A 56951-nucleotide genomic window follows, 5' to 3' on the forward strand; every position below is an offset into this window, starting at 1 on the left:
CTGAATTGCCTGACTTTTTTCTGTATGGCAGCACCCATAATCGATCCGACGACGATGATTTAGTAAGGATCAATTTTAGTCGATAAATTGTGCGGGTGAGTTTTTATTGCCTCCTCTGTATGCTATGTGGCGGTGGAGCTCCAGGATTCAACGGGAATTGCTGGCAATGTGCTTCATCGCTGCGCCGCAATGCCTGCATTTGAATTGCGGACGAATCACGGGTTCTACTGCTTTGACCATGACGTGTAAAACCAGTTGTACCAGTGATAATTGTTTTTTTGCGTTGCTGTGTAAAAATCCATAATCCCGCGATCGTCGAAATCGCCTGGGTAATACATGTTTCAGTACCAGCCACAGGAAGTCTTCTCCTGGCAGGGTTCGCGTCTCTTTTTTGCCGGTTTCACTGTTGAGGTAAGAGAAGGTCACCTTTCCCCGTTTGCTGGCCAGGATGTTGTTGTCGCTGATCACGCCCCGGTACAGATACCGGGATAGATATTCAAGTGCCGGTAATCCTTTGCCCACCCGTTTGCAATTGACGGCCGACTCTTTGGGCAGCCTTGTTTTCAGGCTCGGTGATAGTAGTCCCTGTTCGTCCAGGGCGCGAAGGAGTCCGGTTCGAAAGACCATGGCCAGGTTCTTGCCATTGAAAAGATAGTGACCTGTGAGTTTGCGCCACTCTTTTCGTCGAGTATTGATTCCGCCACCGGGCACGACAAAGTGTATATGGGGATGGTAATCCAGCCGTCGGTTGTGGGTGTGCAGGACGCCGGTCATTCCCAGGTCAGCATCCAGTTTTTTGCTATTGGCTCCAAACTGTTTCAGGGTATCAGCCGCTGTTCTGAACAGTAAATCGTACACCTGTCGTTGATGTTGCCAAGCCAGAGCCCGCAGTTGCGCTGGTAAGGTGAAGGTCACCATAAAGTATTCAACGGGCAACAGTTTCTGTCTTTGCCGTTGCAACCATTCGCTGGTATCGGTGTTCTGACAGCGATTGCAGTGACGATGTCCACAGGACAATGGTTTTTGCTCCCGGAATTGGCAGCCGTTGCATTCCAGCAGCGTCATGCCTGAAGCCGGGGTTCGACAACCCCGTATGGCGTTGAGCGCTTTGAGTTGGCTGGGTAGAAGACGTTGACTGTATTTCTCCAGGAAACGGTCGGCATATTGATCGGCTATATCGGAGAGGTTCATTGGTCGTCTCCTTTCAAATCCAGCTCATATAAGCCGCGCCCAAGTGGTACAGATATCAGGAAGTATTGGAAATGGTGGGGTGGCTGGAATGAACGGTATTTTTTGCCGCGTTAGCGGCTTGGTTCAACAAGTGCGTGGTGTCGCCAGCAAGCTGGCTGGGACGCCGCTTGCGGAAGCGCCCCACACGCATGCGTTATACACATGAGCAAAATATGAACATAGAAAATATTTCAAAGCAGTTATCAAAAATACAAAATCCAAATAACTGGTCAAAAGAAATTGCTCACCTTTCATCAGAAGAAAAATCCCAATGTGTTGCGCTAGCTGAGCCTTTATGGGTTGAGAGAATGATCAGTAATGGGTATCTGCTTGTTCATCCAGATATTGCAAAAGAGCTTAAGCAGAATGAATGGAAGCCAAATCAACTTCACAGGAAAATGATATGGGCAAGTGTTCTCGTATCGATTGATGGTGAAACAAGCAAAGAACAATTCCAAGATATAAAAAAGAGATTGAAGAAAAAGTATGGTTTCGCTTGATGGGAAGATGTTTATAAAAGGTTAAAATCAACTTATGCAGCTAAAGATAGAATACGTAAAAACCAAAGTGAGATCGGGCCTGGATTAGCAATGATGGCTTCGAAGAGCACAGTTGTGTCATATGCACTTTATGAAGAAAAAAATGAAGCATTGAAAATGATTCCAAAAATATGAGCCTGAAGCACTGAGTCAACATGCGTATAAATCGGGTGGCCGGAGGATTCTAACCTCCAGCCCCCCACCCCACGTAGCGTGCGGGTTCGCACTACGCGATTCACCGAGGATGGTGAAACCTGATCTATAAGTCTTTCAGTGAAACAAGTCCAAGGTTTGCAAGAAAGCTGTCGTTCAATGACTGCTGCACTGCAAAGGTTTTGGCTAACCGGTAATACCCTTTGCTACTGGCTGCGATCGAGGCGGCTTTGATATGGTCAACGCCTAACTTGATCAGATTTATATAACGGGTTTTCGGCTTACGTCACTGCTTGATAAAACAGCAACGGATGCGCCGACGTATCCATTGGTCCAGTCGCGGTATGGGGCGGTAATATTCGGTTATCCTAAAATAACCCATCCAGCCCCTGATATATTTGGCAAGCTTTCGTAGTCGGTAATCCATTGACACTCCCCAGCTGCGGCTGGGGAGTTTGAGGATTTTTGCTTAAAGCGATGCAGGCCCTTTTGTGACCAGCGGATTCTCTTCCCTGTGAAGGTAAAACTCAGTAGCCCGGCTTCAGTGGCCTTTCACAACCTTGCTTTTAGTGGGGTTTGCTGTCAGCGATAGTCGGCGTTCAGCCAAACTGACAGCGACCGTCAAACAACTGCGCCGTCGAACGAGAGGCCATCCGATCTTACAGGTCATTACAGAGCTAAGAAAATCCCTGCTTGGCTGGGTGCTGCTATATCTATCATCAAAATGGTATATAATTGATACCTATATATAAGTTCAGGTGTCAAAAACACGTGTTTGAATATGATCAAAATAAAAGTATGGCTAATTTTGACAAGCATGGAATTGACTTCGATGAAGCTCAAAACTTATGGGAGGATGAGTCAAAAATTGTCTTTCCTGCAAGTCTTGCAGGAGAAGAACGATTCCTCATGATTGCACGGTATAAAGGTAAACACTGGACAGCAGTTTACACGCTACGAGGAGATAACATCAGGGTTATTTCAGTTCGTCGTTCCAGAACAAAGGAGATTACTTGCTATGAAAACTGAAGATTTCGACAAAGCCTTTGATGAAGGCAGCGATAAAATTGATGATGTAGTTCAGTGGGATAAAGGCCATCGGCCTGACCTTGATACAAAGCGTGTTAACATTGACTTCCCAATATGGATGATCAATGCCCTTGATAGAGAAGCAGCCAGGCTAGGGGTTGCTAGGCAAGCAATAGTAAAAACATGGATGGCTGAAAAATTAGATCAAACCCGGCGGTAAGAAGCAGCATAACGAATACTGACACAGGGGCAGTTCTGCGTGCCCGCAATGCAGAAGACCGAAAATTGCTCCTGCATTTTCGGCATACGGGCTATCCATAGCCCTATCAGCAGACGGCATACGACTGCATGGATGCAGGAGCTAGAGTAACGCAGGAGCAGTTACCGCGTAGGTGGTCTCTGGCCACTGAAGGCCAGAACAAATCGTGGAAAGTAATCATCGGGGAAGTGATTTCGGATGGCATCTGTTAGACAACTGTCGTTGTCTCTGGATACACCAGAGGGTGAACCGGAGGGAGACCCGATTGAACCACTCTTCACTGTAAAAAAGCATCTTTTGTTCATCTTTGATGTTGCGGGTACTGGACAGGAATAATCTGGTACGTGCACTGAAACAGGTTCAACATAATAAAGGAGCCGCAGGTATCGATGGCATGACCGTTGATGAACTTCCAGACTTCCTGAAACAACACTGGCCAAAGATTCGGCAGCAACTGGCAGAAGGAGCCTACCAACCCAGGCCCGTGCTGCGGGTGGAAATCCCAAAACCGGATGGCCGCAAACGCAAGCTGGGTATTCCTACCGTACTTGACCGACTGATACAGCAGACTATTGCCCAGATTATGCAGGAAGAGTGAGACAGCAAATTCCATAGGTTGAGTGGTAGTCCGACACTAACTCAAGCATTGCCGAATAGATATTTCAAGAACCTCGGGCTGCCAGAATTGGCGGCAAGATGAATACAGAGTAGATTTGAAACACCGTGCTACGTGATCCGTATGGCCGGTGTTGTGGGAGGAGCAGAGTTGTGAGACTCTGCCCTATCCCGATTATGTTCACCGACGCAGGCCGCATTGCGCAACTTGTTCTTTGATACTGTTCTTTAATCTTGTTTGTGTCGAGACCTCGATTATTTTGCCGCTTCATATCGAACAGCCCTATCGTGTATACGCCCCCCTTTTTAGCCTATTTTTTAACAGAGTCTATGTTTCTGACATGCAAGAAAAAACCCGGCTCAGACGGAGGTGGCACTCCTAACCGGGTTTCTCTCGAATCAACGAGCCGTCACTCAGCGAGTAATGGCTCAGGGGATAGTATAGCCATGATTTCGTTCGCGTACACAATCGGAGTGATGAGATTGTTGAGGGTGAAAATACTTACCGATGAGATGGCAAGCCTACTGCCAACTCAACGGCTGCTGCTGATTGTTTTGGCCACATTTGCCAACAGTGAAGGTGAGTGCTGGCCCAGTCAGAAAATCCTTGGTGATATGGTTGGCATAACCCGGCACTGAGTCAGTGAATGCTTGAAAAAACTTGAACAGGAACAGTTTATCGAAAGCATGTTCCGGCAAAATGCGACCGGCACTAAAACAAAAGCCTACCGAATGCTGTTCGAGCCCTTTGTCTTCAAACAAGTCACGGAAGATCACTACAACTGCTTCGGCCAGCGGATCGACGATCCTCGCATGATCGATACTTCCTGGGCAGAATAGCAAACATAAAAAAACGAATAAGGATAGATTGCGCCCAGCCGCAATCTTATCCTGTTGTTGCACAAGCCTGGGTTGAATTCTGGCGAGGAAGGTCTATTGAAGTTTACTTTTCTGGCGGATCTTGAAACAGAGCGTTTTTGCTTAACGCTATTTATTCAGGATGAGTGTCTCCCGACCACTGCATTACGGTAGTCTGGGGTATGTCATATCTGTCTGGCTGAGCTTACTTTTTCTCCCTGTTTGTGAATGGCGGTATTTGTTGCTGTGGCAACTCAGGTCGGTTTCAGGAAGCTGAACGCAATGTGCTTCATCGCTGCGCCGCAATGCCTGCATGTGAATTGCGGACGAATCACGGGTTCTACTGCTTTGACCATGACGTGTAAAACCAGTTGCACCAGTGATAATTGTTTTTTGGCGTTGCTGTGTAAAAATCCATAATCCCGCGATCGTCGAAATCGCCTGGGTAATACATGTTTCAGTACCAGCCACAGGAAGTCTTCTCCTGGCAGGGTTCGCGTCTCCTTTTTGCCGGTTTCACTGTTGAGGTAAGAGAAGGTCACCTTTCCCCGTTTGCTGGCCAGGATATTGTTATCGCTGATCACGCCCCGGTACAGATACCGGGATAGATATTCAAGTGCTGGTAATCCTTTGCCCACCCGTTTGCAATTGACGACCCACTCTTTGGGCAGCCTTGTTTTCAGGCTTAGTGATAGTAGTCCCTGTTCGTCCAGGGCGCGAAGGAGTCTGGCTCGAAAGACCATGGACAGACTCTTGCCATTGAAAAGATAGTGACCGGTGAGTTTGCGCCACTCTTTTCGTCGGGTATTGATGCCACCACCGAGCACTACAAAATGTATATGGGGATGGTAATCCAGCCGTCGGCTGTGGGTGTGCAGGACGCCGGTCATTCCCAGGTCAGCATCCAGTTTTTTGTCATTGGCTCCAAACTGTTTCAGGTTATCAGCCGCTGTTCTGAACAGTAAATCGTACACCTGTCGTTGATGTTGCCAAGCCAGAGCCCGCAGTTGCGCTGGTAAGGTGAAGGTCACCATAAAGTATTCAACGGGCAACAGTTTCTGTCTTTGCCGTTGCAACCATTCGCTGGTATCGGTGTTCTGACAGCGATTGCAGTGTCGATGTCCACAGGACAATGGTTTTTGTTCCTGGAATTGGCAGCCGTTGCATTCCAGCAGCGTCATGCCTGAAGCCGGGGTTCGACAACCCCGTATGGCGTTGAGCGCCTTGAGTTGGCTGGGTAGAAAACGTTGACTGTATTTCTCCAGGAAATGGTCTGCATATTGATCGGCTATATCGGAGAGGTTCATTGGTCGTCTCCTTTCAAATCCAGCTCATCAATCAGATGATTAATAATCCTGCGGGTATTCAGTTGGGTGGTTTCGGTTAACCGGGAGATGGCTGTGGTTTTTGGGCACATGTGCCCGAGCCAGCAATTCCCGACAACCATACGCCTTAAGTCGTATAACATTGTATTATCCAAGCATAATATATACGCGAAGGCCGACTTTTGACATCACATAAGGCATGACTACACCTTAACCAACCTGCCCTCTAAAACAGATTGCTTAATAGCCGGTGACAGTCATGCCTGAAGAAGAGTTTATCATTAATGTCTTTTGTCTGATTGATGATTTATTCCAAAAGCTTTTTCCCACACCTATACGTACTCGTGGCTATGAGCCCAAGCTCAGTGATAGCGAGGTTATTACCATTGAAATAGTGCAGCAATTCCCGGCAACTATACGTCTTGGGTAGTATAATATTGTATTATCCAAGCAGAATATTTATGGATGAAATACCCCACTCCGTATGAAGACAGAGTTCCTGATTACTTTGTAGACACACCGAACACTGAAAACACAAGAATACTGAGAGGCTAAGTTGTATCCACCATAAGCGTTTTCAGGCTGATACTCTTACCCACAGTTATTGCTGTTAACAGTTCGGTCCATGAGCCGATAATAAACCAGTCAAACAGCCCCCTTATCCCATGCCAGAGCGATTTTTTTGATTTCGATACCGACAACGCTTTTTGGAAAAGAGGGCAGGCAAGCTGCTCTATCTGATCAATGAGAAAAGCGGTAAATGTCAAGCTGGCAAAGTTTGTCGCCAGATGCATCTCTCCGTGCCCGTAATTGTGTTCCAGGTTGTACCCTTGTGTTTTCAGTGTGTTAAACGTTTCGTTCTCAATTTTCCACTTGGCGCGTGCTCCTCGCATGACTTTGGTCACGTTTTCAAGGGTAATGTAAATATCAGTAACCCAAGTGTTGGTGTATTTCTTTCCTTTGGGACTGATTTCTACGTACTCAAGGTAGTTGACCAATATCTCTTTATGAGACTTATTGATGGGAACTCCATTGACGAACCGGAACCAGTGTCGATAGCCATCTTCGTCGGTATACCCATGGCGAACAACATTGTTCGCTATGTCCAGCTCATCCACTTCTTCATAAAGTGATAGGTGACTGGTGTCCTTCGCAACCATGATGAAGCTGTAGTTATAGGATTTAACCAGCTTTATCGTGGGTCCATCGGAGTATAAATCGTCAAAGTTGAGCACCAGTTTCAGGTGCGGGTGCTCTCTGGCAATGTTCGCCAGAAGTCTTTTGAGAGCTGTTTGCTCACAGTCGTTTTTTGAGGCATCTACCTGCTGAATGATGGGTTCCGGCATCAAAGGTAGTACTTCCTTCTTACCCGGTTTAACCAGACAGCAAGCCAGCAACTGATGGTAGTACTGGGGATTTTTGCTATCCGGTTTTTTCACACAGCACTCAGGGCAATGGATGGTTCCAGAAGCAAAATGCCCTGTTCCATCAATAGGAGCGAGATAACCTTCCTCAAAATACTCAAATTGTTTGAGTCAGCCGGAGCGCTGAACATAGGCAAACAAAATGGTAAAAAACTTCCGAAAATAGCGGGCCTCAATGGGGTCAAGCAGTTCACGAAGGCGCGAATCACTGGGAACTTGCTCAACACCATAAAGGGATTTCAGGTTATGGAGCTTATCAGCATCATTCAGGCAGTCTTGGTCAAACTTAAGCAACGATGGATATTTCAGATGCATGACAGCAAGACCGCACATGACGGCATCATGCAGAGAGATTTTCGCATGGTTGTTTTTTGGTCAAAAATCCGGAATCTTTGCAGCTTCTTTCGAGACCAGCGAGATCAATTTTTCAGCAAGCGCTTTATTCTTTGATAGAGGCACAATAACACGACAGTAATAGTATATATGCCAAATAATATACTAAAAGTCTGCGATTGCAGGAATAGCTACTTTCCCTCTAACCCTTGATATCATTGATGGTAATCAATTTATCGGGAATTGCTGACAATCGGTTCTTCCAAGTCCAAGTTAGCCGCATTCTTTTTTACGAAGCTGATCGGTTCAATTCTCATCACTCTGCCTCCTGTTTATGGCCTAAATATAGTCCATATATAGATCTTTTACTATCGGGTGTGGCTGGTCACTCTTGTCGGCTTTTACGGTTTTGATCATCGGCATTGTACTGGCCGTGCTGTGCATTATGAGGGTGCGATGGCGCTCTGTGCTTTGAAGAACCGGTAACCTTTAATCCGTCAGTCCGTGATTTATACGAAGCAGGGCTGTCAGATTCTCCAGTGAAGGGCCATGACCTTCAGCCAGCTCAGGAATGTTCAAGCCGGAAAGGCGCTTATCGAATGACTGCTGCTTGTCATAATCGTGGAAACTGGCGTCGATCACCTGAGACTTCCAGTAGAGTGGTTGTGGATCGTAGTCGCCATAGCCGTAGTCAAAAAAATCGACAGTACGCTGGCGCAGATTGATTTTGACCCGTTCACGAAGCATGGGGATGGGCTGGGTTGCAAAACCCTCGTAGGTCATCAGGGGCAGTTTGCCGGAACGGATATGAATTTTACCAGGTCTACGCCATCGGTTTCTGAAAAGAGCTGTGTGGCACAACCGGCATAGATTCTTAACGGGGGCGGCAGGTCATTAATAAAACGACTATGGATAATCAGTGAGTGACTGTCGTTAAGAATACTGGCTGGTAACTGCTGATGGGCCAGTTCGCACATCTGGTCAATAAGGTTGGGCTCTGAGGGAGAACAGCAGCCCACGAGCCTCTGCAACGGCTGTTTTGTAATCACCAAAGAAGGCTTTGATGTCTCTTTTCAGAGGGTCTGGCATGTGTTTGTAAATAACGTGAATTCGACGTAAAAAAGACAAGGAGCCTCCGGACTGCTTAGCTATCTTTCAGATACCAAACCATAGACAGCTAACTGGAGGCCCCATGTCTATGACCAGTGTATTCTGTGATATCGATGATTTCTGCCTGATTTTTGAACCAGAATGGCATAAACGACTTATCTGTAATGCTAATAAGCCTCCAGTTATATCGAAATTGTCGCTCAGTGAAATAATGACCATCATCATTCATTTCCACCAGAGTGCATTTCGGGATTTCAAGCATTATTACCTGAATCTCATCTTAAATATAAGTCTGACTGCTTCCCGAACCTGGTTTCTTACAATCGTTTTGTAGAACTGATGAAACAGGCCTTGATTCCATTGACTGTATATCTCAAGACCCAATGTATGGGGCAGCCCACTGGCTTATCATTCATTGACTCTACGCCAATTGTCGTTTGTGATAATCACCGGATAAACAGCCATAAGGTGTTCTCTGAAGAAGCTAAGCGAGGAAAGACGTCCACTGGCTGGAAATTTGGTTTCAAGCTTCATCTTGTTATTAACCATCTTGGGGAAATTCTGTCGTTTTGTGTGACAACCGCTAATACAGATGACCGTAAGCCTGTGCCTGATCTCGTTGAAGAGTTAACGGGCTGGCTTTATGGTGACAAGGGATACATATCAGAGAAATTAGTTGCTTGGTTAAAAGAAAAAGGTCTGAATCTGATAACGAAGGTTCGGAAAAATATGAAGCCAAAAGAGCTGAGAGCCTTTGATAAAGCGATGTTGCGAAAACGGGCTGTGATTGAGAGTGTTAACGACCAGTTGAAGAATATTTCACAGATAGAGCATACTCGGCACCGCTCACCCTTCAATTTTGCGGTGAATCTGATAGCTGGACTAATCGCTTTTACCCGACAGCCCAGAAAGCCTCATATTGATGTAACAGCACTGACCGAAGGTTTGCCTATGGCTTTCTGAGCATCGAACTCACGTTATGAAAAGGAATTCATATGAACCCAATAATCCGCGAGTATGTTTATGCCTATGCTGTGGAGGTGGACTGGGGTGATTTATTTCCAGTTCGATCAAAAGTGGCGGCAGCACTGAACAGTGTATTCCCGGCCGTTGTTGGTAACCAGGTTTCTTGCCATGGTTATATTCGCAAAGATCATGACTGTATCCTGAGCTATCAGGAAGCACTTAAACGGATGAAAAAGGTGAGGGTATCTGCGCCGCTGAGAACGAAACTTATCCAGGTGGCCCAGAGTAGGGATTACTATTTTGCCGACGAAGCGCCGGTACTGGATATTTATGTGACGCTTGATGGCAGCCCGGTAACAGTCATCAATGATGATGGCGAGTGCTGTTTTCCGACCCCATTTCCCCTGGCTACCTGGAAGCGAATTACTGAGACGATGCAGCCAGAGGCGTATGCCCGGGCGAGCTGGCCCAAACGGCGCAGGATGATTTTGAATACCATCAGGCACAATCTTGGATTTTACGATTGTTATTCAGAGATGATGGGCAATGAGAGTGCCATGCGCCTTTTTGTGGATTATATAAAACGGTTTTTTCCAGAACTGGTGACAGGGCTCTCTGATTTTCTGGATAAAAAAGCGCATCATGGCCTTGTGCCTGCCAAATCCGTGAAAAATACTGAGGTTGATGATGAAACCTGTGAAAACGTTGTGCGACGGCACATCCATCAGGTTGATTTGTACGATATGACTTATGATGCGTTTTCTGATGTGTTTGAATAATGCGACTCGTCTATAATCCTGGTTCTCGAGGATCCAGGAGTTACTCCGGTGTTTAGCAATATCGTTTTGGTTGTTTTTATACTAATCGACCTTTGGCTATGGCTGGGCATTATTTCATCGGCACGGGAATCTGGCATGGTTATTCCACCGATGGTCGCAGTAGCGCTGTGTATGCTGATGCTTCTTGTTGGAGTGCTCCTGTCAGGGATTGCTTATTACCATCTGCTTTGGCTGTCGCTACTGATTATTCCCGGTAGTTTTCTATTGCTGACAACACGGAATGGGCTTTCTTTATTGATGGCCTTGTCGGTCATTTTTATGAAGAAACAATGATGAATTTTGGGGAGTTTTGCCATATCAAAATCAATAGACTCGGTGATCTGCCTAACTCGCATCCGTAAGTGCTAACCTCAATAACCCGCTAATCCCGAAATTGCCAGATGCTGTCGCTCCGGGCTGGTGTGCAGGTACTTGGCGGTGATATCCAGTGACTCATGCCCCATCAGCTCCTGAATTGTTACCAGATCCACCCGAAGTTCTGCCAGCCGGGTGCCGAAGGTGTGGCGCAAGCCATGGAAATCGATTTTTCCGGTGAGTCCTGCTGCTTCTCGGGCTTTATACCAGCGACGGTCAATAAATTTATCACAGGCCCGCTGGCCGGAATTATTGGGAAACACCAGGTTGGTGTAACCGGTCTGATCAAGCCAGTCGTTCAGTATGGTAGTCGATACGTCGTTCAGTGGAATGTAACGAGTCTGCAGTGATTTGGTGCGGGTCTTCTTTTTCTGGTGATTTTGCCCATCGGAATGGTCGCCCATACCCACTACGGTTATTATGCCGGATGCAAAATCAATGTCGTTTACCTTCAGGTTGAGCAGTTCGCCTTTGCGCATTCCGGTATGAATGGCAACGATCACCAGTGGCCTGAGCAGGTCAGCAAACGAGCCATTATGCTGGCCATCCAGTTCTCGTCGGTATACATCATATTCATCCAGACCGGCCATTAGCTGTTGTTCATATTTCCGGGTCAGATATTTGATCTTCTTGCTCTTCTTGCTCTTGTCTTCCTTGAGTCGCTTTACTTCGGACATCGGTGTTTTATCAATATAGCCAGCTGCGACGGCTTTGGTCAGAATGCCCCGAAGATCATTCATAATGCGATTACCGCCGGAAGGGGCTCCCGGATAGTTGTTTAGCCATTTTTTCATTTCAAAGGCAGTGATATGAGACATGGGCTTATCCAGCCACTTTGAGAAATGCCTTTTTATATTCTTCTGTGCAACATCCGCTGTCTCCTCCGGGGTCACGCTCCGGTAATCACCCTCCATAAAAGCCCGCAGGGTATTTTGCCTCTGCTTCTCAACTTCCTTCCGCCGTTCCCGTTTTTGTTCCTGGGGATCATTACCGGTTGCCACCTCACCAGCTGATGCCCTGGCCATTGTTCGCGCCTGCTCGACGGTGATCTCTCCGTGCCTGCCCAGAGGATGCTTGCGGTTGGTTCCGGTAACGGGGGATTTGTACTCGTAATAGAAAAACTTGCCGGTTTTCTTCTGCTGACAGGAGAACCCCCGGATCTCATTATCCCTGAGGGTTTTCTCACTCATTTTTGATACACTGCTTTCAGTGATCTTCTTTATCATCTCTACGCAACTCCCAAGACTATTCTTATCTGATTCGGACAGAATTCGGATTCTGAATACTCAAACCGTATCACATTATTTTTGGTATGGATTTACAATTAGCGTGAAATGCCAGTGATAGCAAGGGTTGTAGCGTTGTTCGTTTTATACTCTATAGTACTAAGTGGCAGGCTTTTACTTTGTCCTCCTCCTCATGTAAGAGTAGGTCATCGCCAGGCACCATCTTTACCTTGAGTCCGCTCAAGGATGAGAACCCCGATAGAGCAATCTGTCGGGGTTTTTGCATTGTGCTCTGTAAATATTCACTTCAGAATAATAAGTTAAAACGTCCTATCAATCCCTTTCTTTTCAGCCTGATGCTGTTAGTCCTTTCCTGAGTCTGAGAAGCTGTCAGCTTTGCCTGAAGCTGCTAGACTTTTCGACTTGCGTTCGCCACTACTGAACATTCCAGATTAACAGCGCTTTCAATTCATCAAATTAGGCTTTGTCTCAAGCACTGTTGGTTCCAGCAGATATTTATAGGTATTGGGTTAAATATGAGCTGGGTGTCACTGGCTGAATCAAGGGAATGAAACTGGTTCAAAGCTCTGAGGATTGTTGGGGAAGTATGAAGCTTTTAGTAGCTAGTAGCCGGGTTGCTCTGTTTGGCGCTCTCCACCTTGGCGGTTGCAGATACAATGTCGAATGGAATCTTTCAGTTAATCAACCAGCGGTTGAACTATATGCAGGATGTCGCCTTATTTAAAGCCAGGAACCATCGTGCGGTCGAAGATCTGGCCAGAGAACAGCAGGTGCTAGAGAAGGCATTGATCAATGCGCAGCAGGCAGGTTTACAACCGGACTCTATTGCTGATTTCTTTCAGGCACAGATGGATGCTGCCAAGGCGATTCAATATCGCTATATGGCTGACTGGTTATCTACACATCCTGAACATAGTGAATATCGGGATTTAGCTTCTGAGGTCAGGCCAAAGATTTTGGCGCTTGGTGATGAAATTGTGGTGAGAATCAGCGAATACCTGAAAGATGGAGGGGCTTTTGACAATAAACAGCAGAAAGACTTTGTCAGAACAGTGAATACCTGGCATCTATCGGAAAACGATAAAAAGAAAATGTTTGAAAGCCTTCAGATGATACGTCTAATCAAAAACTAGTGCTTATCAATAACAAGTTCCGTGTAGCCTGTGGATGGATCAAAAGCCCTTGAGAAGCTCAGCTGTGGATAACTGTGAATAATCACCTCAGCAGTACTATCAACGATATTTCCTTCTAGCAGGTGTCCTCCAAAAACATGCCCTTTGGCATCAGCCACAGCCATGTGGATATGCTGATGATCCGGTGTCAACGTTCCCATGACAGAGACGATTTCAAAAGAGCCCTCAGTAACTAACGTCGTTTCTGCGCCAGCAAGACGAAGGTTTATTCTGGACAGACTGCCAACACAGGATACCAGTGAACCTGCAGAAATCCGGTGCTTGTTAACCAGTTCCTGCACGGCTGTTTTCAGGTCAGCGCCCTGAGTAAGGCGATTGGCTATTACGGAAATACTCATTGCTTTATATCCCCCGATCTCCCAATCAGCTTATCTTTCTCAGGATTTATGTAAAGCCCCGTTAAACGGGGCTTTGCTTTATACGCAGGCTTTTATGCAGCCTGTTGAGAGTTCATTTGCATGGGTACATTCAACCTGTTCACCAGGAAGTTCAGCAACACGCCATACATAGGCAGGAAGAACAGCATGCTGATGGCCAGCTTGTAGCCGTAGTCCACCAGGGCAATTTCCATCCAGTGTGCTGCCATGAAGGGGTCTGATGAACCGGCAAAGGCCAGACTGAAGAAGCTGAGGGTATCAATCAGGTTGCCAGCAATGGTTGAACAGGCCGGAGCTACCCACCACATGGCATTTTGGCGCAAACGGTTGAAAACGGTGATATCCAGAATCTGGCCAATCAGGTATGCCGCAAAGCTGGCAACGGCAATTCTGGCGACAAAGGCATTAACGCTGGCCAGGCTTGCCAATCCCTGAAAGGTTCCATCCACGAACATGACTGACACCAGGTAGGAGATCAGCAGAGCCGGGAACATGGCGGTAAATATGATCTTCCGGGCCTGCTCAGACCCGTAGATCCTTACGGTCAGGTCCGTGGCCAGGAAAATAAACGGAAAGGTGAATGCTCCCCAGGTGGTGTGCATACCAAAGAATTGAAACGGTATTTGTACCAGATAGTTACTGGCAGTGATGGTCACGATATGAAATATCGATAATAAAAGCAGAATGTTCAGGCCGCGATTGCTGGTTTGCATGGCAAGTCCTTTTTAGTTGAGGTGAGGGAACTCAGGCGCAGTACCAATTATTAGTACGTTAGCACCATTAAAAATGAGCAGTATTCTATCGGGATTTACAACGTTGGACCAAGTGATAATTTTTGCAGGCGTATGATGCTGTTTTGATCAGGGCTGACGATGTATCTCGAGCATTTGTATGCGACCAGTCTTTCTGGTATGGGTTTTATGAATCCATGGGCAGCCTGATAAAACTGTGCTATTTTTTCCAACCACATAATAACAACAATGGAGTAGTATCAATGCTGATCTGGTTAAGGAGAGGCTTTTTTCTCCTTGTATCAATATCCCTGCTGATCATTCTTACGGCGTTTGTTCTTCTTCGACAAAGTCTCCCCATGTTGGAGGGTGAAGTGAAGACTCCCTTCCTGAATGCTGCGGTTACGATTGAGCGAGATGCTCAGGGTGTTCCCCTGATATCCGGCAGTGATCGTATGGATGTTGCCTTTGCTACCGGTTATCTCCATGCCCAGGAACGATTTTTTCAGATGGATTTGAATCGGCGCAATTCTGCGGGTGAACTGTCTGAACTGGTGGGTGAACTGGCGCTGGATCACGATAAACGTCAGAGAAAACATCGTTTCCGCAAGGTCGCTCAGCAGGCGGTTGAGATTATGAGCGCTGAACATCAGGCTCTTTTGAATGCCTATACCGATGGTGTCAATCATGGCCTGAAAGATCTTGGACAGAAGCCTTTTGAATATCTGTTGCTGGGTGTGGAGCCTGAGCCCTGGAAAAGCGAAGACTCTTTTCTGTCGATCTTCAGCATGTACATGGATCTCAATGATGATGAAGTAAAACTGGATAACCTGAAAGGCTTCCTCAGTCGTGTAACCGTACCTGCTGTTATCGATTTTCTTTCGCCACTGAAAACCCGCTGGGACTCACCAATGCAGCCTGGTGAGTTGCCGGATGTGCCAACCCCGGGGGCAGAGCTGGTTGACCTGCGCAGCAAAGAGGCAGAGCTCTTTGCCAATCTGGGTGGAACGACGCTGGAAGACAGTCTTATTGGCAGTAACAACTGGGCGGTATCCGGAGAGTTAACGGACCATGGTGGGGCCATCATTCAGGATGATATGCACTTGAGCCATCGGGTGCCCACCATCTGGTATCGGGCTTCTTTGAGTTATCCACACCCGGACCAGCCAGAGGACAGGGTCAGTATTACCGGAGTCACATTACCGGGCACACCGTTTATTGTGGTTGGCAGCAATACCCATATCGCCTGGGGCTTTACCAATACGGCTGGTGACTGGGTTGATCTGGTGGAGCTGGATATTGATGATGGCCAGTACATGACCAATGATGGCCCGAAATCCCTTGAACGCTGGACTGAAACCATCCATATCAAAGACCAAGAGCCGGTTGTCGTTGACTATTCAGGCACCCATTGGGGGCCGGTGGTTGATTCGGCCTACGACGATACGCAATATGCCCTGCGCTGGACTGCCCATCGTCCGGAGGCGACCAATGTTAACCTGGTAAGCCTGGAAGTTGCCCGCAATGCAGAACAGGGAATGGCCATTGCCAACCGCAGTGGAATTCCACCCCAGAACTTTACGGTGGGTGACCGTGAAGGCAATATTGGCTGGACCGTTGCCGGACAGATTCCAGACCGTTCAGGTATCGATTCCACTTACCCACTGCCCTGGCAGCAGGCTGATGATAACTGGGACAGCTGGCTTCCGGATGTGCATTATCCTCGCGTATATAACCCTGCGGATCAACGAGTCTGGACTGCCAATGCCCGTATCGTAAGCGGAGCAGACTACGACAAGATGGGCAACGGGGGTTATGCCCTCGGCCCCCGGCAGATACAGATTCGTGATGCGCTGATGGCACTTGAGCGTGCTGATGAACAGGCGTTGCTGGAGATTGCCCTGGATCATCGTGCTCTCTATATGGATAACTGGCGGCGGTTGTTGCTGGATACACTCACTGAAGACGTGATGGCGGGGAACCTTTCCCGGCAGACGTTTTATCGCTATGTGAACAACTGGTCTGGCAAGGCTGCCACTGACGACGTTGGTTACCGTTTGGTCCGTGAGTATAAAGATGCGCTTAAACTGAAGATCATGTCATCACTGGGGCGCTACTTTCTGTCCCTCTCTCCAGAAGCCAAAGAGGATGTAGAAGATGGCTTTATGCAGAAGTTAAACCATGAAAGCGAGATGATATGGCGTCTTCTGGAAGAACGTCCGCTACATTGGTTGAGTCCTCAGTACGAAAATTGGGATGAGTTGCTGATCGAAACCGTGGATCAGGTGGTGAGTGATCTGGGAGGCGTAGATCAGCTGGGCAATGCCACCTGGGGACAGAGAAATACCGCTGATATCCGCCACCCATTGAGTGGTGCCATTCCTGTCTTTGGCAGACTGCTGGAGATGCCCGCCGTACCTCTCTCTGGCGATGTCTGGATGCCCAGGGCCCAGCGTGCCGATCAAGGGGTATCTGAGCGGCTGGTGGTGTCTCCCGGGCGTGAAGATGAAGCTATATTTCATATGCCGGGTGGTCAGAGTGGTCACCCGCTCTCTCCTTTCTTTAGCGCAGGCTATATGGACTGGGTGGAAGGGAAGGCCAGTCCGTTCTTACCGGGTGATGCAAAATATACCCTGACCCTGACGCCTTAAATAACCTTAAGTTTGTCCTGATAACGGTCTTTCCGATGAAGTGACAGGCCCATCAGGGCAAAGCTGGCAAATTAGATGGATGTCAATTTTGCTGATGGAAAAATGAAGAGAGGGTAGCACCGCCACAGTGTGGCGGTGCTGATTTATCAGTCTTTTATCATCAGTTGCTGGCGATCACCTGTTCCCGGGGAGCATAGGTTTTCTGAACGTACTCTTCGATCAGTTTCTTATAGTCTTCAGCGATATTCTCGCCTTTTAATGTGGTGAATTTCTCACCATCAACAAATACCGGGGCAGAAGGTGCCTCACCGGTACCGGGCAGACTGATACCAATGTTGGCATGCTTGCTTTCCCCAGGACCATTAACCACACAGCCCATCACGGCAACTTTCATATTTTCCACACCGACATACTGGTGGCGCCAGTTCACCATTTTACTGCGCAGGAAACCGTCCACTTCATCGGTCAGAACCCGGAAGAACGTACTGGTGGTACGACCACAGCCAGGACAGGCGGTTACTTCCGGAGCAAAACTGCGAACATCCAGGGCCTGAAGGATCTGCTGTGAGACAATCACCTCTTTATCGCGGGAGGCTCCGGGCTCTGGCGTCAGGGAAGTGCGGATAGTGTTGCCAATACCATGCTGCAGAAGAATGCCCATGGCGACACTGGATGCCACAATGCCCTTGCTGCCCATACCGGCTTCGGTCAATCCGAGGTGCAGAGCGTATTCACACCGATCAGCCAGCATCTGGTAGACGCTGATCAGATCCTGTACCCGGGAGACCTTACAGGAGATAACGATTTTGTTGGCACCGAGACCACGCTTAACCGCAGCATCGGCACTGGTCAGGGAAGAAAGGACCAATGCTTCATGGAGGATTTCCTGGGAAGACTTCGGGTTGGCGGATCGGGCATTTTCATCCATCAGCTGGGTAGAGAGCTCTTTGTCGAGGCTGCCCCAGTTAACGCCGATACGCACCGGTTTATCGTATTTGATGGCGACATCAATCATGGCATTAAAGCGGTCATCCTTCTTATCGCCAAAGCCGACATTACCAGGGTTAATTCTGTACTTGTGCAGCAGCCTGGCGGTTTCATCGTACTTGGTCAGCAGGAGGTGACCGTTGTAATGGAAGTCCCCGACAATGGGTACATTGCAGTTGTGTTTGGCCAGCCCTTCATAGATTGCCGGAATAGCGGCCGCTGCTTCCTCTGAATTCACCGTTACGCGAACGATTTCAGAGCCTGCATCCGCCAGCAGGCGAATCTGGTCAATGGTTTTCTGGACATCCGCAGTATCGGTGTCCGTCATTGACTGAACCACAATGGGAGCATCACCGCCAATGGTGACGTGTCCAACCTGAACAGCATGGGTTTTATGACGCCTGTCCATAAACGTTGTTCTCCAAATAATAAAAATTAGAACTAATCAGTGTATCAGAACCTGATGACTTTTCCTGAGCGGAAAACCGAAGCACCCTGTCATGGTTGCCCTTGCTCTCTCTGGGCAATAATCTTGGACTCCTGCAGGTTAAGACTGAGGGAGGCCATCTCCTGAGATGAGAGCATACGTGCAGGCTGGTCTTCCAGCAGACTGTAAATCACGCGATAAGCCATGACATTCTGGACGTACTTACGAGTTTCATCGTAGGGAATAGTCTCAATCCAGATATCCAGTGGCAGATGCCCTCTCTGCTTCAGCCAGCGTTTCACCGGAGTACTCCCAGCGTTGTAAGCCGCTGTTGCCAGAATTCGGCTATCTTCAAATCGTTTGGACAACCAGGCAAGGTGGGTAGTTCCAAGGGCGATGTTAATTTCTGGTTTAAACAGTTCTGACTTCTTTCTATAGGGTATTCCGGCCTGTTTAGCCGCCTGTTTCGCGGTTGTCGGCATCAACTGCATTAACCCCATGGCACCAGCGCTGGAGCGCGCCATGGGATGGAACGCACTTTCCTGACGGGCAATGGCCAAAACCCAGGGATAATCCAGTTTACGTTTTTCTGCCTGCGCACTGAAAATATCAGCGTCCGGTGTTGGGAAGCGGAGGCTAAGGTCGTCCCAGAGCGTTGCCCGGGCAGCGGCCATAATCGCCTGATGGTGCCATTCCCATTGATGGGCGAGATAGGGAATTAACTGTTGCTGGGTTTTATCCAGACTCGGGGTTATCCGGTTCAGTTCCATCTGGGCGTTATAAAAGCGCTTATGGTGCAGCCACTCACGAATACGTTTAAAGCCCGGGTAATATTGCTTGAGTCTGTGCAGATCCTGCTGGTGAATGGCTTTTTGCTGGTGGTTCAGTTGAAAGGGTTGTCCTTTCAGGTCTGCCACCAGAAAAGCGTAAAAGTTCCGTTCCTGGCCCAGCGCACTCAGTGTCGGTGTTTGCAGCAGCGTGGGTTTGCTCGGCAGAGGCATCCCGACCAGCTGATAGCTTGCCTCCTGAAACTTGAGCAGGGCGACTTCGTTCCAATAGCGCCAGCGGCTGCTGTTTCTGATAGCCGCTGGCAGATGTTCTAACAGTATCAGGACTCTTTCCCAGTCCTGGTCAGCCAGCGCCAGTCTGATTCGCCACTCGGTGACCTTTTGATAATGAAAATCGGGGTCAATGCTGGCAATAATTTCTTCGGCGTTGTCCACAAAGTTCTTGGCCGCTTTCATGGCGATCCGCTGGTCGACAGCGGATCGCTGCTTCGGGGAAAAAGGATAGCGGTTGCGCATTGCCAACCAGGTGCTGACGGCAAGGTCCAGATCTTTGGCAATCAGTTTTTTGATGCCATGAAGCATAATGATCCGCTGATGTTCCAGGTCACCATTGAAGCGGGCGGTATGAAGCAGTTCGGGGTGTTTGTTGACTTCCCAGAATAGCTCTGTCGATACCTTGAAAGACGTATCTTTAATGGACTTATTCAGGTAGCGGGCAAGGGACAGGTTGTTTTGCTCGGCAGCCATCCAGAAGCGAGCAATAATCAGGCTTTGTGTGAGTTCGCCAGAGGTTTTCCAGCTGTCGAATAACGGATCACAGGCCTTGTGTTGTGACTGGCCTTTCAGCCAGAGACTTTTTGCCTCCAGCCAGGCCTGTTCTGTCTGTCCCAGTGCTTGCAGGGCTACGCCTTTCAGGCACTGATAGCGGCCGCCGTCATCCTGCTGATAGGCTGCTAGATAGGATTGCCAGCGCTGGTTACTGGCCAGATGCCGCAGCCATTTGTACTGGAGCTGGCTGGTTTGCGGTAAATCGGGGTATTGGCTGGCAAACTGGTCAATATCGCTCTGGTTGATGCGATCAAGATCGTTGGTGAGGCTGAGGTACTCAAGGTAGGGAGCCAGAGGGTAATTACTGAGTTCAGATCGATAACTCTCGTAAAGTTTATGGTCCCCTGTCTTCAGTGCTTTTTCAACGCGCGTGAACAGCATCTGCTGACGTTCTGACTCGTTAGCCAGGCTGTATGTGGGGAACAGAAGTGATGTGGCCAATGAAAAAAAGAGTAAGCAATGAGATAACTTGTTCAACATAACAAAAGCTTCAATCTCTATGATCCCTGTTAGTGACTGCGTAAAACGTCCTGTTTTACTTTTGGTGTGATAAAAGCGCTGGCCGTGAGTCGCTCACCCTGCGAAAGCATTGACGGAAGTTTGGTGAAGCTCTCATGGCAACTCATCATACATTGTTATATTTTGTCAGCCTATAACAGTCAATCGGCAGATTGATAACAGGGTATAGCGCTTGCGCGTAAAGTAGAGCTTTCCCGCAGCATGGGATGTTTTTTATCATTTTTACTATTTACAGAAATATTCCAAAAAGATGCATGAGGTGCAGTGATTATGGCAAAAGAGACGACTGTACGGGCACGAATTGATGAGTCATTAAAGCAGGAGGCCGAAGACATTCTGCGCCAACTCGGGCTGACCACTTCCCAGGCCATTAATCTCTATTTCAGTCAGATTGTGTTGCAGCGAGGTATGCCTTTTGACGTTCGTCTGCCAGAAGAGGCCGAAAGCAAATAATGATTCGTTTGTGTTCTATCGATGAGCTTCAGAATCCCGGTAGCAAAGGCTTCTGTAATGAGCGTGGACATATCTTCGCAGTACGCAAAGGCGATCAGGTATACGTCTATGAAAACAGTTGCCCACATTTTGGGATTAACCTTGAATGGCAGCCGGATCAATTTCTGGATTCAGAGAAGCGGCTGATACAGTGCGCTACCCACGGTGCGCAGTTTCTGATTGAAACGGGGGAGTGTATTGCCGGGCCCTGTCCGGGGGATATGCTGACTGCCCTGGAATGTGAGGTTATTGAGGGTGTTGTCTACCTGAAATAATACCCACATTTCTACAGGTTCTGCCCGCCTCCCGCTACCCGTCAAGCAGGAACTGCATATCCTTTTGCGGGCAGCAGGCGGTACAAACAGTTGGATAATCCCACGCCCCCTGAGCTGAAGATCGGCAGCTACTCTTTCCAATTGTATTTGGTTATCCGCGCAATCTTCCTATGCGAACCGGGACCTATGTGCTCTACCATCTTTTCAATAACTTCAGCCTTATGAAGATAGGGTTTACATTGCGGCATGCTCATTTCACCTTGATTCTTCAAGAATTCCGCATGACATTCAGCTTCGGACTTATAAATCATTAATTCTTCTGGAAGATCAGCCCAGGGTTGTAAATAACTGTATGCAAGAACGCCAGCGTTCATTGCCAGTGTCGCCAGTGTTCTGGCCGACATGTTTCTGCCTTCCCGGATGCATTGCAACAGACTTAAGCTGATACCCACGGTACCGGAAAGAGCCATAACAGTCCGGGTTCGCCACCTGGTCAGATTGGAAGAGTCAGCTACACCAGTATTGAGACTGACGGCAGCTGTCAGACCAATCCCTGCCAAACCTGTTGCCATATTTCCAATATTCATGGTGACTCCAATTTCTGTTAAAAGAACCTGTTTGGACACTTGAATATATTGAAAGGTTCATTGATCCAAATGTTTTGCATCAATGCTCCTGATCAATTATCTATCACCATCTCTGTGTCAAACTGATGGAAAATGATTAGAAGAGATGGACCATGAATTTAGACCACAACCTGCTGGTTTCTGATGTCATGCGTAACAGTGTTGCCAGACAGATCGAAGCGCTCAAATCACTGGAAGCCAGAATCAATGGTAGCTTCACTGCTGCCCTGGAGCTGTTGGCTGAATGCCGTGGACGCGCCATCCTGTTTGGTATGAAGCAGTCTGGCCTGGTGGGGCAGAAAATCGCTGCAACGCTTGATGCCACAGGCTTGTCTACGCACATACTGAATGCCGCTGAAACCTGGGAAGACAATCTGAGTATGATTGGCCCCGGTGACGTTATTATCATGTTGTCGTACAGTGGCAGGACTGGGGAGCTGCTACGGCTTTATCCGGCAATTCGGCAAATGGGTAACAAAGTGATTGCCATTACCGGTGATCCGGCAGGGCCGGTTGCGGAGCAGGCGGATATCGTGCTGGATGCCAGTGTGGTTGAGAGCCGTGAAGACCGGGAGTCGGCCCCCACGACCTATACGACGGTTCTGCTGGCTATTGGTGACCTGTTGGCTGAAACCCTGATTCGTCGACGTCTGTTCAGTTCCCCCGAAGCGCAGCAAAGTGACCAGAATGTGGTGGGCCTGCTAACCAGTGACAGCATTTAAAACATTATGGATAAAATTGACCGCAACATATTACGGGAGTTGCAGGAGGATACGACTCCCTCGTTGGCTGAGCTGGCTGAAAAAGTCAGTTTGTCCCCAACGCCCTGCTGGAAGCGCATTAAGCGTCTGGAGGCAGAAGGCTATATCACCAGGCGTGTCGCCCTGGTCAATCCTGACAAGGTCGGGTTAGGGGTTTCTGTTTTTGTGCATGTTAAAACCCGTCATCACAACAGTGAATGGCTGGCGTCTTTTAGCAAGGTGGTGGCCAGCTTTCCGGAAATTGCTGAGTGCTATCGAATGAGTGGTGAATACGACTATTTGCTCAGGGTTGTCGTAAAAGATATTCAGTCATTTGATCGCTTCTATAAGGAGCTGGTCAACACCGTGGAGGGATTGACCGATGTAACCTCCAGTTTTGCCATGGAACAGATGAAGTTCACCACTGCGCTTCCTTTGTGAAGGGAGCAATACGGCTCCCACCATTACAATCTTCGCAGAGATCAGAATCGACAGGCGTTCACAGAGACGAGTTTACCAATCTCTAATACGGCATCGTCATAATGCAGGTTTGAATCATAAATCATGTTATCCAGTTGAACACGGTAATAACCGTTGCTCTGCTTAAAGAGACGGCAATGTGGCTGTTTCAAATCACTGGCTACATTGACTCTCAGGTTGTAATAGCCCCGACCAAAAAGTTCAACGAAGCTAATGAATCTGTTTTCCCCGGGCTTGAGCTGGATGGTATAGGTGGAATGAGCCACGGAATCTTCATAGCTGGGCGGTAAATCATTATGGTAAGCAGGTGGAGAAAGTTCAAAAGCCCCGGCTGATAGTACAGTCGTAAAAAGTATCAGGGAAAATAGCCTGAACGGTAAGTGGGTGAATTTCATGGAATCAGTCCTTGTAAATTATTCAAATAGCAAAAATTAAATGGTTTTCTGCAACATTGGACTGATAAATTGGGAAATAGTTCCTTATTAAGACATAAAGAGAATGTACGCAGAACCGAAATGGTTTTCCGAGCCAGTCAGATTCTTAATATCAGTAATTTAATCAATAGGTTATTGCGTCGTACTCCCTGGCCCTGTGATGAAGGGCCGGGTCAGGATTTTTTAAGCTGTGCCTATGGACATCAAAATGTACAGGAGTTCACCGATACGAGTTTGCCAATCAGTAAAATGGCATCATCGTAGCTGAGATTGGACTGATAAATGGTGTTGTCCAGTAATACCCGATAATTATCATCGTAGTCATGCTGCCTTAACAGGCGGCAATGAGGGATTCGTTCAGCTATGTCGTTATGGTAAAACGGATACCGCCTGGTTGGCTTGGTTCTATTAACCCTGTTAGTAGTAGCCACTTTGATTCTTATCGACGTATAGCCCTCACTGGAAAGACGAAAGATTTCACTCATATTGATTTCCCTGTCATCACCCGGTTTCAGGTGAATCGTATAGGTAGTGGCATCTTCATAGCTGGGCGGCATATCCAGATACTGGGCGGCGATTGAGAACTGTGCAATTGAACACAGTGATAGCGTCACTATAAATGTCAGTAAACGTTTCATGGGTAGCAGACCATTCATTAAATGAGATTGAATCAGCGGCCACCACAGCCGGGAATAGAATCCCGTATCACAGTTCAATTGACTTTTTATGCTGCAGCAGGAACGCCGTTAGAAAAGTAGACCATCTGGGGAGGATGTGTTTATTTGTTTCGGTTGATAGGTTTCCCAAGTTGATTGTCAGTATAACTTGCTGCCTTGTAAGGGCAGCGGGACGAGGGACGAGCTATAGTAAGGAATTTTTGTTAATCGGATATAGCCGTGAATTCGTCACTGTCTGTAAATGCCCTGACCAGGCGATCGATGAATGGAGGTGGCAAGCGACCTCCTGATTCTCCGGTTTATTCATCCATTCGGGCTATCGCAGTTCGCAAGCATTTATCCGGTTGTGCTAATGAGTCGCCCAAAAAAGACATTGATCTAACCCTGTTGGGTAAGAGGAAGGTTGATACTGCACAGAGCAGCCTGTCTGCGAAGCTGGGTGCCATTCCTGTTATCCGGGTGGGGCTTGCCGAGAGTCCCGGCCAGGGAGACCATACGGCTGCATTCAGTATCATCGAAGGGCTGGCTCACCTTGGCTTTAAAGGAAGGGTTGAGCTGGTTCTGAAATTTAATGGGGAGGATGAATGGCAGCGGATGAAGGATAAGCTCCGGTTATTCATGCCAGAATTTAACCCCGGGAATGATGGCGTACAGACTTTGCATTATTCTGGCCTGGTGTGTGAGTGTATTCCTTTTAAACAGTTGGCGGATCATTGCACTTGTAACCACAGACCTTTGGAGCAACCCCTTGGTTTCTGGGCCATGAACGGTAACCGCTCATGGTTGGTGTCAAAAGTGGCGATTGTTATCCCACCCTTCAAATGGAGCAACACGACGCCCAGAATCGAGCGGTGCAATGGCATGCATCAGAACCTGGACCTTCCGGCGCTGGCAAACTATCAGACCGCTTATTTACTGCAAAAACCGGATATCCCGACGCTAATGAAGGGCGACTCAAGAGCCGCCAGCCTGATAAAAATCCTGAGAGAGACGGAAGCCGGCAGAATTCATTTGCTGCCACTTTATGGTATTCACCATCATGCCCTGGAGCCTGCCCATGACCTGATTATCAGAAGATTGCTGTCAGGGGTCGTGAAAAGCCATACATCAGAGTTGGAGAAAACGGTTGTTTTGGTATTGAGTCCACTGGCAAGCCTTGAACGGCTCCGGGTATTACAAAAATCGTTGCAGGTGCCATTTTATGATTTGCAGAACAGGGAATGGGAGAACTCTGTTCATGAACCTGTCGAGCTTCTGTATTGTGGGCCGGTACCCAAACTATTATTTGAATGGATCAGCTGTGTTGATCGCCCCCTGATTCAGGAAGGGGCTAACAGCGCTACGTTTATGAATCTGCTGGGCAAGGCTTATCTGCCTTTGCGGCCAGATGGCGATACCCCTCTGCCTGAGCTGCCTGGCTCACCCCCAGCCAAACAGCAGTACACCCCTGCCATGCATAACCCTGTTGCCAGTGTTGAGCGAGCAAGAATTGAGCAGCTTGGCAGAAGCCTCACCCACGATTTGCAGGCATACAACTACTATTCTGTGGCGCTGGACCTGTGTAAAAAGCTAAGGCCATTGTTATCCCCGATAGCAACTCAGGATTTGGTGTCCGGGTTTGCAGGAATGGTTGGCGCCAATCATTTTGCTGAATCACACTTTCGTCCATGTCTCCTGGAAGCGATCACGTATAGCAGTGGGTTGTTGAGTGAAGACCAGCAGGAATGGCTGTCATGCCTCTCTCTGGCCAATAGCCTGTTACCCGGGGCGATTCCTGAAGCCCTTAAGGTAAAACTCATAGGGTGTGGCAAAGCGTTACGAAGAAACCACGTGAATTTAGAAAAGCTGATTGCTTATCGTACTTCAGGTTTACATATGCCCGATCTCAGATCGCAACTTGCCCCCCTGTCTTTCAGACGTTTTGACGTTTTCAGGGCAACGACTGTGGAGTGTCCTGTGAGTACCGAAGATGCTGGACGCAATATAGATGTGAATGAATTGGTTGGTGACATTTGTGATAATTTTTCACTCTTGATCCCCACTTTATTTCATATCCTCAGGGCGGATTTTTCGGGTGATGCCCTACTGGCGTCATTGTTCAGGGATGGGGATGGTCAGCAAAGTCTGCTGGATAAAATTATTGGGCAATTGTTTTATGGGAACATGACTTCTGATGCAGAGATAAGATCGCTTCTTGAGCCAAAGGCAGGCAGTCCTGATGATGACCTGGCGTTGTTTTTGCGCGGTGAGTTTGGCGGGACTTTCTTCCAACAGGTGCGTGAGCTGATGATGGAATCCAAAAATAATGCAATTTATTGCGGCCTGGCCAAGTTGACCGGAAAAGACTGGAATCTGATATTATCCGAAGGTATTTCTACAATGAGAGTAGTTCATAGTTTTGATTCAGCCATTCAACGGTAATAAGTAGTTAACCAAATGAAATCATATATTTCTGACTAAGTGGGCAGTCACTCTGCGGCGTTGCAACTCCGGTCACATAGCTACGGCTATGCTCCCTACGTTGCGCCTTGCATAGTAACTGCCCACTTAGCCAGAAATATACGATTCCATTTGGCCAACTACTTAAGGAGTTCGTTCGGATCTATATCTGAACAGTAAAAAAAGTCAGCTTCAAACAGGATATGCAACAAATTTCCACCGGTCGCAGGATTTATTTTTTCAGGCCAGAAGTGAATCCGGATATCCAGATTTTCCCCCTGATTGGGTGGGGCGGGTAACAATGAACAGGCTTTTAATCTGAACATCACTGAGATTATTTAACTGGGCCTCAATGTTCCGGGTGTTTTGTTTCGCCAGGGCATGATAGATGCGCTCGAAATGATCACTCCATGGCATTTAGACTCTTAAAATCGAGAATGGTTCAATGAAACCAATAAAGACCAAGGTCAAGCAGTCTTTGCTGATTGGGCAGGATAAAGCGATGGATCTTGCCAGGTCAGCAGCCAGTTCCCTGGAAAATAGCGTCGACCGGCTGCTTAACCGGCGAATGACACTGGGAGTGACCGGCTTCAGTGGCAGTGGCAAAACCACCCTGATCACCAGTCTTATTCATCAGTTACAGCACTATCCTGATGCCCTTCTGGCTGCCTTCCCCCCGGTTCTGCAAGATCGTTTATTGGGGGTAGAGCTGTCCGCTCTGAATGGTGTCACACTGTTTCCTTATCAGCGGGGTATTGACGCTTTATCAAGAGAGCGGTGGCCGGAAGCGACAAGGGATGAGTCTGGCTGCCTTCTGGAGATCAAGTTCCGTCAGCCACCCGGGTTATTGCGCCGGGGAAAAACGGGGATCAGTCGTCTTTATCTGGAGATTCGTGACTATCCGGGGGAGTGGCTGCTGGATCTGCCGCTACTGGCCATGGATTACCGTGCCTGGTGTGGGCAATGTCACGCCCTTTTTGACAGTGCCATGCGCCGGTCTATTGGCCGGAGTTTTATCGAAAAGCTGAAGTCCATTAATCCTCTGGAGACCATTTCCGAGCTGGAACTGCAAGTATTGTGGCAGGAACAACTGACCTTTCTCAAGGCTTGTCAGCAGGCGGGCTTGACCATGATTCAACCCGGGCGCTGGCTGCATGCCGCACCTTCAGATGATGAGAGTAAACTGCCGTTTATCCCCCTGCTTGCCATCACTGGCTGTTCAGAAGATCAGTTGGAGAAAGCAGTGGAGGGCTCCTTATTCAAAGTGTGTGAAAGACATTATCAGCGTTACCTGGAAACCCGGGTCAAACCCTTCTATCAAAATACTTTTCAGAAGGTGGATCGACAGCTGGTGCTGGTGGATGTGCTCAAGTCGTTGAACCGTGGCCAGGAAGCGTTTGATGATCTTCGCTTCTCGTTGACTCAGGTACTGCAAAGTTTCGATTATGGGCGCAACAGCCTGCTCAGACGATTAATTCAGCCACGCATTGACCGGGTCGTTTTTGCCGCCAGTAAAATTGATCAGGTGCTGCCTGAGCAGCATGAAGCCGTGAGAGGGTTGACGGCAAACCTGGTTCAGGAGGCCAGGCGCAGAGCGGCGTTTAATGCGACGGATGTCCGCTGTGAAGCGGTTGCCGCCGTTCGCTCAACGACATATGTCGATTACCAGGGGCACCAGGCTCTGCAGGGGATGACGGAGCAGGGGCCGGGAGTGCTACTGCACCCGGATATTCCGGAACAGATTCCGGCACTGGATGACTGGCAGGCTCTGGGCCAGTGGCAATTGCGCCGGTTGATGCCGCCCGGTGGGCTGCAGCTGGTCGCAGGTGGCCGATTACCCCATATCCGTCTGGATAGCATTCTTAATGATCTGCTGGGAGACCGGTTTTCATGACCCGACATCACGATCCGTACTTTATTCCTCTGGAACCCGAGCAACCCCTGGAGACTCCGGAGTCCATCAGTGATGGTTTCCGGGATCCGGTGTTACAGGGACCTGAACTGGCTGCCAAACCACTGCGCTTTATCCGGTCAGCATGTTACGGGCTGCTGACCCTGCTGTTGATATTGGTGCTTTGGCAAACGGTGGAACTGGGCCTTTTTCTCTATCAACTGCATTGGTCTTTGGCCTTAGCGTTTGCCTTGCTTTTTCTGGCCCTGGCGGTCACTGTCGTTAAAGCCGTGGTGGAGTTTTTCCTGTATCAACGGGACTTCCGACAGATTACCGAACTACAGGCGCAGGCTGCACAGTTTCGAGACCAGAGAACGACCGTATTAACCAGCCAATGGACCGGGCAGTTGAGTAAGCTCTATCAGGGTAAGCCCCAGCAGTTGCTGCTGGAACAAGTGTGGTCTGAGATGCCGGATTACAGCGATGACCGCGAGCTGCTGGCTTACCTGGATAGCCATTTTTTCCAGACACTGGACCAGCGGGCACTTGCCTGTATTTCACAACATAGCCAGCAAGTTGCTTTGATGGTGGCTCTCAGCCCATTTGCCGCCGTTGATATGCTGCTGTCGGTCTGGCGCAGTATCCGGATGCTTGATGAGATCTGTCAGGTATACGGTGTCAGGCCTTCATTGCCTGCCCGTAGCCACCTGTTAACCATGGTTCTGGAACAAATGGTGCTGGCTGGTGCGACAGAACTGCTGTCTGATCAGCTCTCAGACTTTACTTCCAACCGGTTGCTTGGCGTGGTCAGCTCCCAGGCCGCCAGCGGGGTTGGTGTCGGTATCTATTCCGCCCGCATAGGGCTCAGGGCCATGGCACTCTGTCGTCCAATTCCTTATGCTGATGGTCAGAAACCGGGTATTGGTCGTTTAGCCAGAAGTATTCTCGCTGCCATGGATGCCCGGTTTCGGACTATGGCTGATCCCGGAAAAAAAGCAGAATAGTCTTATTCCCGCCTCATTGAAGGAGCACCTGCAGCGACAGGTTGCTCCTTAATCTCTATTTCCATTGACGTCTGCATTTTCACTGAGAAACTGACTCTATTTAGTGGACTCTTACGGTCTATTAAAGATTAAAAAGCAATCAAAGCTATGGATAAATACGATCAAAGGGTATTATTTATTCAATATAATGATTTCGATAAACACATAAAGAGCTGTTAGTTATTAATTGATAGGATGCTGCCCTTTACTGGCATTTCCGGGGGAGTCTCAAAAGGCATGGGCCGACCAGCAACAGCAAAGATAAACCTTGATGCACTGCGTCATAATTATCGTATTATCCAACAACTGTCTGCCAGGGGCACTGGTAATGGTCAGGTGATGGCGGTGGTCAAGGCGGACGCCTATGGCCATGGTGCAACAGCCTGTGCAACCGCGCTGGCGGATATTGCCAGTGGGTTTGCCGTTGCCTTTATTGAGGAAGCCCTGGAACTTCGTGCTGCTGGCATCAAACAACCCATACTGCTGCTGGAAGGTTTCTTTGAACCTTCAGAACTGGAAATGATTGACCAGTATCGTTTGGATACGGTGATCCATCATCAGTATCAGATTGATGCATTAGTCGCCCACCGTCCCAAACATCCGGTAAGGCTGTGGCTGAAAATGGATTCCGGTATGGGGCGGGTTGGTTTTGCTCCTGATGAGTACCGCAAAGTCTGGGAGCAACTCAATGATCTCCCTTTTGTCAAAGACATTGTGTTGATGAGTCATTTCGCCTGTGCCGACGAGCCGGACAGTGACCATGCACAACAGCAGCTGACAACGTTCAATACTTATACCCATGGCCTGCCTGGTGAGCGCAGTTTTTGTAACTCTGCCGGGCTGGTTGCCCTGAAAGAAGTGCAGAGCGAATGGAATCGTCCTGGTCTGTTGCTGTATGGGGTTTCTCCATTTGCGCAAATTCATGATATCCAGCAAACAATAAAACCGGTGATGGAACTGAGTTCAGCCATCATCAGCATCAAAACCATTCCCGCCGGGAGTTCCGTGGGTTATGGCAGTCAGTGGATTGCCCGGAGAACCACCCGGATCGGTGTGGTGGCTATCGGCTATGCAGATGGTTACCCCCGCCATGCCGCCAATGGCACACCGGTGTATATTAATGGCTGTCGTGTACCGCTGGTGGGCAGAGTATCCATGGACATGCTGACGGTGGACTTAACCGATTTGCCCGGTGTGCAGATAGGGGACCGTGCCATCCTGTGGGGAGATGACTTGCCCATTAATGAGGTGGCAAAGGGTGCAGGTACTATTCCTTATCAGCTGCTTTGCAATTTGAACCGTGTTCCTGTGCTATATCACGGCATTCTCATCCCAGAGCAACTGGATTTTGATCAAATGGAGATCTGATACCAATGCTATTTGCAAATTTCTGAAGAGGAACTTTTTCCCAAACCTATGCTCTGAAGGAAGGGAAAAAAGTAAAGGCATAATCATGAACGCTGCAAATGCTATTATTGATCGGTTTGTCAGTTTTTCCGATTATCAAAGGTCAAGTGAATTTGTAAAAAATCCAACAGCCAATATATTCAGTCCGTTACGAAAGGTAAGTTCAGAGCCTGCAAGAAATAATTATTTACCATTGAATCACGACTTAAAATTTGAAATTGCCAGATATCTTAATTTGAAGGACTTTATCACCTTTAGCTCAATCAATGTTGATAATTATTTTTCGCTTAGATCGGACGACCTTTTGGTAAGAAGAGTTCTTGAAAATGAACCGCCGGTAGTATTATTTGAAAGACTCAATGATTTGAAACAAAAAGCACGACAATATCCCTTCGAAATTAATGGGCCAATTGAATTGAATGAAAATCATGACGCAATAATACCGCCTGTGGCCATATCTCCCGGGCCTGCACGACTTCTCTTAAAGAAAGATCCTGTATACTATAAATATCAATCAGCTAATTTTGTTAAATTATTTCAATGTCTATGTACGCTTGCCAATGATGATTCAACGGATGTCTTTTTTAGAGCACATATTTGTTCGTTAACAATAGATATTAATAACAGAATGAGTTTAAAATACGGTAAAAATACTGAAGGTGCTTCACTTCTTGCGTTATATTTTATAGAGATTGCATCACAAGTAAACCAACTTCTAAGTATTGAAGAAAAAGATAAGAAGCTACATACCTTAGCCAATATGATTGAAAACAATGAACTTATAAGCTGGAAGCTAAGTGAAGTTTATTATTTTAAATTAATATTAAGAAATAAAAATGAGTTCGATTGGGACAAGTTTATTGATTCTCTGCGACTAAAGAAAAATAAAAAACTGGAACTTTCCGATCTTTAGGCTGTCCACGATTTACCTTTGCGTGAGCTCATGGTATCCAGCAAAAAATAAAACCGGTGATGAAGTGGGGGTTTGACTCAGGATTTTTATTGATCAATCCGAAGCGGAACTTTTTCCCAATCTGATGATCTAAATATGGAATTGCAGAATTGTGGGCATAATGATGAATTCTGAAAATGCCATTGTTAATAGTTTTGCCAATATTTCTGATTATCAAAGATCAAGTGAATTTGTAAAAAATCCAACAGCCAATATATTCACCCCGTTACGAAAGGTGACTTCAGAGCCTGCAGAAAACAATTTTTTACCATTATCCCAGGAATTAAAATTTGAAATTACCCAATATCTTAATTTGAAGGACTTTCTCGCCTTCAGCTCAATCAATGTGGATAATTACGTTTCTCTTAGATCGGATGATCTTTTAGTAAAAATGGCTTTTAAAAATAACCCAAAAGTAAGAATGCTTGAAAGGCTTAAGGATTTAAAACAAAAAGCAGAAAAATACCCTTTTGATATTAATGAAAAAATTAAAACTGATCAGTCTCTTAATGTAATCATACCATCTATTGCCCTATCTCCGGGTCCGGCAAGACTTATCATAAATGATATTTTTGGCATTAATGACCATCAACCATACGATTTTGTTAAATTATTTCAACAACTATGCATGCTCGCCAGGGGTGATTCATCGGTAACTGAGCAAAAACGACCGGGAAATTCTACAGATGATCCTCTGCAGCCTGATAGCGTTGCTGAAGTGATGACAGAAATTGAGGTTTTGTCAGTCAACAATGAGCAGTTAGATTCTACATGCAATCCGCTGCAGCCCGGTAAAATTGCTGAAATGATGACAGAAACAGAGGTTTTGGCAGTCAAAAATGAGCAGTTAGATTCTACATGCAATCCGCTACAGCCCGGTAAAATTGCTGAAGTGATGACAGAAGCTGAGGTTTTGGCAGTCAAAAATGAGCAGTTAGATCCAGCGGATGTCTTGTTTACAGCACATATTTGTTCTTTAGCGATAGATATTAATAACAGAATGAGTTTAAAAGGTGAGAAATATGCCACAACATTTGCTTTGTCTTTTTTAAACATTGCATTACAGGTTAAGCAAGTAATAAAAACTGAAGATAAAGCTGACAAAGTGGATTCATTAGCCAATATGATTGAAAATAATAGGATTCACCCGGGCAGAATGAGAAAGGCACATTTTAATCGAGCATTAATTAATAAAGATGATTTTGATTGGGACACATTTATTAATGGTTTGACTAAATAGTGAACCAATTCGGAACTTTTCGATCTCAAGGCTGTCCACGCACTGCTTTTTGCAAAAAGTCAGATGACCAATTCTCAAGACTGGCTACGCCTGTCACGGGAACTTACTGGTGAAATCACGAGGTGACCGGTCAGTGAACGGTGTTTCCGGAGGTATCGTATATCCACAGGCTGCTCAACCCAACGGGGTCAACGAATTTGCGTCTGGCTCACCTGAAGATCCAGCTAGCCTGGCTGCGAGAGTGTCGGCATTTGGACGGCGTTGTTGTCTGAATTCTACTGTCGGGTTATTGGGTGGATATGTTCTGCTGGTTGGTGGTGGTGTAGGCGGTGGTTTTCTCTATTCCCATTCCCGGGGGCTGGAGGCGAATGAGGTTGATACACAGGTTAATGTCATCTACGGTGCCCTGACCGGTTTAATGGTCTATGCCGCAGGAGTGTGTTGTGTATATGCCTGTAAAAAGGCTATCGGTGCAAGGTCTGTTGAGTCTGTTCAGGAACCTTTACCGCTGACGCTGATGGATCAAAATGGCTCTCGCAGCAGTTGATACACAGGCCATTTTCAGAAACGGAGCTGAGGTGTGAAGACACCACCCTTCGACTCCGCTTGTGGTGGAGGATATGGTCTTAGTGCGTGCCTGCCCGGTTTGTGGTGAACCCACGTCTTGTTCTCCCTGTTTCTGGCCAGCATGTCAATGTTGCAGAAAGCTAAAGGAGTCGCGTGAGAGAAAACGCTTGCTAATTTTGGAACTATATTGCCGATTTTCAGTCTAATTCGATTATTGGGGCTACATTTGCCTTTATTTGATTGCACAAATAGATATCAATTTCACGATAATTTAAGGAGGCTGAAATGGAAGGTGCCATTGGAACATTCTGTGATCGGGTATTGAGACACGGTCCTCTTAATATGGAGGAATGTGGTATTAATGAAGAATTGAAACAGCCGGTCTTTGGGCGAGCGGTTCGTAAAATTGATAATGATTGCCTGCTTAAACAACTGGAAAAGTATCCATCCCTTAGGCATATAGTTGGCAAAAGTGTTGTCCAACCAAAGGATGTGTCACAACATTATTTCAATCTGGTTAATGAGACTGAACAAACATTGCCTGGCAAGGTAACACTGGTTACTTGTAATGAGGGATTATTGACATGGGTAAAGCGTAAAGATGACATTGTCTCCTATGGGATAGTTAACTCTGTGGACGCGAACATGCAATTTCATAGAGGTATTGCAAAGGTTATCAAAGAAAGTTTTGGTGGCAACAATAGTAACTATGTTCAGGTGTCTCAGCAGCCCGGGAATCTTATCAGACACGGTGAATGTTTTACTTATGACTGTACTCGTGGCCACAAACCACCTGAATTCAAAAATTGCCGGACAGTTCACAATGTGTTGGTTCCTTTAGCGAATGATGGGAAGTTTGCAGAAAAGCTTGAAAAAACGTTTTTTGAGTTATTTAAAGCGGCTGAAACCAATCAACTACGTCGGATTTACTGCCCTCTGCTCAGCTGTGGTCTTGCGGGTGGCACAGGAAAAGATTTGGCAGAAGCGATTTCGAAAGCCAAAAAAAAATTTGAATCAACAGGCAGGCAAGCACCACGACTGATTCTGGTGGGCAGGTCTTCTGAAGCCAGTGACCGGGCCGCTTGCCAAGACTTTGCCAGTCGCTGGGATGTGCTGGCTCAACGCAATTCTGCAACAGGTTCACCGAGTGTAACAACGCCCGCTGCAATGGGCAGCTCCGGGGCTGTGGCCACGGCAATTAACACGACAGCAAGCACAAGCCGTGCTGACAGTGCATCGACAGAGCTGATTCCTAAACAGCTGGTGATAGCAATGCACCCTGATAAGGGCATGTTTGGTTGTGCCAGAGAACTCTCGAGACAAGGAAAACCATTCGATCTGGTCAATGCTGCAAATAGTGAAATGAAACATACTGGCGGTATCGCAGGACAATTTGCACATGATCTTGGCGCTCAATTTAACCACGATACCAGTATTCATAAGGTTGGAACTGGCGAGTGTTATACCACCGGGCCCTATGGATATGCCACTGATTCCACCCGTGGTTTGCGCCATTGCCAGCATATTCATAACGTGGTTGCCCCAAATAAGAAAGATTATGATTTTAGTGTTAACAGTTCTGGTGCAGGGGTAAAAAAATATCAGCACGATTTCACCAATGCTTTTGTTTCACTGCTCCTTGGAGCCAGTAACAATGGCAGCAATACCATTGTCAGTTGTTTTATAGGCTGTGCTATTTTTGGTGGTAGTGGTAAGGATATGGCCCGGGCGCTCCATGCGGCTTATCAGGATCCTCGTATACAGAAATTACCAACAGTACCCAAGTTAATACTCGTGGGTTGGGATAATAGAAATAATAAGGATAAGGAAGTACACGACGAGTTTATTCGAGTTTTCAAGAGCCTGAACGCGGCTGATCCGGTACATTTACCCTCGGGGATAACACCTGTCGGTACCCACCCGGCAGGTGTTTCAGGCACTATGCTTGCTGTAGGACATGGTGCAATCCCTAAGAAAACCGCCTCTTATTTCCAGGCAGCTCAATCGGGAACTGCCAGATCTGAACCAGCAGTTCCCTCCAGGTCAAGGCCTCAATCCCGGGTTTCAACGCCAGCCGATTCGCCCATACCAGAAGACTTTGCCAGACTGTTTAGTCGTCCAGATGGGGTACTTGGCTTTGCTCAGCAAAAGTATGGCGATCGTAGTTCATTCTCACTGGTAAATGCCGTGCAGAGACCTGGTAATGTGCTGAATACTGAGGTGGCGCTCTACGGGGGGGCCAGAGGTGGGTATATCGAGCATATGATCATGGATGGCGGTCAGGCTACCTTTAATAGCAAGGGATACTATCAATGTCAGGCATGGCTTTATAAAAAGACTGCAGGCTTTAAAGGCTGCCAGAAAATTCATTCGGTGCTCTTTCCAAAAATAACGGATATAAGTGGGTTTTCGCAGCAGCTGATAACGTTAATCATCAACGCTGCTCCGGGAGAAAGGCTGGTGTTCCCACTGTATGAGCTTGGAGGGGCTACAGATAGTGAACTCAAAGCTGTTCTGAAGCAGGTTTATTCAGATCCTCAGGTATCATCAATGGCCAGGCGAAGGGTGCTGCCAAAACTCTATTTTGTCGGTAAAAAAGACGAGGCATCGTTGATGCCGGGTGATGCTATTGCACAAACGACAACGGGTTCGGACAGAAGCCATTCAGGGAACAGGCGTTCCTTATCGCACGAGCTTGATCCAGACTGAGGTCTCAGGCTTTTGGAGTGAGGACGTCAAGTAGAAATGCATGTCGTGACAATCCCGGAGCATCCGGGTCTGGTAAAAGTTGAGGAAAAAATTAAAAAGCCGGAGTAGATCCGGCTTCTGATTATCATGCTAACTGGTGCCAAACCTTTCCAGGCTGGCCCTTCTTTCCCTTTCTGAGCGGCGCATAAACCACCAGCCAAACAGGGCTGCCAGAGAGACCACCAGAATAATCAGCGTCGCCATGGCGTTAATTTTTGGTGAGATCCCCAGGCGCACCGAAGAAAATACCACCATTGGCAGAGTGGTCGAGCCCGGGCCGGAGACAAAGCTGGCAATCACCAGATCATCCAGAGACAGGGTGAACGCCAGTAACCAGCCAGCGGCTAACGATGGGGCAATGGTCGGAATCGTGACCAGAAAGAACGTCCGCAGTGGTGTTGCACCGAGATCCATCGCCGCCTCTTCAATCGAGCGATCCACCTCCCGCAACCTGGCGCTAACGACAACAGCCACATAAGCGGTGGAGAAGGTGACGTGGGCGATCCAGATGGTCAGCATGCCTCGTTCCATGGGCCAGCCGATCAGGTCGGCCATGGTGACAAACAGCAGCAGCAGCGACAGTCCGGTAATCACATCGGGCATCACCAGGGGAGCCGTCAACATGCTGTTGAAGGGGGTTCTGCCACGGAATTTGCCAAAGCGGTCAAGGGCAAAGGCCGACACCGTGCCCAGAATGACCGCCATGGACGCGTTATAGAAAGCAATTCTCAGGCTGATCCATACCGCGCCCATCAGTTGTTCATCCTGAAACAGCTCCACGTACCATTTGGTTGAGAAGCCGGCCCAGACAGTCACCAGTCGTGAAGCGTTAAAGGAGTAAAACACAAGGATCAACATGGGCAGATAGAGGAAGATCAGCCCAAGTATCAGCATGATGCTGGAAAAGCCCGGTGTTTTGATTCTTCCCAGGCTGCTTGTGCGTTCAGTTCCTGTTTCTGTAGAAAGCGTCATTACAGGCTGGCCTCCAATTGCTTCGCCTGCTGGCGATTGAAGAAGGCGATGGGCAGACACAGGATCAACAGCATGATCATGGCCAGGGCACTGGCCAGCGGCCAGTCACGGTTGTTGAAAAACTCCTGCCAGAGCACTTTACCGATCATCAGGCTCTCAGGCCCACCCAGCAGCTCAGGAATCACGTATTCACCCACGGCAGGGATAAAGACCAGCATACAGCCTGCGATAATGCCACCCATGGACAGTGGCAGTGTAACCCTGAAAAAGGTTTCCCATGGACGACAGCCCAGATCGTTGGCCGCCTCCAGCAGTGATTTGTCCAGCTGGGTCAGGTTGGCATAGATAGGGAGCACCATAAAGGGCAGATAGGCATAAACGATGCCTATATAAACGGCGATGTTGGTGTTCAGGATCTGCAGGGGCTGGTCAATCAGGCCACACCACATCAGCAGGTTGTTCAATAACCCGTTATTTTTCAGTATTCCCATCCAGGCGTATATGCGGATCAGGAATGAAGTCCATGATGGCAGTAGCACCAGCATGAGCAGGAAACTTTGTTTTCTTCCCGGTGCCTGAGCCATGGCGTAGGCCATGGGATAGCCCAGCAGAAGGCAGAAAAAGGTAGCGACCAGGGCCAGCCGGATCGAGGTCAGATAGGCCTGCAGGTACATCTCGTCCTCGGCCAGGAACAGGTAGTTGCCCAGATTTAAATTCAGTGTCAGTACTTCATCAAAGTACTCAAAGATGGCCGAATAGGGCGGAATGGCAATTTCTGCCGATGAAAAGCTGATCTTGACCACAATCAGGAAGGGGACAAGAAAGAACAGCAGTAGCCAGAGATAGGGGACGCCAAGAACGAGGCGACGTCCCCACAGCTCCCTTAAGGCGTTTAGCCTCTCTGGACCCCACGCGGAGGCACCTTTTGTTAACAGGTTGGACATGACAGATTCCACAAAATATCCGTTACCAGTGGCTTACATGTACGGCGGTAAGCCTGAATAGTTTACGAAATAGAAAGCCTTCGGCTTTTAGCCAGGGGAAAGCCTTCAGACTGTTCTTAAACACGAAAAATATTGAATAAGGTTAGCGGTGATTGATCAGCTATTCAGGACGACACCACTGTCATCATCCCAGCTGATATAGACTTCATCACCCCAGGTCGGGTTGTCGGCGGTCCGGATCACATTCGCCATGTTGGACTGTACCATCATGCCCGACGGAAGCCGGATATGATAAACCGAATGTCCACCCAGATAGGCAATGTCGTGCACCACACCCTTACTCCAGTTGTAGTTCCCTTCCGGCTGCTCCCGGGTCACCATGGTTTTTTCAGGCCGCACGGCAATCCAGACTTTGCGGTCTTCCAGTGGTGCCATGATACCGTGGCCAATGTAGATCGGCTGTTGCACCTGGTGCGATTGGATGATGACGTAACCCGCTTCTTCTTCGGTGATTTCTCCTTCAAACATATTGACGGAGCCAATGAATTCGGCGGTCATGCGGCTGTTGGGGTTTTCGTAGATATCGATAGGGGTACCCACCTGAACAATCCAGCCAGCATCCATAATGCCGATACGCTCGGCCATGGTCATCGCCTCTTCCTGATCATGGGTCACCATAATGCAGGTAACCCCCACCTCTTCGATGATATCCACAACCTCAAGCTGCATGCGGCTGCGCAGCTTCTTATCCAGCGCACCCATGGGCTCATCCAGCAACAGCAATTTTGGTCGCTTTGCCAGGCTTCTCGCCAGGGCCACACGCTGGCGCTGGCCGCCGGAAAGCTGATGGGGTTTACGGCGGGCATACTTTTGCATATGCACCAGTGTCAGCATCTCCTCAACACGCTGGGCAATGATGTCTTTGGGCAGGCGGTCCTGCTTTAATCCAAATGCCACATTTTGCTCCACGGTCATGTGGGGGAACAGGGCATAGGACTGAAACATCATATTGATGGGGCGCAGATACGGTGGCAGGTGAGTAATATTCTGGCCATCCAGGTAAATTTTGCCCTCAGACGGTGTTTCAAAGCCCGCCAGCATCCGAAGTAATGTGGATTTTCCAGATCCGGAGCCACCCAGCAGTGCGAAAATCTCACCCTTTTTAATATTCAGACTGACATTATCAACAGCGATAACGTCATCGAACTTTTTGGTGACCTGGTTGATTTTGACCAGGATCTCATTGCCTGAGCGACTTTTTGTCGCAGCTGTCGAAAGCGTCGACGGCGTTGGGGAATGTTTCGGGGAGGCAGATGCTGTACTCATCTAAAATTTTCTCCAGCCCGGAGTATAAAGAACAGGGTAGAACCCGGTGAGTGTGCTTTAATAGGCTCTGTTGGCATAAGTTTATCGTTAGAAACTCAGGTTCGCTTGTGGCGATTATCGTTTCTTTGCTTATGAAAAGAGCCTTCAAACCCTCAAGGAAGTGAAAAGCCCGCGCATTGTCCATAAAAATGCAGGGATTGAAAATGATTTTGCGATAAACCCTGATGGAGGATATTAGTAATCCTCACTTGCAGATTCATCATTGGTACCCTAACCTCCCTCTGCTGGAGGGGAGGTGATTTACCCATTAGATATTAGAATAACGGTTGTCTTAATCAGGATCTGTCCTAAAAAAGATGAATACAAAGCTCACTAATCCCAAATGCTATTGTGTTCCACTTTTCCTGGTGCCTGAACACGCATTGTCAATAAACGACTGAAATCATGAGAAGCCGAAAAGAAGTTGTTCGCCAGTTGGATCGTATCGATCGTAATATTCTCCGTACCCTGCAAGAGCAAGGGCGCATATCGTATGTAGAGCTGGCGGATAAGGTCGGGCTGAGTACGACGCCGTGTATGGAACGGGTCAAGCGCCTGGAAAGGGAAGGCATTATCCAGGGCTATTCTGCACGCCTGAACCCGAAGTATCTTCAGGCAGGGCTTCTTGTGTTTGTGGAAATCAGCCTCTATGCCAAATCCGCTGATATCTTTGATGACTTCCGCAAAGCGGTCATCAAGCTGCCAAACGTGCTGGAGTGCCATCTGGTCTCTGGTCACTTCGACTATCTGGTCAAAGCCAGGATTTCAGAGATGGCCTCTTACCGCGAGTTGTTAGGGGATATTCTTCTGAAGTTGCCAGGGGTCAGGGAGTCCAAGAGCTATATCGTGATGGAAGAACTCAAGGAAACGCTCAGCCTGCCAATCGCAGATTAACCGTTACCTGGCTTGTTAAAGGTTGTTTGTGAGTGTTTACTCCTGTTCTGATCGGCTTCAGAAAGGTATTTAACCTTCCTGAAGCTCACCTGCTACCTGATAATCCCTTATGTAGTAGTTCAATGCGACTTCGTCCTGGTCTTCGATACTGCGTAAAACAAAACCTGCGGCGAAATCAGCCTGTTCACTGACGGTTTGACACCAGACGCACTCGGCACTCATGGACACTCGATAAGCACCTTCCTGAGGCCCTGGCAGGATCAGTGTGACATTCCGGGTTTCTGATGGCCTGACACCCCGATCGGTCAGGATGCTGAATCCTCCTTTTGAGACATCTTCAAGAATGCCGATAGACAGACCGGTGTCGTTATCCAGTACTTCTGCGGTTTTTTCCAGTGTTTTTCTCGGAAATCGACGCTTTTCTTGTTGTATTTGCGACATTTTGGCCTCCATGGGCTAGAGGGAAGGAAGAACTAAGGTATCACCTTTTGTTTTCAAAATGCATCTTTTGCCTGATTTTGCCAAAACAGATTTTCAGGAAACGTGCTTTATGGTTGGTGAGATTTTCAGTCAAATAGTTGATTTAAATAGCGGCCAATGGCGGCAGAGCATGACGTTTTCTAAAACTTATTGACTGTTGACAACAGGACTTAACTTCCTCTGTAATCGAATAAGGCGTTATCAGAAAGCCTGGTTGTTGATAGAACGTTAACCGCTGACTGTGATGAAAGTTCTAGCATACAAAACAACAATAAACAGCCACGTCTGCCAGCTTGCCCTAACCCCGGGATGCCGATAGACAGGGCACTAAACCAGAGCCTGCTGCTCTGCAACATACGGAGGGATCCCGTCATGTTCAGACAGATTGCCGAGGCACGAATCAACGATCTTCATTGCAAATTTGATGAAGAATCCGGCCTCAAATCCGTCATCGCTATTCACAGTACCCGCAGAGGGCCAGCCCTCGGTGGATGTCGAATCATTCCTTATTCTTCCTCTGACGAAGCCATCACTGATGCCATTCGCCTTGCCCGTGGTATGAGCTACAAATCAGCACTGGCTGGCCTGGATCTCGGTGGCGGCAAAGCGGTCATTATGGAACCGGAAGGTGACTATGACCGAACAGCACTTTTCGAAGCGTTCGGGCGTTTTCTCAATGAGCTTGGCGGTCGTTATGCAACGGCTATGGACAGTGGCACAACGGTGGCGGATATGGACACCATTGCTACTCAGTCAGCCCATGTGACCTGTACTTCATCCGGTGGCAGTCCGGCACCTTTTACCGCTGAAGGGGTTTATTATGGCGTGCTTGCCTGCCTTAAAGCCCATCCCTCCCTGCCAGATAATCTGAAAGGTTTAAGGGTCGCTGTTCAGGGGCTGGGTAATGTTGGCTATGCCCTTTGTCAGCGACTGTTTAACGATGGGGCACAATTGATTGTTGCCGATATCAATCAGGATCGTGTTGATCAGTGTGTCCGGGAGTTTGGTGCCAAAGTGGTTGCACCGGATGACATATATTCGGTGCCCTGCGATCTGTTCAGCCCCTGTGGCCTTGGTGGCATCCTCAATAGCGACACCATTGGCAGGTTACAGTGTGCTGCTGTTGCCGGCTCAGCCAATAACCAGCTACTGACGGAGGAAGACGGTATTGCCCTCTTCGACCGTGACATTCTCTTTGCCCCGGACTACCTGATTAATTCCGGTGGATTGATTTTTGTGGCCATGACTTACCTGCAAAGCAGTCAGAGTGATATGCACCATCGCCTGCGTGGCATTCATGACACCCTGTTAGAGATTTTCAGCCGACAGAATCAGGCCGGGTTACCCGCCAGTGTTATTGCTGACCAGATGGCAGAAGCCATTGTGCATGGTGATAACCCTTCACAGTTGACGGCATAGGGAGAACAGAAATGGATTTAACAGCAAACCCTTCCCTCGCCATGGAACAGTTTCTGGATGCTGAAGGCGAAGTCATCAAACGACTGCCAGCCTGGGTCAGTAATCAAGACACTCTCATTGATTACTACCGATCCATGGTGATTGCCCGGCAGGCAGATCAGAAAGCGGTGGCATTGCAGCGGACCGGTAAGATGGGCACTTACCCTTCCTGTCTTGGACAGGAGGCCATCAGTACGGTGTGTGCTGCCCTGCTGGAAAAAGAAGATGTTCTGATTCCTTATTACCGGGATCTTCCCGGGTTGATGCGACGAGGCATCGCTCTCAGTGATGTCATGCTCTACTGGGGTGGTGATGAGCGCGGGAGTGCCAGTCCGGCGTGGGGTCAGGATCTACCGAATTGTGTTCCCATTGCAACACAGGCTGGCCACGCGGCCGGTATCGCCACCGCCATTAAAATCCGCCATGAGGCCGGTGACCCGTTGCAAGTGGCCTTATGTGCACTGGGTGATGGCGCTACGTCGAAAGGGGATTTTGGCGAAGCCCTGAATCTGGCCGGTGCCTGGCAGCTGCCCGTGGTTTATATCATTAACAACAACCAATGGGCGATTTCGGTTCCCAGAAAAATTCAGTCCGGTGCACCGACGCTGGCCCAGAAAGGGCTGGCCGCTGGTCTGCCGTCTTACCAGGTGGATGGTAATGATGTTATTGCCCTTCATGAAGTGGTCAGCGCCGCTATTGACCGTGCACGCCAGGGTAAGGGCGCTACCGTGATAGAAGCGGTCAGCTATCGGCTTTGCGATCACACCACGGCCGATGACGCCAGCCGTTACCGTGCCAGTGAAGAGCTCAAGGAGGCCTGGCAACAAGAACCCATCAAGCGGCTCCGTAACTTCCTGCACCACCGGGGGTTGTGGGATGAGCACAAAGAACAGGCTTTAAAAGATGAGGCTGACCGTATCATTGAGCAGGCCGTGGCAACCTACCTGAACACTCCGCTGCCCGCTATTGAAGACCTGTTTGATTATCACTACGCGAATATGCCAGCCCAGCTGGAGCAGCAGAAAAACGAGGCGCTTGCCAGAGAACAGATGCGTCAGGAAAACATGAAATCAGCCGGAGGCCATCTCAATGGATAACAAACTGACCATGGTTGAGGCCGTCAACCTGGCGCTTGATCATGCTATGGACAATGATCCGGATGTTGTGTTGCTTGGCGAAGATATTGGGGTCAATGGTGGTGTCTTTCGGGCAACCCAGGGGCTGCGGGATAAATATGGCCTCAAGCGGGTGATGGATACCCCGCTGGCGGAAACCCTGATTGCCGGTATCAGTGTGGGTATGGCTGCCCAGGGGATGAAACCGGTGGCGGAAATACAGTTTATGGGGTTTATTTTTCCGGCAATGGAACAGTTAATCTGCCACGCAGCCCGCATGAGAAACCGAACCCGGGGGCGGCTGGCGTGTCCCCTGGTGCTGCGGGCTCCTTTCGGCGGAGGTATCCATGCCCCGGAGCATCATTCGGAAAGCACGGAAGCACTGTTTGCCCATATTCCGGGGTTAAGAGTGGTTATTCCATCGTCACCGGTCAGAGCCTATGGATTGCTTCGTGCTGCCATTAATGAGCCGGATCCGGTTATCTTCCTGGAGCCAAAGCGCATCTACCGGGCAAGTAAGCAGATAATTGATGTTGCCAGTGACCCGCTGCCATTGGACACCTGTTTCACGTTAAAAGTCGGGCAGGATGTCACATTGGTCAGTTGGGGGGCATCGGTTCGTGAAACCATGGAGGCAGCCGACATTCTGGAGGGTCATGGCATTTTTGCAGAAGTGATTGATGTGGCTACCATCAAGCCTCTTGATATGGAGACTATTCTGACGTCAGTCAGAAAGACCGGACGCTGTGTCATCGTTCATGAAGCTTGTCGGAGTTTTGGTGTGGGGGCCGAGATTGCTGCCGGTCTTATGGAAAGGGCGTTTGATGATCTGAAGGCCCCCGTTGAACGGGTGACCGGTTTTGATACGACAATGCCCTACTACAGGATGGAAGACCATTATCTGCCCCAGGCCGATGATATTGTCAGGGCATCGATCAAGAGTCTTGCCAGGCACTAGCATTCATTGCCAATACCGGAATCATTATTTCAATAGCCCTGAGCGGCAAATACTGCCAGAACTGTAGGACTGCAAAACCAGAAGCAGGCGGTATTTTTATAATAAAAAGGTACATTCATGCGCTTTTTCAATTTACCCGATTTAGGGGAAGGTATTCCTGAAGCTGATATTGTCGAATGGCATGTAGGAGAAGGGGATAGCATCAGGGAAGATCAGCCGATGGTCTCAGTCGAAACAGCCAAAGCCGTTGTGGAAGTACCTGCGCCCTGCACTGGAGTGATTGCCCGTCTTTGTGGTCAACCCGGTGACACTATTCTTACCGGAGCCCCGCTGGTGGAGTTTGTCACCGATGGGGAAGATAGCGGTACGGTAGTCGGCAAACTGGTCAGTGATGATGCCAGCACCAATAGCGATGATGCTTTTATTATTGGCTCACCAGCGGATGGTCAGATGCCACCGTCGTCTTCAACTCACATGGTTCAAAGTGGACTTCAATCACTGGCTGAGCAATTCCAGGTGGATCTGGGTGCTGTCACAAATCGTAGAACCGCTGCACAACCTGTCATTGCCTATCCCCTGGACAATCCAGAGCCATTGAAAGGTGTCCGCAAGCACATGGCTCGCACCATGGCAGAGTCTCATGCTTCCGTCGTACAGGTAACGCTGTTTGATGATGTGGATATTGATCATTGGGATGATAAAGAAGACATCACTGTTCGTCTGATTCAGGCAATTGCCAAAGCCAGCGCCGTGGAGCCTGCGCTTAATGCCTGGTTTGATGGCGTTTCCATGAGCCGTCAGCTTCATGATGCTGTTGATCTTGGACTGGCGGTAGATAGTGACGAGGGACTATGCGTTCCGGTGATGCGTGATGTGGCAAAAATGAACAAAGCAGAAGTGCGTGAGAGTATCAATAAGCTCAGGGAAGGGGTAAAAGACAGAAGTCTGCCAAACTCAGAGCTTCAGGGTGCAACCATCACGTTAAGTAATTTTGGTGTCTTTGCCGGAAAATACGCGACACCGGTTGTTGTGCCGCCAACCGTTGGTATTATCGGTGTTGGCCGTTTAAGGGAAGAAATCGTCAGCGTTGATGGCAAGCCTGAGAGCCACCGTATCTTGCCTTTGTCACTGTCGTTTGATCACCGCGCAGCAACGGGTGGTGAAGCAACACGTTTCCTCCATGCAATGATTCAACAGTTGCAGAAGTAGTCAAAAATCCACATTATAAATTCTGGGGCAAGAAAAAATGCGCTATCAGCTTGCGGTTAAAAACGCAGGGTTGTTTTGATAGTGCCATGCTTGTCGGGCAGCTTTTCCAAGGCTAAGTGCGAGACCACCAGAAGTTGTGAGCGATGAAGAATAATATCTCTGCCAGCATGCTGCAAGGAAGTCCGTTGTTATAAGTTGTTATGAAAAGCGCATCAATGTAGGCCAGATTTTTTCGACTGAATGCTCGTATCCCGCTTTTGCCGGTCATGACACCGAGTTCTCTGGTTTGTCGGACGGGCATTATATGCCACCTTTTTCTATAGCATTGTTGATCAGTATGAACTGCTTTTCTGGCATTCATAGCTGCTCAATAAAAGTTATAAAAAAATGTGGTCAAAGTTCTGACTCTGCCGATAGCATAATTGAGAAGAATAAGCTTCCAGATGAGCTATCGGTCAAACGTTCCTGGTCGTTGTTCAGGAATTCAAGCAGACAAAGGCGGGTGAAGGCATGGACATCTTCAATACATATCAGCAGAGATTTCAATCAACCCAGCAGGAAGAGCTGACCATCGAAGAGTATCTGGCACTGTGCAGGCAGGATTCTTCTGCTTATGCCAATGCGGCTGAGCGCATGCTTATGGCCATTGGTGAGCCGGAGATGGTGGATACCTCAAGGGACCCAAGGCTCAGTCGTATATTTTCCAATAAACTGATTAAGCGTTATCCGGCATTCCGTGAATTTTATGGTATGGAAGAGGCGATTGAGCAGATCGTTTCCTACTTTATGCACGCTGCCCAAGGGCTGGAAGAGAAGAAACAGATACTTTACCTTTTGGGGCCAGTGGGTGGTGGTAAGTCTTCTCTGGCAGAAAAGCTGAAGGCATTGATGGAGAAAGTCCCATTCTATGCAATCAAAGGTTCACCGGTTTTTGAGTCCCCTCTGAATCTGTTTAATCCTGATGAAGATGCCGACATTCTGGAAAAAGAATATGGCATTCCCAATCGTTACCTGGGCGGCATCATGTCACCCTGGGCGGTTAAGCGGTTAAATGAGTTTGGCGGTGATATCACCAAGTTCAGAGTAGTGAAGCTGCATCCCAGTATTCTGAATCAAGTGGGTATTGCCAAGACCGAACCCGGCGATGAGAACAACCAGGATATATCCAGCCTTGTGGGCAAGGTGGATATACGACAGTTGGAAGAATACTCTCAGGATGACCCGGATGCCTACAGCTTCTCTGGCGCACTCTGTCGTGCCAATCAGGGCATGATGGAGTTTGTGGAAATGTTCAAGGCGCCAATCAAGGTACTCCACCCGCTGCTGACCGCGACCCAGGAAGGTAACTACAACAGTACCGAAGGCATGGGTGCCATTCCTTATAACGGTATTATTCTTGCCCACTCCAATGAATCCGAGTGGCAGTCATTCCGGAATAATAAGACCAATGAAGCCTTTATTGACCGGGTGAACATCGTCAAGGTGCCTTACTGCACCCGGGTGACGGAAGAAATTCATATTTATGAAAAGCTGCTGGCTAATAGCTCGCTCAAGGAATCCCCCTGTGCACCGGATACCTTGAAAATGCTGGCCAAGTTTACGGTCCTGTCGCGCATCAAGGAGCCGGAAAATTCCAATGTGTATTCCAAGATGCGGATCTATGATGGCGAAAACCTGAAAGATACCGACCCCAATGCCAAGCCATTACAGGAGTACAAAGATTCAGCGGGTGTTGATGAAGGTATGGAAGGCTTGTCTACCCGTTTTGCTTTCAAGATTCTTTCCAAGGTATTCAACTTTGACCCTACGGAAATTGCCGCTAACCCCGTGCACATGCTCTACGTACTGGAACAGCAGATTGAGCAGCAGCAGTATCCGAAAGAGGTGCATGAGCGTTATCTGCGCTATGTGAAAGAGTTCCTGGCACCCAAATACATTGAGTCCCTGGGCAAAGAGATTCAGACCGCCTATCTTGAGTCTTACTCCGAGTACGGGCAGAACATTTTTGACCGATACATCACCTATGCTGACTTCTGGATTCAGGATCAGGAGTACCGTGACCCTGAAACCGGCGATATTCTCGACCGCTCGGCCATCAATGATGAGCTGGAGAAAATCGAGAAAGCAGCCAGTATCGCCAATCCAAAAGATTTCCGTAACGAAGTCGTTAATTTCGTGCTCAGGGCCAGGGCCAATCACAATGGGCAAAACCCGAGCTGGCTCAGCTACGAAAAAATGCGCACCGTGATTGAGAAGAAAATGTTCTCCAATACAGAAGACCTGCTTCCGGTGATTTCATTCAATGCCAAAGGCAGCCAGGAAGATCAGCGCAAGCACAATGAGTTTGTTAAGCGCATGGTAGAAAGAGGGTATACCGAGAAGCAGGTCAGGTTACTGGCTGAATGGTATATCCGGGTGCGCAAGTCGCAGTAACTGCCGTCCGGGTAGAGAGGCAGGGCGAATGGATTCTCGCCCTGTTTGTCATAAAGGACACACAAGGAGCGTGTTCATGAGTATTATTATCGATCGACGGTTGAATGGAAAAAACAAAAGTACCGTCAATCGCCAGCGGTTTCTTGAGAGATATAAGAAGCACATCAAGAAAGCAGTGTCTGATGCTGTGAATAAACGCTCCATTACTGATGTGGTTTCTGGCAGCGAAGTCACCATTCCCCGAAAAGATCTTTCTGAGCCGGTATTCCGCCACGGTCAGGGTGGGCGTTATAAGCAGGTTCATCCGGGCAACAAGGAGTTTGTCAGTGGTGATCGTATCAAGCGGCCATCGGGCGGCAGTGGGTCCGGAAGCGGTAAGGGCAAGGCTGGCAACAGCGGCGAAGGAATGGATGAATTCAGCTTCCAGATAAATCATGATGAGTTCCTGGAGCATATGTTTGATAACCTTGAGCTGCCAAACCTGGTTCGGAAGCAGCTGGAGGATATGACAGAATTCAAGATTCGACAGGCCGGGTATACGACAGCAGGCTCTCCAGACCGCCTGAATGTGGTGCGCTCCCTGCGTTCAGCCCATGCCCGGCGTATTGCCTTATCCGGTGGTGATCGTCGGGAGATACGGGCACTGAAAAAAGAGCTCCGGGAAATGGAAGTCAGCCCGGATGAAACGGACCAGCAACGAGTTGTTGAATTAAGAGAACGGATAAAAGAGCTCAATGCCAAGCTGAAAAGACTACCATTTATTGATGACTTTGACCTGAAATACAACAACATGGTCAAAGTGCCTTCGCCCAGTAATAAGGCCGTGATGTTTTGTGTGATGGATGTGTCCGGATCCATGACTCAGGACATCAAAGACATGGCCAAGCGCTTCTTTATTCTGCTCTATCTGTTTTTGCAGCGTAATTATAAAGAGATTGAAGTAGTCTTTATCCGTCATCACACAGCCGCTAAAGAAGTGGATGAGGATGACTTTTTCTATTCCAGGGAAACCGGGGGAACCATTGTTTCCAGTGCCCTGGAAATGACCCGTGATGTGATCAATAAGCGTTACAGCCCGGTGGACTGGAATATCTATGTTGCCCAGGCATCGGACGGTGATAACTGGGAAGGGGATTCCAGTGTCTGCACCAAGATTCTCACCGAGCAGATTATGCAGAAGGTTCAGTATTACTGTTATGTGGAAATCACCGACCGTGCCCACCAGAATTTATGGCGTGAGTACCAGAGTGTAGCGGAGAAGTTTAAAGATCACTTTGCCATGCAGCAGATTAAATCGCCCAGTGATATTTACCCGGTTTTCCGTAAACTGTTTGAAAAAAAGGAAAATGCATGAGCAGCCAGTTGATTTCCAGTGAGCCGGAGTGGACGTTTGAGCTGATTCAGGAATACGACAGGGAACTGGCCCGTCTTGCTGATCGCTTCCGCCTTGAAACCTACCCGAATCAAATTGAGATTATCAGCTCTGAACAGATGATGGATGCCTATGCCTCAACGGGTATGCCATTAATGTATAACCACTGGAGTTTTGGTAAACACTTTCTTCATACCCAGCAAAACTACCAACGGGGCAGAATGGGGCTGGCCTATGAAATTGTGATCAACTCAAATCCCTGCATTGCCTATTTAATGGAAGAAAATACGATGACCATGCAGGCGTTGGTATTAGCCCATGCCAGCTATGGTCATAACTCATTCTTTAAAGGGAACTATCTGTTTCAAACTTGGACCGATGCCGAGTCCATTATCGACTACCTGTTATTTGCTAAACATTATATTGCACAATGTGAAGAGAAGTATGGCATTGAGGCGGTCGAGGAAATACTCGACGCCTGTCATGCATTAATGAATCAGGGGGTTAATCGATATAAACGGCCCCGGCCCTTATCCGCTGAGCAGGAACAAGCCCGGCAGGAAGAGAGGGCGGAGTATATCCAGAGAACTCTGAACGACATCTGGACCACCATTCCAAAGGTTGAGAAAGATGAGCAGGAACAGGAAGAGCGCTTTCCTAAAGATCCGGAAGAAAACCTGCTCTATTTCCTGGAAAAGAATGCACCGTTATTGGAAACCTGGCAGCGGGAGCTGTTGCGAATAGCCAGAAAAATTGCCCAATACTACTACCCTCAGAAACAGACTCAGGTGATGAATGAAGGGTGGGCCTGTTTCTGGCATTACCATCTTCTTCATGAACTATACAACGAGGGCAAGGTGTCCGATGGTTTTATGCTGGAATTTCTTCACTCCCATTCCAGTGTCATCTATCAGCCGCCTTTTGATAGCCCGCAATACAGTGGCATCAATCCATACACCCTCGGCTTCAATATGTTTATGGATATTCGTCGTATTTGTGAAAACCCCACCGATGAAGACCGGGAGTGGTTTCCTGATATTGCCGGCAGCGACTGGCTGGATACCGTTCACTTTGCCATGAGAAACTTTAAGGATGAAAGCTTTATCCTGCAGTTTCTGTCACCCAAAGTGATGCGAGATTTAAGACTGTTTTCGATTCTGGATGATGAGTCCCGAACTTATCTTGAGGTGGACAGCATTCACGATGAAACAGGCTATAAAGCCATCCGTGAGTCACTGGCCGCTCAGTATAACCTCGGCAATCGGGAACCAAACATTCAGGTTTATAATGTCAATATCCGGGGTGACCGCATGCTGACGCTCCGTCATTACCAGCATGAAGGTCGGCCATTGGGAAAAGAGACCGACGAGCTGTTGAAACATATACACCGGATCTGGCAGTTTGATGTAGAGATCGAGTCGTTTGAAAATGGCGCAGTCACTCAAAGCTGGCAGTGCAGTGAGAATAAGAAACGCAAATAAACGTCGATTGATAGCTGATACGCTTACGGTAAATATTAAGCAACTATCCATTAATTTTTGAACCAAAAAGGACACAAAGAGCACGAAGAAGAGCTTTTCTTTTCCTTGGTGCTCTTTGTGTCCTTTGTGGTTCCCATTCAACATGATCCATATCGGAGTTATACAACTTATTCCTTTTGATCAAAAAAACAACCTGCCTGATTTCGGATTAATAACCTGACAGTTTTTACTATCAGTGATTCACATTATTTTTAAAATTTATATAATGGTACTTCCATCTAAAAAAATCTTGCTGTATAAAGTTCATCGAATTGAACATCTTTATTCCTAAGTAGGAAGTTCTATCAAGACCAAGGAGTCGTAGAGTAAATGAATATTTTTGAAGAAGTTCTGCATCGCCTCAGCAGCAAAACCCGTATTCGCTCACTGTTTAAAGATGTACATGCGGAAGATCTGGAACGTATCATTTCCCGTCTGAACGATGTGCTGACTGAGAAGCAGGAAGCGCGTGCCAAAGACGAAGAAAAGCGTAAGAAGAAGCAGGAAAGCATTGAAGCCATCAAGCAGATTATGGCTGACCGTGGTGTTTCCATGAATGATCTGGGCCTGGGTAATCTGGAACCGGAAGAGACAGTACAGAAGCGTCGCAGAAATATTCAAAAGTACACTTTTGAATACGAGAACGAAGCGGGTGAGCGCATTAAGTGGGAAGGTGCCACTACTGGCCGTCTGCCACGTGATTTCCAGGCGTACCTGGAGCGTACTGGCAAAAAGCGTCTGGACTGTGCTCTGGAACAGATCGAAGAGTAAGTTTTATTTGCTCCGAATAAAAAAAGGGTCTTGCAGACCCTTTTTTTATTTTCATGAGTTTGTTTTGGCTAATACGGCGTTAATATCACCATTTACCGGAAAGATCGTGTTCAACCGGCATGCTATACGTTGACGACGTTGGCTTGCTTGATTCTCGACAGGGGAAAGTGACATATAAAACGACTGCCTTTTCCCGGATGGCTACTGATACTGATACGACCTTCATGCCTTAATAACACATGTTTTACAATCGCCAGTCCAAGACCGGTCCCCCCTGTCGCATGACTGCGGCTCTTATCCACCCGGTAAAAACGCTCAGTCAGTCTTGGAATATGAACGGGGTCAATGCCAACACCATTGTCCTGAACCATCAGGTGTCCACCTTCCTGATCCTGCCACCACTTCACCTGCACCTTTCCTCCAGACGGGGTATAGCGAATAGCGTTATAAACCAGGTTAGAAAAGGCACTGCGCAGCTCCACGGCATCACCCGTTAATAAGGCATCATCGTCGCATTCAAGTTGCAACTGGTGCTGATTTTCACCGCTCAATGCTTTGGCGTCGTTAACGATACCGGCAAGCAGAGACTTAAGCGTCACTGACTGACTTATTCTTTCCGGTTCCGTTGCTTCAAGCCGTGAAAGTAACAAAAGATCCTCAATCAGTCGCTGCATTCTGGATGCCTGCTCCTGCATTTGGCCAAGAGCACGATTAAAGATGGGTGGTGTATCCGGATTCATTGCCATACCATCACTCATGGTCTCCAGATAACCGGAAATCACGGTTAGAGGCGTTCTCAATTCATGGGAAACATTGGCAACAAAATCGGTTCTCATGATTTCAAGCTGATGCAACCGGCTGACATCCCTGACCAACAGAAGTCGATTACCCTGCCCATAAACGGTAATGGCTATTTGAAGCTGCCGACTCTCGTGAACCGGTGAATCGATCTTAATGGGCTCTTTGTCGTGGCTATTGTCCATATAGCGGGCAAATTTTGGATTTCTGACCAGGTTTGTCAGGAGCTGTCCCTGGTCATCAGGCATTTGCAGGCCCAGTAACTCTCCGGCGGCACGGTTCCACCACTCAAGGGAACCATTCTGGTCGGCCATGACGATTCCGTCGTTTAATGCTGCCGTTGATTCCTGTATGCGTTCTATCACGCTGGCAAGTCGCTGTTTTGAGCGGTTGTGTTTGCGCTGAATTCTATAAATACCATCAAAGATCTCACCCCATACGCCTGTGCTTTCCGGGGGATCCAGCTCTTTATGGGCCGCCTTATCAAGCCATATCAGCAATCGGTGCAGTTGCTGGTGGCTCCAGAGAAGGTAGAATAATGTGGCAAGAAAAAGCCCCAGAAAAATCCGGTCAGCCAGCCAGCCGACAAGTAGCCCGATGGCAAGCATTGACACTATTCGACCGGTAAACCAGGATCGGACAGAGGTGGTCACAGGCAGTTCCGCAGTTTGTTGAGCTTATGGTGATTGATCCTGACCATCATTCTTATGTCATCAGGCGGTGATGAGGAAAACGTCACTGAAGCCATTTTCATTGAATTCCAGCATTCTACGCTTTAGTGGAAAAACGGTAGCCAGTACCTCTGACGGTTTGAATGTAATTCTCATAGCCACTGCCCAGCGCTTTTCTCAGGCGGCGAATATGGACATCCACCGTTCTCTCTTCAACATACACATTGCCACCCCAGACCTGGTCAAGCAACTGCCCACGTGAATAGGCTCGCTCCTGATGAGTCAGGAAGAACTGCAGCAGCCGGTATTCCGTTGGCCCCATTTCGGCAGGGTTGCCATCAATACTGACCCGGTGGCTGACAGGGTCCAGTTCCAGTCCTTTGACGACGATAGCCGACTGTTCGTCCATTCCATGAGTTCTGCGCAGTACGGCCTTAAGTCGGGCAGCGAGCTCGCGGGGGGAGAAAGGCTTGGTGATGTAATCATCCGCACCGGTTTCCAGCCCCTGGATTTTATGGTCTTCTTCCCCTTTGGCGGTCAACATAATGATCGGAATTTCTGCTGTCAGCTGGTCACGCTTAAGTCGTCTTGCCAGTTCGATACCCGAGATGTCCGGTAGCATCCAGTCCAGAAGGATCAAATCGGGTCGGTTATCCACCACCAGTGAGTGCGCCTGTTTTGCATCAGCTGCTTCCAGGCACTGATAACCAGCCATTTCCAGCGCCATAGCGACCATTTCCCTGATGGGTGCTTCATCATCCACAATTAGAATTGTTTTGCCAGACATGAGAATACCCCGGGGTTGAATGAGAGAAAATTGCTTTGGTAACCGTTTATCTTTATGACAGGTATTACAGCGAGGGAATGTTACAGAAAAATGACGTTGAGGAAAATTTGATGGACTTTTTGCTGGTTGTCCAACCCATGAGTTACTGTTTTCCCGTCGTTGAAGTGATAAAGGGGAGGTGAAGGTTGAGCACTTTCGGCTCAACCTTCAAATTCAGGTGTTTCAGTCGGTCATCACAGAGAACAGGCCAGACCGAGAAATATGGCGGCACCAACCCAATGATTAGAAAGAAAGGCTTTGAAACAAGGATCCCTTTCACGGTTGCGGGTTAACCATTGCTGGTGGGTAAAACCTGCGGCGGCGGCAACAAGGCTGACATAGAATGGCCAGGCTAATTCCAGCTGTAACCCCAGCATCACCAGGGCTATCAGGGTAAACGTCTGAAAACAGGCAATAATCAGATTATCCATTTCGCCAAATAAAATGGCGGTGGACTTAATGCCGATCTGCAGATCATCGTCTCTGTCCACCATGGCATACTGGGTATCGTAGGCGACAGTCCAGAGGAGATTGGCGGTAAACAACAGCCATGTCTGAGTGGTCAGTGTGTCGGCCTCGGCGGCAAATGCCATGGGGATGGACCAGCCAAATGCGGCACCCAATACCACTTGCGGCAGATAAGTGTGTCGTTTGGCAAAAGGGTAGGCTGAGGCGAGTAGCAGGGCGGCAAAGGAGAGATAGATGGTCAGGGCATTGGTGGTCAATACCAGCAGAAAGGCCACAAAAAACAGGCTGGCGGCGTATATCAGGGCTTCTTTCGGGGTTATCTTTCCGGTCACCAACGGACGTTGCCGGGTGCGTTTTACATGACCATCAAAATGTCGGTCAGCATAGTCATTAACAACACAGCCAGCGCTGCGGGTCAGCACCACCCCAAGCATGAAAACCACCAGATTACCAACAGAGGGGATGCCTTCGGCCGCCAGCCAGAGCGCCCAGAGTGTTGGCCATAGCAGTAGATAAATGCCAATGGGGCGATCAAGGCGAGCCAGTTGAATAAAGTCTTTCCAGCGTGGTACGTGCTGATCCAGCAGCTCTGCACATTTATCAGCGCCTGTTATCGATTGTATAAATTTCATCTGCGCCCTTGGAGTTCTGTGTTTTGGAAATATAGTCAGGGCCTTCCAGCCGACACATGTTTTGCCGATAAAAAAATGATCACAGGCTGCCATGTGTCCACTATCTATGTAGTCTTGTCGGCCTGCCAGAGCAAATTGCTTATTGCGGGAGACTATCATGTTTACAGAAGACTTACGCCCTCTTCAAGAACAACTTTTCCAGCACTCCATCTACCAGAAAATTAACAGTGTGGAGACGTTGTCGGCCTTTATGGAAGCTCATGTCTTTGCTGTATGGGATTTTATGTCGCTGGCAAAAAGATTGCAGCTTGAGTTTACTTCCATGCCGCTACCCTGGGTGCCAGTTACGGATGCCCCGTCTGCCCGCTTCATTAATGAAATTATTCTCTATGAAGAGACGGATAAGGATCTTCATGGCACGCCCATGAGTCATCTGGAAATGTATCTCGCTGCCATGAATGAAGTATCCGCGGATACCAGCAAAATCGAACAGGTAATTTATAGCATCAAGACAGGGGTTCCCTGGCAGCAGGCCCTGGTGGTTGCTGAGGTACCGGAATACATTCAGGCATTTGTTTCGGATACGCTGAAGATAGCCCAGTATGGTTCGTTACCGGAAGTGGCCAGTTATTTTCTTTTCGGCCGTGAAGATGCCATTCCGCAGATGTTTTCTTCCCTGTTGAATCATTGGGAAATCCCCCCGGCGTCCGTTCCTGCCATGACCTACTACCTTGAGAGACATATTGACCTTGATGGGAATGAGCATGGCCCGGCAGCAGAGAACCTGCTGAAACAGTGTATTAATGGGGACAAAAACGCAGAAGCGTCGGCCGTTGCCAAGGCGAAAGAGGCTATTTCAGCACGAATAAGATTTTGGGATGGTCTTGAGAAGCAATTGGACCAAGTTACCGCTGGACAGGGGGCTGTTGACAAAGCAGAGCCTATACTTCCCGGTTTTATCTGAGGCATTGCGTTTTTTCAACTCAAGAAGGAACTTTGGCTGATAATTACTGTCTGAGTGTACAGTTGTGATGGTTTCTGAGAAAGTTCTTTTCCGAAATTTGTATATCCCAGTCAAAATATTATTTACGGGATTATCAACAAGTTTTGTTTAGACACCTTCTTCATCACATTACAAATGCTCATGATCGACTCTGCCGGGCATTGGTATTCGATAAAAATAACCATTGATGGAGATTTTAAAATGCAGGTAACAATTACTGACCCTCAGCCACTGAAATATGATACACCTTCTGGTGCAGATTCAAACAA

Annotated in this window: 59 protein-coding genes and 1 pseudogene (1 of these 60 running past the window's edge); 36 read left to right on the plus strand and 24 right to left on the minus strand. The window is 48.1% G+C overall.

Translation table 11 applies throughout. The features are described 5' to 3' along the window. Positions 1-147: 147 nt before the first annotated feature. The gene (locus CX664_RS18800; RefSeq protein WP_101748217.1) at positions 148-1191 is read right to left on the minus strand and encodes an IS91 family transposase; all 1044 of its coding nucleotides are present in this window, start codon (positions 1189-1191) and stop codon (positions 148-150) included. A 212-nt stretch (positions 1192-1403) separates the two neighbouring features. On the opposite strand from CX664_RS18800, the gene CX664_RS18805 reads away from it, so the two are divergent. After that, on the plus strand, positions 1404-1730 hold the full coding sequence (locus CX664_RS18805; RefSeq protein ID WP_146000147.1) for a hypothetical protein: 327 nt from the start codon (positions 1404-1406) through the stop codon (positions 1728-1730). A 478-nt stretch (positions 1731-2208) separates the two neighbouring features. On the opposite strand, the gene CX664_RS28280 is transcribed toward CX664_RS18805, so the two are convergent. Further along, the gene (locus tag CX664_RS28280) at positions 2209-2385 is read right to left on the minus strand and encodes a group II intron maturase-specific domain-containing protein (RefSeq protein WP_420810376.1); all 177 of its coding nucleotides are present in this window, start codon (positions 2383-2385) and stop codon (positions 2209-2211) included. 308 nt (positions 2386-2693) lie between these two features. On the opposite strand from CX664_RS28280, the gene CX664_RS18815 reads away from it, so the two are divergent. The 5 genes from CX664_RS18815 to CX664_RS28285 all read left to right on the plus strand — a co-directional run bounded on the left by CX664_RS18815 (position 2694) and on the right by CX664_RS28285 (position 4464). Further along, on the plus strand, positions 2694-2951 hold the full coding sequence (locus tag CX664_RS18815) for a BrnT family toxin (protein ID WP_101748220.1): 258 nt from the start codon (positions 2694-2696) through the stop codon (positions 2949-2951). Then, positions 2941-3171 (plus strand): type II toxin-antitoxin system BrnA family antitoxin, encoded by a 231-nt coding sequence (gene brnA, locus CX664_RS18820; RefSeq protein WP_101748221.1) that lies wholly within the window; start codon positions 2941-2943, stop codon positions 3169-3171. Before CX664_RS18815 ends, brnA begins: the two co-directional genes overlap by 11 nt. A 237-nt stretch (positions 3172-3408) precedes the next feature. Then, positions 3409-3546 carry a hypothetical protein gene (locus CX664_RS26565; protein ID WP_180966549.1) on the plus strand — a complete coding sequence of 46 codons (138 nt, stop codon included), beginning with the start codon at positions 3409-3411 and terminating at the stop codon, positions 3544-3546. 58 nt (positions 3547-3604) lie between these two features. Continuing rightward, on the plus strand, positions 3605-3808 hold the full coding sequence (locus tag CX664_RS18825) for a maturase (RefSeq protein ID WP_180966550.1): 204 nt from the start codon (positions 3605-3607) through the stop codon (positions 3806-3808). Between the two features lie 347 nt (positions 3809-4155). Next, a complete protein-coding gene (locus tag CX664_RS28285) occupies positions 4156-4464 on the plus strand; it encodes a helix-turn-helix domain-containing protein (protein WP_420810375.1) in 309 nt (102 codons plus the stop codon). Here CX664_RS28285 and CX664_RS27570 read toward each other — a convergent pair. The 3 genes from CX664_RS27570 to CX664_RS26570 all read right to left on the minus strand — a co-directional run bounded on the left by CX664_RS27570 (position 4348) and on the right by CX664_RS26570 (position 6151). Next, positions 4348-4728, minus strand: a complete 381-nt coding sequence (locus tag CX664_RS27570; protein WP_146000148.1) for a hypothetical protein — start codon at positions 4726-4728, stop codon at positions 4348-4350. The genes CX664_RS28285 and CX664_RS27570 overlap by 117 nt on opposite strands. Positions 4729-4937: 209 nt before the next feature. Next, positions 4938-5990, minus strand: coding sequence for an IS91 family transposase (locus CX664_RS18840; RefSeq protein ID WP_101748225.1), 1053 nt, complete (start codon positions 5988-5990; stop codon positions 4938-4940). Continuing rightward, on the minus strand, positions 5987-6151 hold the full coding sequence (locus tag CX664_RS26570) for a hypothetical protein (protein ID WP_180966551.1): 165 nt from the start codon (positions 6149-6151) through the stop codon (positions 5987-5989). The genes CX664_RS18840 and CX664_RS26570 overlap by 4 nt, the downstream gene beginning before the upstream one ends. 116 nt (positions 6152-6267) lie before the next feature. On the opposite strand from CX664_RS26570, the gene CX664_RS26575 reads away from it, so the two are divergent. Further along, positions 6268-6438: a hypothetical protein gene (locus tag CX664_RS26575; RefSeq protein ID WP_180966552.1), complete on the plus strand. Its 171-nt coding sequence runs from the start codon at positions 6268-6270 to the stop codon at positions 6436-6438. Between the two features lie 121 nt (positions 6439-6559). On the opposite strand, the gene CX664_RS18845 is transcribed toward CX664_RS26575, so the two are convergent. Further along, positions 6560-7447: a transposase gene (locus CX664_RS18845; RefSeq protein ID WP_101748226.1), complete on the minus strand. Its 888-nt coding sequence runs from the start codon at positions 7445-7447 to the stop codon at positions 6560-6562. A gap of 15 nt (positions 7448-7462) precedes the next feature. Here CX664_RS18845 and CX664_RS18850 point away from each other — a divergent pair, with 15 nt between their 5' ends. Continuing rightward, entirely contained in the window at positions 7463-7882 is a 420-nt protein-coding gene (locus CX664_RS18850; RefSeq protein ID WP_146000149.1) for a hypothetical protein, read from the plus strand. A gap of 372 nt (positions 7883-8254) precedes the next feature. Here CX664_RS18850 and CX664_RS18855 read toward each other — a convergent pair whose 3' ends face one another. Next, the gene (locus CX664_RS18855; RefSeq protein ID WP_101748228.1) at positions 8255-8548 is read right to left on the minus strand and encodes a hypothetical protein; all 294 of its coding nucleotides are present in this window, start codon (positions 8546-8548) and stop codon (positions 8255-8257) included. Further along, positions 8548-8784 carry a hypothetical protein gene (locus CX664_RS18860; protein WP_146000150.1) on the minus strand — a complete coding sequence of 79 codons (237 nt, stop codon included), beginning with the start codon at positions 8782-8784 and terminating at the stop codon, positions 8548-8550. Before CX664_RS18860 ends, CX664_RS18855 begins: the two co-directional genes overlap by 1 nt. 173 nt (positions 8785-8957) lie before the next feature. On the opposite strand from CX664_RS18860, the pseudogene CX664_RS18865 reads away from it, so the two are divergent. From CX664_RS18865 to CX664_RS18875, 3 genes and pseudogenes are all read left to right on the plus strand, one after another. Then, positions 8958-9838 (plus strand): annotated as a pseudogene (locus CX664_RS18865) (IS982 family transposase). Between the two features lie 32 nt (positions 9839-9870). Beyond that, a complete protein-coding gene (locus tag CX664_RS18870) occupies positions 9871-10620 on the plus strand; it encodes a hypothetical protein (protein ID WP_101748230.1) in 750 nt (249 codons plus the stop codon). Between the two features lie 48 nt (positions 10621-10668). Continuing rightward, complete coding sequence (locus CX664_RS18875) at positions 10669-10953, plus strand: hypothetical protein (protein ID WP_101748231.1); 285 nt, start codon at positions 10669-10671, stop codon at positions 10951-10953. A gap of 77 nt (positions 10954-11030) precedes the next feature. Here CX664_RS18875 and CX664_RS18880 read toward each other — a convergent pair whose 3' ends face one another. Continuing rightward, on the minus strand, positions 11031-12224 hold the full coding sequence (locus CX664_RS18880; RefSeq protein ID WP_180966553.1) for a tyrosine-type recombinase/integrase: 1194 nt from the start codon (positions 12222-12224) through the stop codon (positions 11031-11033). Positions 12225-12904: 680 nt separating this feature from the next. Between CX664_RS18880 and CX664_RS18885 the strand changes: the two genes are divergently transcribed. Continuing rightward, on the plus strand, positions 12905-13414 hold the full coding sequence (locus CX664_RS18885) for a chorismate mutase (RefSeq protein WP_180966554.1): 510 nt from the start codon (positions 12905-12907) through the stop codon (positions 13412-13414). Here the strand turns inward: CX664_RS18885 and CX664_RS18890 are convergent. Both CX664_RS18890 and CX664_RS18895 read right to left on the minus strand, forming a co-directional pair. Continuing rightward, complete coding sequence (locus tag CX664_RS18890) at positions 13411-13812, minus strand: PPC domain-containing DNA-binding protein (protein ID WP_101748234.1); 402 nt, start codon at positions 13810-13812, stop codon at positions 13411-13413. The genes CX664_RS18885 and CX664_RS18890 overlap by 4 nt on opposite strands. 92 nt (positions 13813-13904) lie before the next feature. After that, positions 13905-14564 carry a 7-cyano-7-deazaguanine/7-aminomethyl-7-deazaguanine transporter gene (locus tag CX664_RS18895; RefSeq protein ID WP_101748235.1) on the minus strand — a complete coding sequence of 220 codons (660 nt, stop codon included), beginning with the start codon at positions 14562-14564 and terminating at the stop codon, positions 13905-13907. 392 nt (positions 14565-14956) lie between these two features. Between CX664_RS18895 and CX664_RS18900 the strand changes: the two genes are divergently transcribed. Beyond that, positions 14957-17233, plus strand: a complete 2277-nt coding sequence (locus tag CX664_RS18900) for a penicillin acylase family protein (protein WP_180966555.1) — start codon at positions 14957-14959, stop codon at positions 17231-17233. Between the two features lie 160 nt (positions 17234-17393). Here the strand turns inward: CX664_RS18900 and ispG are convergent, their stop codons facing one another. Both ispG and CX664_RS18910 read right to left on the minus strand, forming a co-directional pair. Beyond that, entirely contained in the window at positions 17394-18629 is a 1236-nt protein-coding gene (gene ispG, locus CX664_RS18905; RefSeq protein ID WP_101748237.1) for a flavodoxin-dependent (E)-4-hydroxy-3-methylbut-2-enyl-diphosphate synthase, read from the minus strand. An 89-nt stretch (positions 18630-18718) separates the two neighbouring features. Next, a complete protein-coding gene (locus CX664_RS18910; protein WP_101748238.1) occupies positions 18719-20743 on the minus strand; it encodes a transglycosylase SLT domain-containing protein in 2025 nt (674 codons plus the stop codon). Between the two features lie 309 nt (positions 20744-21052). Between CX664_RS18910 and CX664_RS18915 the strand changes: the two genes are divergently transcribed. Continuing rightward, on the plus strand, positions 21053-21235 hold the full coding sequence (locus CX664_RS18915) for a type II toxin-antitoxin system RelB/DinJ family antitoxin (protein ID WP_101748239.1): 183 nt from the start codon (positions 21053-21055) through the stop codon (positions 21233-21235). Then, entirely contained in the window at positions 21235-21549 is a 315-nt protein-coding gene (locus tag CX664_RS18920) for a Rieske (2Fe-2S) protein (RefSeq protein WP_101748240.1), read from the plus strand. The genes CX664_RS18915 and CX664_RS18920 overlap by 1 nt, the downstream gene beginning before the upstream one ends. A 128-nt stretch (positions 21550-21677) precedes the next feature. On the opposite strand, the gene CX664_RS18925 is transcribed toward CX664_RS18920, so the two are convergent. Further along, positions 21678-22175 carry a hypothetical protein gene (locus tag CX664_RS18925; protein ID WP_146000152.1) on the minus strand — a complete coding sequence of 166 codons (498 nt, stop codon included), beginning with the start codon at positions 22173-22175 and terminating at the stop codon, positions 21678-21680. Positions 22176-22288: 113 nt separating this feature from the next. Here CX664_RS18925 and CX664_RS18930 point away from each other — a divergent pair, with 113 nt between their 5' ends. Further along, complete coding sequence (locus tag CX664_RS18930; RefSeq protein ID WP_101748242.1) at positions 22289-22897, plus strand: KpsF/GutQ family sugar-phosphate isomerase; 609 nt, start codon at positions 22289-22291, stop codon at positions 22895-22897. Between the two features lie 6 nt (positions 22898-22903). Continuing rightward, positions 22904-23356 (plus strand): Lrp/AsnC ligand binding domain-containing protein, encoded by a 453-nt coding sequence (locus CX664_RS18935; RefSeq protein WP_101748243.1) that lies wholly within the window; start codon positions 22904-22906, stop codon positions 23354-23356. Positions 23357-23397: 41 nt separating this feature from the next. Here CX664_RS18935 and CX664_RS18940 read toward each other — a convergent pair whose 3' ends face one another. Together CX664_RS18940 and CX664_RS18945 are read right to left on the minus strand one after the other, a co-directional pair. Continuing rightward, positions 23398-23790, minus strand: coding sequence for a hypothetical protein (locus tag CX664_RS18940; RefSeq protein ID WP_101748244.1), 393 nt, complete (start codon positions 23788-23790; stop codon positions 23398-23400). 242 nt (positions 23791-24032) lie between these two features. Next, the gene (locus tag CX664_RS18945) at positions 24033-24467 is read right to left on the minus strand and encodes a hypothetical protein (RefSeq protein WP_146000153.1); all 435 of its coding nucleotides are present in this window, start codon (positions 24465-24467) and stop codon (positions 24033-24035) included. 258 nt (positions 24468-24725) lie between these two features. On the opposite strand from CX664_RS18945, the gene CX664_RS18950 reads away from it, so the two are divergent. Beyond that, positions 24726-26927: a hypothetical protein gene (locus CX664_RS18950; RefSeq protein WP_146000154.1), complete on the plus strand. Its 2202-nt coding sequence runs from the start codon at positions 24726-24728 to the stop codon at positions 26925-26927. Between the two features lie 258 nt (positions 26928-27185). Here CX664_RS18950 and CX664_RS26580 read toward each other — a convergent pair whose 3' ends face one another. Next, a complete protein-coding gene (locus tag CX664_RS26580; RefSeq protein ID WP_163372011.1) occupies positions 27186-27362 on the minus strand; it encodes a hypothetical protein in 177 nt (58 codons plus the stop codon). Between the two features lie 28 nt (positions 27363-27390). On the opposite strand from CX664_RS26580, the gene CX664_RS18955 reads away from it, so the two are divergent. The 7 genes from CX664_RS18955 to CX664_RS18985 all read left to right on the plus strand — a co-directional run bounded on the left by CX664_RS18955 (position 27391) and on the right by CX664_RS18985 (position 36754). After that, positions 27391-28839, plus strand: a complete 1449-nt coding sequence (locus tag CX664_RS18955) for a YcjX family protein (protein WP_101748247.1) — start codon at positions 27391-27393, stop codon at positions 28837-28839. Further along, complete coding sequence (locus CX664_RS18960) at positions 28836-29840, plus strand: YcjF family protein (RefSeq protein ID WP_101748248.1); 1005 nt, start codon at positions 28836-28838, stop codon at positions 29838-29840. Before CX664_RS18955 ends, CX664_RS18960 begins: the two co-directional genes overlap by 4 nt. Before the next feature lie 276 nt (positions 29841-30116). After that, a complete protein-coding gene (gene alr / locus CX664_RS18965; RefSeq protein WP_101748249.1) occupies positions 30117-31247 on the plus strand; it encodes an alanine racemase in 1131 nt (376 codons plus the stop codon). Positions 31248-31332: 85 nt separating this feature from the next. Beyond that, a complete protein-coding gene (locus tag CX664_RS18970) occupies positions 31333-32199 on the plus strand; it encodes a hypothetical protein (protein ID WP_101748250.1) in 867 nt (288 codons plus the stop codon). 160 nt (positions 32200-32359) lie between these two features. Beyond that, the gene (locus CX664_RS18975; RefSeq protein ID WP_101748251.1) at positions 32360-33478 is read left to right on the plus strand and encodes a hypothetical protein; all 1119 of its coding nucleotides are present in this window, start codon (positions 32360-32362) and stop codon (positions 33476-33478) included. Between the two features lie 109 nt (positions 33479-33587). Continuing rightward, complete coding sequence (locus CX664_RS18980) at positions 33588-34025, plus strand: hypothetical protein (RefSeq protein WP_101748252.1); 438 nt, start codon at positions 33588-33590, stop codon at positions 34023-34025. 305 nt (positions 34026-34330) lie between these two features. Beyond that, complete coding sequence (locus CX664_RS18985; protein WP_101748253.1) at positions 34331-36754, plus strand: macro domain-containing protein; 2424 nt, start codon at positions 34331-34333, stop codon at positions 36752-36754. Positions 36755-36883: 129 nt separating this feature from the next. Here CX664_RS18985 and CX664_RS18990 read toward each other — a convergent pair whose 3' ends face one another. The 3 genes from CX664_RS18990 to potA form a co-directional block, all read right to left on the minus strand. Further along, on the minus strand, positions 36884-37687 hold the full coding sequence (locus tag CX664_RS18990; protein ID WP_180966557.1) for an ABC transporter permease subunit: 804 nt from the start codon (positions 37685-37687) through the stop codon (positions 36884-36886). A 77-nt stretch (positions 37688-37764) separates the two neighbouring features. Next, on the minus strand, positions 37765-38709 hold the full coding sequence (locus tag CX664_RS18995) for an ABC transporter permease subunit (RefSeq protein WP_101748254.1): 945 nt from the start codon (positions 38707-38709) through the stop codon (positions 37765-37767). A 156-nt stretch (positions 38710-38865) separates the two neighbouring features. Further along, positions 38866-40035 carry a polyamine ABC transporter ATP-binding protein gene (gene potA, locus CX664_RS19000; RefSeq protein ID WP_101748255.1) on the minus strand — a complete coding sequence of 390 codons (1170 nt, stop codon included), beginning with the start codon at positions 40033-40035 and terminating at the stop codon, positions 38866-38868. Positions 40036-40479: 444 nt separating this feature from the next. Between potA and lrp the strand changes: the two genes are divergently transcribed. After that, on the plus strand, positions 40480-40968 hold the full coding sequence (gene lrp, locus CX664_RS19005) for a leucine-responsive transcriptional regulator Lrp (protein ID WP_101748256.1): 489 nt from the start codon (positions 40480-40482) through the stop codon (positions 40966-40968). A gap of 69 nt (positions 40969-41037) precedes the next feature. Here the strand turns inward: lrp and CX664_RS19010 are convergent, their stop codons facing one another. Continuing rightward, positions 41038-41409, minus strand: coding sequence for a PilZ domain-containing protein (locus tag CX664_RS19010; RefSeq protein ID WP_163371993.1), 372 nt, complete (start codon positions 41407-41409; stop codon positions 41038-41040). A 411-nt stretch (positions 41410-41820) separates the two neighbouring features. Here CX664_RS19010 and CX664_RS19015 point away from each other — a divergent pair, with 411 nt between their 5' ends. The 8 genes from CX664_RS19015 (at position 41821) to CX664_RS19050 (ending at position 52284) form a co-directional block, all read left to right on the plus strand. After that, entirely contained in the window at positions 41821-42867 is a 1047-nt protein-coding gene (locus tag CX664_RS19015; RefSeq protein WP_101748258.1) for a Leu/Phe/Val dehydrogenase, read from the plus strand. Between the two features lie 11 nt (positions 42868-42878). Then, a complete protein-coding gene (pdhA, locus tag CX664_RS19020) occupies positions 42879-44003 on the plus strand; it encodes a pyruvate dehydrogenase (acetyl-transferring) E1 component subunit alpha (RefSeq protein ID WP_101748259.1) in 1125 nt (374 codons plus the stop codon). Further along, positions 43996-44979 (plus strand): alpha-ketoacid dehydrogenase subunit beta, encoded by a 984-nt coding sequence (locus CX664_RS19025; protein WP_101748260.1) that lies wholly within the window; start codon positions 43996-43998, stop codon positions 44977-44979. Before pdhA ends, CX664_RS19025 begins: the two co-directional genes overlap by 8 nt. A 117-nt stretch (positions 44980-45096) precedes the next feature. Next, on the plus strand, positions 45097-46188 hold the full coding sequence (locus CX664_RS19030) for a dihydrolipoamide acetyltransferase family protein (protein ID WP_101748261.1): 1092 nt from the start codon (positions 45097-45099) through the stop codon (positions 46186-46188). A 510-nt stretch (positions 46189-46698) separates the two neighbouring features. Further along, complete coding sequence (locus CX664_RS19035; protein ID WP_101748262.1) at positions 46699-48621, plus strand: PrkA family serine protein kinase; 1923 nt, start codon at positions 46699-46701, stop codon at positions 48619-48621. A 76-nt stretch (positions 48622-48697) separates the two neighbouring features. After that, positions 48698-49975: a YeaH/YhbH family protein gene (locus CX664_RS19040; RefSeq protein WP_101748263.1), complete on the plus strand. Its 1278-nt coding sequence runs from the start codon at positions 48698-48700 to the stop codon at positions 49973-49975. Continuing rightward, positions 49972-51474 carry a SpoVR family protein gene (locus tag CX664_RS19045; protein WP_101748264.1) on the plus strand — a complete coding sequence of 501 codons (1503 nt, stop codon included), beginning with the start codon at positions 49972-49974 and terminating at the stop codon, positions 51472-51474. Before CX664_RS19040 ends, CX664_RS19045 begins: the two co-directional genes overlap by 4 nt. 369 nt (positions 51475-51843) lie before the next feature. After that, positions 51844-52284 carry an H-NS family histone-like protein gene (locus CX664_RS19050; protein ID WP_101748265.1) on the plus strand — a complete coding sequence of 147 codons (441 nt, stop codon included), beginning with the start codon at positions 51844-51846 and terminating at the stop codon, positions 52282-52284. Between the two features lie 122 nt (positions 52285-52406). On the opposite strand, the gene phoR is transcribed toward CX664_RS19050, so the two are convergent. From phoR to ubiA, 3 genes are all read right to left on the minus strand, one after another. Then, positions 52407-53735: a phosphate regulon sensor histidine kinase PhoR gene (gene phoR, locus CX664_RS19055; protein ID WP_244910693.1), complete on the minus strand. Its 1329-nt coding sequence runs from the start codon at positions 53733-53735 to the stop codon at positions 52407-52409. A gap of 115 nt (positions 53736-53850) precedes the next feature. Then, positions 53851-54540: a phosphate regulon transcriptional regulator PhoB gene (gene phoB / locus CX664_RS19060; RefSeq protein ID WP_101748266.1), complete on the minus strand. Its 690-nt coding sequence runs from the start codon at positions 54538-54540 to the stop codon at positions 53851-53853. 233 nt (positions 54541-54773) lie between these two features. Continuing rightward, a complete protein-coding gene (gene ubiA, locus CX664_RS19065) occupies positions 54774-55679 on the minus strand; it encodes a 4-hydroxybenzoate octaprenyltransferase (RefSeq protein ID WP_180966556.1) in 906 nt (301 codons plus the stop codon). 157 nt (positions 55680-55836) lie between these two features. Here ubiA and CX664_RS19070 point away from each other — a divergent pair, with 157 nt between their 5' ends. Together CX664_RS19070 and CX664_RS19075 are read left to right on the plus strand one after the other, a co-directional pair. After that, positions 55837-56643: a DUF3050 domain-containing protein gene (locus CX664_RS19070; RefSeq protein ID WP_101748267.1), complete on the plus strand. Its 807-nt coding sequence runs from the start codon at positions 55837-55839 to the stop codon at positions 56641-56643. Positions 56644-56823: 180 nt separating this feature from the next. Then, positions 56824-56951: the 5' end (the start) of an ankyrin repeat domain-containing protein gene (locus tag CX664_RS19075; RefSeq protein WP_146000155.1), read on the plus strand. The gene runs 892 nt beyond the window's last position; only the first 128 of its 1020 coding nucleotides appear in the window; it begins with the start codon at positions 56824-56826; its stop codon lies off the right edge, out of view.

The sequence above is a fragment of the Endozoicomonas acroporae genome, assembly GCF_002864045.1.
GTDB classification, from domain to species: Bacteria; Pseudomonadota; Gammaproteobacteria; order Pseudomonadales; family Endozoicomonadaceae; genus Endozoicomonas; species Endozoicomonas acroporae.

Coding starts and splice junctions, on each gene's coding strand:
- CX664_RS19010 (WP_163371993.1), bottom strand. CDS start 41,409: ATGTCGCAAATACAACAAGAAAAGCGTCGATTTCCGAGAAAAACACTG.
- brnA (WP_101748221.1), top strand. CDS start 2,941: ATGAAAACTGAAGATTTCGACAAAGCCTTTGATGAAGGCAGCGATAAA.
- CX664_RS19035 (WP_101748262.1), top strand. CDS start 46,699: ATGGACATCTTCAATACATATCAGCAGAGATTTCAATCAACCCAGCAG.
- CX664_RS18805 (WP_146000147.1), top strand. CDS start 1,404: ATGAACATAGAAAATATTTCAAAGCAGTTATCAAAAATACAAAATCCA.
- CX664_RS26580 (WP_163372011.1), bottom strand. CDS start 27,362: ATGCCATGGAGTGATCATTTCGAGCGCATCTATCATGCCCTGGCGAAA.
- CX664_RS18840 (WP_101748225.1), bottom strand. CDS start 5,990: ATGAACCTCTCCGATATAGCCGATCAATATGCAGACCATTTCCTGGAG.
- CX664_RS19025 (WP_101748260.1), top strand. CDS start 43,996: ATGGATAACAAACTGACCATGGTTGAGGCCGTCAACCTGGCGCTTGAT.
- CX664_RS28285 (WP_420810375.1), top strand. CDS start 4,156: ATGTTTCTGACATGCAAGAAAAAACCCGGCTCAGACGGAGGTGGCACT.
- phoB (WP_101748266.1), bottom strand. CDS start 54,540: ATGTCTGGCAAAACAATTCTAATTGTGGATGATGAAGCACCCATCAGG.
- CX664_RS18990 (WP_180966557.1), bottom strand. CDS start 37,687: ATGCTGATACTTGGGCTGATCTTCCTCTATCTGCCCATGTTGATCCTT.
- CX664_RS19040 (WP_101748263.1), top strand. CDS start 48,698: ATGAGTATTATTATCGATCGACGGTTGAATGGAAAAAACAAAAGTACC.
- CX664_RS18975 (WP_101748251.1), top strand. CDS start 32,360: ATGATGAATTCTGAAAATGCCATTGTTAATAGTTTTGCCAATATTTCT.
- CX664_RS19045 (WP_101748264.1), top strand. CDS start 49,972: ATGAGCAGCCAGTTGATTTCCAGTGAGCCGGAGTGGACGTTTGAGCTG.
- CX664_RS18915 (WP_101748239.1), top strand. CDS start 21,053: ATGGCAAAAGAGACGACTGTACGGGCACGAATTGATGAGTCATTAAAG.
- CX664_RS18855 (WP_101748228.1), bottom strand. CDS start 8,548: ATGACCTACGAGGGTTTTGCAACCCAGCCCATCCCCATGCTTCGTGAA.
- pdhA (WP_101748259.1), top strand. CDS start 42,879: ATGGATTTAACAGCAAACCCTTCCCTCGCCATGGAACAGTTTCTGGAT.
- CX664_RS18945 (WP_146000153.1), bottom strand. CDS start 24,467: ATGAAACGTTTACTGACATTTATAGTGACGCTATCACTGTGTTCAATT.
- potA (WP_101748255.1), bottom strand. CDS start 40,035: ATGAGTACAGCATCTGCCTCCCCGAAACATTCCCCAACGCCGTCGACG.
- CX664_RS18825 (WP_180966550.1), top strand. CDS start 3,605: ATGACCGTTGATGAACTTCCAGACTTCCTGAAACAACACTGGCCAAAG.
- CX664_RS19050 (WP_101748265.1), top strand. CDS start 51,844: ATGAATATTTTTGAAGAAGTTCTGCATCGCCTCAGCAGCAAAACCCGT.
- CX664_RS18930 (WP_101748242.1), top strand. CDS start 22,289: ATGAATTTAGACCACAACCTGCTGGTTTCTGATGTCATGCGTAACAGT.
- CX664_RS18850 (WP_146000149.1), top strand. CDS start 7,463: ATGGATGGTTCCAGAAGCAAAATGCCCTGTTCCATCAATAGGAGCGAG.
- CX664_RS19030 (WP_101748261.1), top strand. CDS start 45,097: ATGCGCTTTTTCAATTTACCCGATTTAGGGGAAGGTATTCCTGAAGCT.
- CX664_RS18985 (WP_101748253.1), top strand. CDS start 34,331: ATGGAAGGTGCCATTGGAACATTCTGTGATCGGGTATTGAGACACGGT.
- ispG (WP_101748237.1), bottom strand. CDS start 18,629: ATGGACAGGCGTCATAAAACCCATGCTGTTCAGGTTGGACACGTCACC.
- CX664_RS18890 (WP_101748234.1), bottom strand. CDS start 13,812: ATGAGTATTTCCGTAATAGCCAATCGCCTTACTCAGGGCGCTGACCTG.
- lrp (WP_101748256.1), top strand. CDS start 40,480: ATGAGAAGCCGAAAAGAAGTTGTTCGCCAGTTGGATCGTATCGATCGT.
- CX664_RS18880 (WP_180966553.1), bottom strand. CDS start 12,224: ATGAGTGAGAAAACCCTCAGGGATAATGAGATCCGGGGGTTCTCCTGT.
- CX664_RS18800 (WP_101748217.1), bottom strand. CDS start 1,191: ATGAACCTCTCCGATATAGCCGATCAATATGCCGACCGTTTCCTGGAG.
- CX664_RS18920 (WP_101748240.1), top strand. CDS start 21,235: ATGATTCGTTTGTGTTCTATCGATGAGCTTCAGAATCCCGGTAGCAAA.
- CX664_RS19015 (WP_101748258.1), top strand. CDS start 41,821: ATGTTCAGACAGATTGCCGAGGCACGAATCAACGATCTTCATTGCAAA.
- CX664_RS26570 (WP_180966551.1), bottom strand. CDS start 6,151: ATGTTATACGACTTAAGGCGTATGGTTGTCGGGAATTGCTGGCTCGGG.
- CX664_RS18910 (WP_101748238.1), bottom strand. CDS start 20,743: ATGTTGAACAAGTTATCTCATTGCTTACTCTTTTTTTCATTGGCCACA.
- CX664_RS18870 (WP_101748230.1), top strand. CDS start 9,871: ATGAACCCAATAATCCGCGAGTATGTTTATGCCTATGCTGTGGAGGTG.
- ubiA (WP_180966556.1), bottom strand. CDS start 55,679: ATGAAATTTATACAATCGATAACAGGCGCTGATAAATGTGCAGAGCTG.
- alr (WP_101748249.1), top strand. CDS start 30,117: ATGGGCCGACCAGCAACAGCAAAGATAAACCTTGATGCACTGCGTCAT.
- CX664_RS19070 (WP_101748267.1), top strand. CDS start 55,837: ATGTTTACAGAAGACTTACGCCCTCTTCAAGAACAACTTTTCCAGCAC.
- CX664_RS26575 (WP_180966552.1), top strand. CDS start 6,268: ATGCCTGAAGAAGAGTTTATCATTAATGTCTTTTGTCTGATTGATGAT.
- CX664_RS18995 (WP_101748254.1), bottom strand. CDS start 38,709: ATGTCCAACCTGTTAACAAAAGGTGCCTCCGCGTGGGGTCCAGAGAGG.
- CX664_RS26565 (WP_180966549.1), top strand. CDS start 3,409: ATGGCATCTGTTAGACAACTGTCGTTGTCTCTGGATACACCAGAGGGT.
- CX664_RS18895 (WP_101748235.1), bottom strand. CDS start 14,564: ATGCAAACCAGCAATCGCGGCCTGAACATTCTGCTTTTATTATCGATA.
- CX664_RS18935 (WP_101748243.1), top strand. CDS start 22,904: ATGGATAAAATTGACCGCAACATATTACGGGAGTTGCAGGAGGATACG.
- CX664_RS18955 (WP_101748247.1), top strand. CDS start 27,391: ATGAAACCAATAAAGACCAAGGTCAAGCAGTCTTTGCTGATTGGGCAG.
- CX664_RS18970 (WP_101748250.1), top strand. CDS start 31,333: ATGAACGCTGCAAATGCTATTATTGATCGGTTTGTCAGTTTTTCCGAT.
- CX664_RS18960 (WP_101748248.1), top strand. CDS start 28,836: ATGACCCGACATCACGATCCGTACTTTATTCCTCTGGAACCCGAGCAA.
- CX664_RS18940 (WP_101748244.1), bottom strand. CDS start 23,790: ATGAAATTCACCCACTTACCGTTCAGGCTATTTTCCCTGATACTTTTT.